42 protein-coding genes are annotated in these 49,047 nt (G+C 75.0%); 14 read left to right on the forward strand and 28 right to left on the reverse strand.

Annotated elements, in window-relative coordinates; all coding sequences use genetic code 11:
• Positions 1-17: 17 nt before the first annotated feature.
• From smc to ileS, 10 genes are all read right to left on the reverse strand, one after another.
• Positions 18-2,537, reverse strand: coding sequence for a chromosome segregation protein SMC (gene smc / locus KVT14_RS11715; RefSeq protein ID WP_217615828.1), 2,520 nt, complete (start codon positions 2,535-2,537; stop codon positions 18-20).
• A 48-nt stretch (positions 2,538-2,585) separates the two neighbouring features.
• Positions 2,586-3,017: a nucleoside-diphosphate kinase gene (gene ndk / locus KVT14_RS11720; protein WP_217615829.1), complete on the reverse strand. Its 432-nt coding sequence runs from the start codon at positions 3,015-3,017 to the stop codon at positions 2,586-2,588.
• Between the two features lie 22 nt (positions 3,018-3,039).
• Positions 3,040-3,495, reverse strand: a complete 456-nt coding sequence (locus KVT14_RS11725; RefSeq protein ID WP_217615857.1) for a DUF4233 domain-containing protein — start codon at positions 3,493-3,495, stop codon at positions 3,040-3,042.
• A 15-nt stretch (positions 3,496-3,510) separates the two neighbouring features.
• On the reverse strand, positions 3,511-5,211 hold the full coding sequence (locus KVT14_RS11730; protein ID WP_217615830.1) for an MDR family MFS transporter: 1,701 nt from the start codon (positions 5,209-5,211) through the stop codon (positions 3,511-3,513).
• Between the two features lie 129 nt (positions 5,212-5,340).
• Positions 5,341-5,949 (reverse strand): TetR/AcrR family transcriptional regulator, encoded by a 609-nt coding sequence (locus KVT14_RS22415; RefSeq protein WP_308161043.1) that lies wholly within the window; start codon positions 5,947-5,949, stop codon positions 5,341-5,343.
• 58 nt (positions 5,950-6,007) lie between these two features.
• Positions 6,008-6,745 carry a dihydroxyacetone kinase phosphoryl donor subunit DhaM gene (gene dhaM, locus KVT14_RS11740; protein WP_217615831.1) on the reverse strand — a complete coding sequence of 246 codons (738 nt, stop codon included), beginning with the start codon at positions 6,743-6,745 and terminating at the stop codon, positions 6,008-6,010.
• On the reverse strand, positions 6,742-7,389 hold the full coding sequence (dhaL, locus tag KVT14_RS11745; protein ID WP_217615832.1) for a dihydroxyacetone kinase subunit DhaL: 648 nt from the start codon (positions 7,387-7,389) through the stop codon (positions 6,742-6,744). The genes dhaM and dhaL overlap by 4 nt, the downstream gene beginning before the upstream one ends.
• Positions 7,390-7,450: 61 nt before the next feature.
• A complete protein-coding gene (dhaK, locus tag KVT14_RS11750) occupies positions 7,451-8,446 on the reverse strand; it encodes a dihydroxyacetone kinase subunit DhaK (RefSeq protein WP_217615833.1) in 996 nt (331 codons plus the stop codon).
• Between the two features lie 138 nt (positions 8,447-8,584).
• Positions 8,585-9,976 carry a folylpolyglutamate synthase/dihydrofolate synthase family protein gene (locus tag KVT14_RS11755; RefSeq protein ID WP_217615834.1) on the reverse strand — a complete coding sequence of 464 codons (1,392 nt, stop codon included), beginning with the start codon at positions 9,974-9,976 and terminating at the stop codon, positions 8,585-8,587.
• Positions 9,976-13,290 carry an isoleucine--tRNA ligase gene (ileS, locus tag KVT14_RS11760; protein WP_217615835.1) on the reverse strand — a complete coding sequence of 1,105 codons (3,315 nt, stop codon included), beginning with the start codon at positions 13,288-13,290 and terminating at the stop codon, positions 9,976-9,978. Before ileS ends, KVT14_RS11755 begins: the two co-directional genes overlap by 1 nt.
• A gap of 448 nt (positions 13,291-13,738) precedes the next feature.
• Between ileS and KVT14_RS11765 the strand changes: the two genes are divergently transcribed.
• Genes KVT14_RS11765 through KVT14_RS23470 form a run of 3 tightly spaced genes read left to right on the forward strand, consistent with a single transcriptional unit; the run spans position 13,739 to position 17,300 of the window.
• Positions 13,739-14,503 (forward strand): hypothetical protein, encoded by a 765-nt coding sequence (locus KVT14_RS11765; protein ID WP_217615836.1) that lies wholly within the window; start codon positions 13,739-13,741, stop codon positions 14,501-14,503.
• Positions 14,504-14,562: 59 nt separating this feature from the next.
• On the forward strand, positions 14,563-16,635 hold the full coding sequence (locus KVT14_RS11770) for a sensor histidine kinase (RefSeq protein WP_217615837.1): 2,073 nt from the start codon (positions 14,563-14,565) through the stop codon (positions 16,633-16,635).
• Entirely contained in the window at positions 16,632-17,300 is a 669-nt protein-coding gene (locus tag KVT14_RS23470; protein WP_217615838.1) for a response regulator transcription factor, read from the forward strand. Before KVT14_RS11770 ends, KVT14_RS23470 begins: the two co-directional genes overlap by 4 nt.
• Before the next feature lie 83 nt (positions 17,301-17,383).
• Here KVT14_RS23470 and KVT14_RS11780 read toward each other — a convergent pair whose 3' ends face one another.
• The 7 genes from KVT14_RS11780 to KVT14_RS11810 all read right to left on the reverse strand — a co-directional run bounded on the left by KVT14_RS11780 (position 17,384) and on the right by KVT14_RS11810 (position 24,312).
• A complete protein-coding gene (locus KVT14_RS11780) occupies positions 17,384-17,803 on the reverse strand; it encodes a hypothetical protein (protein ID WP_217615839.1) in 420 nt (139 codons plus the stop codon).
• A gap of 24 nt (positions 17,804-17,827) precedes the next feature.
• Entirely contained in the window at positions 17,828-18,334 is a 507-nt protein-coding gene (locus KVT14_RS11785; protein ID WP_147793900.1) for a phosphoribosyltransferase, read from the reverse strand.
• A 48-nt stretch (positions 18,335-18,382) separates the two neighbouring features.
• A complete protein-coding gene (locus KVT14_RS11790) occupies positions 18,383-18,910 on the reverse strand; it encodes a DinB family protein (RefSeq protein WP_217615840.1) in 528 nt (175 codons plus the stop codon).
• 55 nt (positions 18,911-18,965) lie between these two features.
• Positions 18,966-21,254 (reverse strand): DNA primase, encoded by a 2,289-nt coding sequence (gene dnaG, locus KVT14_RS11795; RefSeq protein ID WP_217615841.1) that lies wholly within the window; start codon positions 21,252-21,254, stop codon positions 18,966-18,968.
• A gap of 144 nt (positions 21,255-21,398) precedes the next feature.
• Positions 21,399-22,367: a hypothetical protein gene (locus tag KVT14_RS11800; protein WP_217615842.1), complete on the reverse strand. Its 969-nt coding sequence runs from the start codon at positions 22,365-22,367 to the stop codon at positions 21,399-21,401.
• Positions 22,364-23,005, reverse strand: coding sequence for a SigE family RNA polymerase sigma factor (locus KVT14_RS11805; RefSeq protein WP_308161044.1), 642 nt, complete (start codon positions 23,003-23,005; stop codon positions 22,364-22,366). The genes KVT14_RS11800 and KVT14_RS11805 overlap by 4 nt, the downstream gene beginning before the upstream one ends.
• Before the next feature lie 35 nt (positions 23,006-23,040).
• Positions 23,041-24,312: a deoxyguanosinetriphosphate triphosphohydrolase gene (locus tag KVT14_RS11810; RefSeq protein WP_246855161.1), complete on the reverse strand. Its 1,272-nt coding sequence runs from the start codon at positions 24,310-24,312 to the stop codon at positions 23,041-23,043.
• An 83-nt stretch (positions 24,313-24,395) separates the two neighbouring features.
• Here KVT14_RS11810 and KVT14_RS11815 point away from each other — a divergent pair, with 83 nt between their 5' ends.
• The gene (locus KVT14_RS11815; protein WP_217615843.1) at positions 24,396-24,644 is read left to right on the forward strand and encodes a hypothetical protein; all 249 of its coding nucleotides are present in this window, start codon (positions 24,396-24,398) and stop codon (positions 24,642-24,644) included.
• Positions 24,641-25,042 carry a PIN domain-containing protein gene (locus tag KVT14_RS11820; protein WP_217615844.1) on the forward strand — a complete coding sequence of 134 codons (402 nt, stop codon included), beginning with the start codon at positions 24,641-24,643 and terminating at the stop codon, positions 25,040-25,042. The genes KVT14_RS11815 and KVT14_RS11820 overlap by 4 nt, the downstream gene beginning before the upstream one ends.
• Positions 25,043-25,051: 9 nt before the next feature.
• Here KVT14_RS11820 and KVT14_RS11825 read toward each other — a convergent pair whose 3' ends face one another.
• From KVT14_RS11825 to KVT14_RS11840, 4 genes are all read right to left on the reverse strand, one after another.
• Positions 25,052-26,980, reverse strand: coding sequence for a glycoside hydrolase family 13 protein (locus KVT14_RS11825; protein WP_254630809.1), 1,929 nt, complete (start codon positions 26,978-26,980; stop codon positions 25,052-25,054).
• Positions 26,981-26,985: 5 nt separating this feature from the next.
• Positions 26,986-27,864 (reverse strand): sugar ABC transporter permease, encoded by an 879-nt coding sequence (locus KVT14_RS11830; RefSeq protein WP_147793907.1) that lies wholly within the window; start codon positions 27,862-27,864, stop codon positions 26,986-26,988.
• A gap of 1 nt (position 27,865) precedes the next feature.
• A complete protein-coding gene (locus KVT14_RS11835) occupies positions 27,866-29,491 on the reverse strand; it encodes an ABC transporter permease subunit (protein WP_217615845.1) in 1,626 nt (541 codons plus the stop codon).
• Between the two features lie 104 nt (positions 29,492-29,595).
• Positions 29,596-30,837 (reverse strand): maltose ABC transporter substrate-binding protein, encoded by a 1,242-nt coding sequence (locus tag KVT14_RS11840; RefSeq protein WP_217615846.1) that lies wholly within the window; start codon positions 30,835-30,837, stop codon positions 29,596-29,598.
• 225 nt (positions 30,838-31,062) lie between these two features.
• Between KVT14_RS11840 and KVT14_RS11845 the strand changes: the two genes are divergently transcribed.
• The 3 genes from KVT14_RS11845 to KVT14_RS11855 are packed head-to-tail and all read left to right on the forward strand — an operon-like array spanning position 31,063 to position 34,764.
• A complete protein-coding gene (locus tag KVT14_RS11845; protein WP_217615847.1) occupies positions 31,063-32,091 on the forward strand; it encodes a LacI family DNA-binding transcriptional regulator in 1,029 nt (342 codons plus the stop codon).
• Positions 32,092-32,132: 41 nt separating this feature from the next.
• Positions 32,133-33,833 carry a glycoside hydrolase family 13 protein gene (locus KVT14_RS11850; RefSeq protein WP_308161048.1) on the forward strand — a complete coding sequence of 567 codons (1,701 nt, stop codon included), beginning with the start codon at positions 32,133-32,135 and terminating at the stop codon, positions 33,831-33,833.
• A 4-nt stretch (positions 33,834-33,837) separates the two neighbouring features.
• Positions 33,838-34,764, forward strand: a complete 927-nt coding sequence (locus KVT14_RS11855; RefSeq protein WP_217615848.1) for a PfkB family carbohydrate kinase — start codon at positions 33,838-33,840, stop codon at positions 34,762-34,764.
• Between the two features lie 182 nt (positions 34,765-34,946).
• Here the strand turns inward: KVT14_RS11855 and dusB are convergent, their stop codons facing one another.
• Positions 34,947-36,140 carry a tRNA dihydrouridine synthase DusB gene (gene dusB / locus KVT14_RS11860; RefSeq protein WP_217615849.1) on the reverse strand — a complete coding sequence of 398 codons (1,194 nt, stop codon included), beginning with the start codon at positions 36,138-36,140 and terminating at the stop codon, positions 34,947-34,949.
• Between the two features lie 105 nt (positions 36,141-36,245).
• On the opposite strand from dusB, the gene KVT14_RS11865 reads away from it, so the two are divergent.
• Positions 36,246-37,514: a YibE/F family protein gene (locus tag KVT14_RS11865; protein WP_308161045.1), complete on the forward strand. Its 1,269-nt coding sequence runs from the start codon at positions 36,246-36,248 to the stop codon at positions 37,512-37,514.
• A gap of 107 nt (positions 37,515-37,621) precedes the next feature.
• Here the strand turns inward: KVT14_RS11865 and KVT14_RS11870 are convergent, their stop codons facing one another.
• Both KVT14_RS11870 and KVT14_RS11875 read right to left on the reverse strand, forming a co-directional pair.
• Complete coding sequence (locus KVT14_RS11870) at positions 37,622-38,530, reverse strand: permease prefix domain 1-containing protein (protein WP_217615850.1); 909 nt, start codon at positions 38,528-38,530, stop codon at positions 37,622-37,624.
• Positions 38,527-38,904, reverse strand: coding sequence for a PadR family transcriptional regulator (locus KVT14_RS11875; RefSeq protein ID WP_217615851.1), 378 nt, complete (start codon positions 38,902-38,904; stop codon positions 38,527-38,529). The genes KVT14_RS11870 and KVT14_RS11875 overlap by 4 nt, the downstream gene beginning before the upstream one ends.
• An 87-nt stretch (positions 38,905-38,991) precedes the next feature.
• Here KVT14_RS11875 and KVT14_RS11880 point away from each other — a divergent pair, with 87 nt between their 5' ends.
• Positions 38,992-39,456 (forward strand): ATP-binding protein, encoded by a 465-nt coding sequence (locus KVT14_RS11880; RefSeq protein WP_217615852.1) that lies wholly within the window; start codon positions 38,992-38,994, stop codon positions 39,454-39,456.
• 82 nt (positions 39,457-39,538) lie between these two features.
• On the opposite strand, the gene KVT14_RS11885 is transcribed toward KVT14_RS11880, so the two are convergent.
• Entirely contained in the window at positions 39,539-40,672 is a 1,134-nt protein-coding gene (locus KVT14_RS11885; protein ID WP_308161046.1) for a YibE/F family protein, read from the reverse strand.
• 87 nt (positions 40,673-40,759) lie between these two features.
• A complete protein-coding gene (locus tag KVT14_RS11890; protein WP_147793914.1) occupies positions 40,760-42,145 on the reverse strand; it encodes a glycine--tRNA ligase in 1,386 nt (461 codons plus the stop codon).
• 168 nt (positions 42,146-42,313) lie between these two features.
• Here KVT14_RS11890 and KVT14_RS11895 point away from each other — a divergent pair, with 168 nt between their 5' ends.
• Genes KVT14_RS11895 through KVT14_RS11905 form a run of 3 tightly spaced genes read left to right on the forward strand, consistent with a single transcriptional unit; the run spans position 42,314 to position 44,969 of the window.
• Entirely contained in the window at positions 42,314-43,264 is a 951-nt protein-coding gene (locus tag KVT14_RS11895) for a metal ABC transporter substrate-binding protein (RefSeq protein ID WP_217615853.1), read from the forward strand.
• Positions 43,261-44,052, forward strand: a complete 792-nt coding sequence (locus tag KVT14_RS11900; RefSeq protein WP_217615854.1) for a metal ABC transporter ATP-binding protein — start codon at positions 43,261-43,263, stop codon at positions 44,050-44,052. Before KVT14_RS11895 ends, KVT14_RS11900 begins: the two co-directional genes overlap by 4 nt.
• Positions 44,049-44,969, forward strand: a complete 921-nt coding sequence (locus tag KVT14_RS11905) for a metal ABC transporter permease (RefSeq protein ID WP_147793917.1) — start codon at positions 44,049-44,051, stop codon at positions 44,967-44,969. The genes KVT14_RS11900 and KVT14_RS11905 overlap by 4 nt, the downstream gene beginning before the upstream one ends.
• Positions 44,970-45,065: 96 nt before the next feature.
• On the opposite strand, the gene KVT14_RS11910 is transcribed toward KVT14_RS11905, so the two are convergent.
• Together KVT14_RS11910 and KVT14_RS11915 are read right to left on the reverse strand one after the other, a co-directional pair.
• The gene (locus tag KVT14_RS11910) at positions 45,066-45,914 is read right to left on the reverse strand and encodes a PRD domain-containing protein (RefSeq protein ID WP_217615855.1); all 849 of its coding nucleotides are present in this window, start codon (positions 45,912-45,914) and stop codon (positions 45,066-45,068) included.
• Between the two features lie 76 nt (positions 45,915-45,990).
• Positions 45,991-48,063 carry a glucose PTS transporter subunit IIA gene (locus KVT14_RS11915; protein WP_217615856.1) on the reverse strand — a complete coding sequence of 691 codons (2,073 nt, stop codon included), beginning with the start codon at positions 48,061-48,063 and terminating at the stop codon, positions 45,991-45,993.
• A 212-nt stretch (positions 48,064-48,275) separates the two neighbouring features.
• Between KVT14_RS11915 and KVT14_RS11920 the strand changes: the two genes are divergently transcribed.
• Complete coding sequence (locus tag KVT14_RS11920) at positions 48,276-48,905, forward strand: hypothetical protein (RefSeq protein WP_308161047.1); 630 nt, start codon at positions 48,276-48,278, stop codon at positions 48,903-48,905.
• Positions 48,906-49,047: the final 142 nt, after the last annotated feature.

Consider the following 49,047-nt stretch of genomic DNA (forward strand, 5'->3'; position numbering starts at 1 on the left):
CCGGTCGAGTTCGTCGGCTACGACCGCAGCACCGCCCGCTCGCGCGCGGCCCGCTCGGTGCGCGCGGCGCGGTCGAGCGACTCGGCGCGGCCGGACAGCGCCCGGGCCCGCTCCTCGGCGGTGCGCAGGCTGAGCCGGGCCTCGGTCTCCTTGCCGCGCGCGGCGGTCGCGGCCGCGTTCGCGGCGTCCCGCTCCCCCGTGCGCTCCTCGATCGCGGCGTCCGTGTCGGCGGGCTCGGCCTCGGCGGCGGCCAGCCGCTCGGTGAGCTCGGCCAGCTCGGCGGCGCCGTCGGCGAGGGTCTGCTCCGCGGTGGCCAGCGACGCCTGGACGCGCTCCGCCTCGTTCCGCGCGGCGCGGGCGGTCGCGCCGAGGTGGCCGAGCTGCTCGGCGACCGCGGCCAGCGCGGCGTCGGACTCGTTGAGCTCGTCGAGGGTGCGCTGGTACTCGGCGCGGGCAGCCTCCTCGGCCTCGCGCGCGCCCACCAGGGCGAACCGCGCCTGCTCCGCGCGCGCCGCCGCGGCCTCGGCGCCCTGCCGGGCGTCGTCCAGGGCGGACTGCAGGTGCAGGGCGCTCGGCGCGGTGGCGGAGCCGCCGGACGCGCGGTGCGCGGCGAGCACGTCGCCGGCGCGGGTGGCGACCACGACGTCGGGGCGGTCGCGCAGCACGCCGCGCGCGGCGACCAGGTCGTCCACGACGGCGACGCCGCGCAGCAGCCGGCGCACGGCCGGCACGACCGCCGGCGGCGCCTGGACGAGGTCGAGGGCCCAGTCGGCGCCCCCGGGGGCCGCGCCCTGGTCCTCGTCGCCCGCGTCCGCCGCGTCCCCGGCCGCGACGACGAGCCCCGCCCGCCCGGCGTCCTGCTCGCGCAGCCAGCGGATCGCGTCCACCGCCGCCTCCACCGACTCCACCGCGACCGCGTCCGCGGACGCACCGAGCGCCGCCACGATCGCGTCCTCGTCCCCGGCCGCGACGCCGAGCAGCGCGGCGACCGACCCGACCACGCCCACCAGGTCGTCCGCCGCGAGCAGCGCGCCGGCGCCGTCCTTGCGGGTCAGGCTGAGCTCGAGCGTCTCGATGCGGGACTCCAGCGCGGCGCGCTCGCGCTCGGCCTCGGTCAGCTGCGCCGTCAGCTCGGCGACCCGCGCGGACGCGGTCTCGACCGCCTCGGCGGCCGCCTCGTGCGCGGCGTCCAGGTCCTCCTCGCCCTCCTCGACGCCGGCGACCCGGGTCTCGAGGGCGGTGAACTTGACGGTCGCCTCGTGCCCGCGCCGCTCGGCGGCGGTCAGCGTCTCGCGGAGCCGGCCGATCTCGGCCTCGGTGGCCTCCAGCCGGCTGCGCCGTGCGCCGACCTGCCCGGCGAGCCGTGCGAGCCCCTCGCGGCGGTCGGCCGCGCCGCGGAGCACCGTGGCCAGCGCCTTCTCGGCCGCGGCCGCGGCACCCTCCGCCTCCTGGCGCGCGGCCTGGGCGGCCTCCAGCGCGGCGCGGGCGGCGTCCACCTCGGCGGTGAGCTCGGCCTCGGCAGCGCGCACGCGCTCGGCCTGGCGCTCGAGGTCGTCCGGGTCCTGCCCGCGGGTCGGCTCGGGGCCGGCGCTCCCCAGGAGCCGGGCGCGGTCCGCGGCCAGCGAGGCCGTCCCGCGCAGCCGCTCGCGCAGCGAGGAGAGCCGGTACCAGACGTCGGACGCCTCCCCGAGCGCGGGCGCCGCCTCCGCCGCCTCCCGCTCCAGCGCCGCGAGCCTGGTGCGGGCGGCGTCCAGCGCCGCCTCCGCCTCGGCCCGGCGGGCCCGCAGGGCCGTGTCGTCGGCGATCTCCTGCTCCAGCTGCGCGGTGAGCTGCGCCAGGTCGTCGGCCAGCAGCCGGGCGCGGGCGTCGCGCAGGTCGGCCTGCACGGTCTGCGCGCGGCGGGCGACCTCGGCCTGCCGCCCGAGCGGCCCGAGCTGGCGGCGCAGCTCCCCGGTCAGGTCGGTGAGCCGGGTGAGGTTCGCCTGCATCGCGTCGAGCTTGCGGAGCGCCTTCTCCTTGCGCTTGCGGTGCTTGAGGACGCCCGCGGCCTCCTCGATGAACCCGCGGCGCTCCTCCGGGGTCGCGCGCAGCACGGCGTCGAGCTGCCCCTGGCCGACGATGACGTGCATCTCGCGGCCGAGGCCGGAGTCGGACAGCAGGTCCTGGATGTCGAGCAGCCGGCACGCGCGGCCGTTGATCGCGTACTCCGAGCCGCCGTTGCGGAACAGCGTCCGCGAGATCGTGACCTCGGTGTACTCGATCGGCAGGGCGCCGTCGGTGTTGTCGATCGTCAGCGCGACCTCGGCCCGGCCCAGCGGCGGGCGCCCGGAGGTGCCGGCGAAGATGACGTCCTCCATCTTGCCGCCGCGCAGCGACTTGGCGCCCTGCTCGCCCATGACCCAGGCGAGCGCGTCGACGACGTTGGACTTGCCGGAGCCGTTCGGCCCGACGACGCAGGTCACCCCGGGCTCGAGGTTCAGCGTCGTCGCCGAGGCGAACGACTTGAACCCGCGCAGGGTGAGCGTCTTCAGGTGCACGGGCCGCAGCCTAGTGCGGCCGCGGCCCGTGCCCCGGGAGGTGGTGGGTCAGACCGCCAGGGCCGGGAACCAGAGGGCGATCTCGCGGGCGGCCGACTCCTCGGAGTCCGAGCCGTGCACGAGGTTCTGGGTGACCTTGAGGCCCCAGTCGCGGCCCAGGTCGCCGCGGATGGTGCCGGGCGCGGCGGTGGTGGGCTCGGTGGCGCCGGCCAGGGACCGGAAGCCCTCGATGACGCGGTGGCCCTCGGCCACGACGGCCAGGACCGGTCCGGACTTCATGAAGTCGACGAGCGGCTGGAAGAAGGGCTTGCCCTGGTGCTCGGCGTAGTGCTGCTCCAGGAGGGCGTCGTCGGCGGTGCGGAGCTCGACGGCCACGAGGGTGTAGCCCTTGGCCTCGATGCGGCGGAGGACCTCGCCGGAGAGTCCGCGGCTGACGCCGTCGGGCTTGACCAGGACGAGGGTGCGCTGGATGTCGCTCATGCCCCGAACCCTAACGAACCCGTCAGGGCTGCGTGGGCGCGGCGGGCGGGTCCTGGGCGCGGGGCGGGAGGCCGCCCTGCGGGGTCTGGTCCGGGTACTCGGCGTCGAACGCCGCCCGCTCGCGGTCGATCCGGGCGCCCAGGCGCAAGGACACGAACCAGAGCACCGCGAACAGCAGGCCGAGCGCGAACATCAGCGGGATCACGAACCCGCAGGCGATGACGACCAGCTGAGCGACCGACCCGGCGACGTAGCCGCCCGGCGCGGTGACCAGCCGGGACAGCACGACGAGCACGACGAACAGCACGCCCGCGACGGTCCAGAGCACCGCCGGCGACGCCGCGACGACCCCGGCCTGCGCCAGCCCGTACGCCGTCAGCGCCGCGAACAGCACCAGCACGCCCTCGAGGACCAGGATCATCGAGGTGAACTGGGGCTTGGCGGGGCGCTTCTGGCGCACGGGCCGGGAGGAGTGCATGCTCACGCGGGAAGGCTACCTGCGGTCGTCGGCGGAGCCGTGGTCCGGGCCCGCGCTCTCGCCCGGGGCGGCCGCGGACGCGCTCGGGGGCGCCCCCGTCGCACCCACGCCGGCCGAGACGGTCGCCGGCGCGGCCGGGGCCGCGGCGGTCGCCTCGCCGCGCGCCACCATGCCGGCGACGTCGGACAGCTTCACCTCGCGCAGGAACAGCGTGAGCACGAAGCCGACCGCCAGCAGCGGCACCAGGTACCAGAACGCCGGGGCGAGCGCCTCGGTGTACGCGGTGACCACGCCGTCGTGCAGCGGCTCGGGCAGCTGGGAGACGAGAGCGGGAGTCAGCGACTCGGCGGAGCCGCCGGTGTCGATCCCCGCGGAGCCGGCGCCCGCGAACACGGACTCGAGCCGCTCGGACAGCCGCGTGGTGAAGATCGTGCTGAACAGCGCGGTGCCCACCGCGGCGCCGATCTCGCGGAAGAAGTTGTTCGCGGAGGTGGCGGTGCCGAGCTCGTGCGGGTCGACGGAGTTCTGCACGGCCAGCACGACGGTCTGCATGACGAGGCCGAGGCCCGCGCCGAGCGCGAAGATCATCGCGCCGAACAGCACCATCGACATGTCGCCGGTGATCGTGGTGAGCCACGCCAGGCCGAGCGTCGTGATCGCCATGCCGGTGATCGGGAACGCCTTGTACTTCCCGGTCTTCGTGATCGCGAGACCGGAGGCGATCGAGGTCAGCATGACGCCGACGGTCATCGGCAGCATGAGCAGCCCGGACTCGGTCACGCCCGAGCCGGTCGACATCTGCAGGAACGTCGGCAGGAACGCGAGCGACGCGAACATGCCCATGCCGATGACCAGGCCGATGCCGGTGGCGAGGGTGAACGTCGGGTTCTTGAACAGGCGCAGCGGGAGGATCGGCTCGGCGGCGCGCAGCTCGACGAGCACGAACGCCACGGCGGCGGCCAGGGTGCCGACCAGCAGGCCGACGAGGCGCGGGTCGGACCAGTCGTAGCCGCCCTCGCCGGACAACGAGGTCCACGAGGTGACGAGCACCAGGCCGGAGGTCGCGAGGGTCAGCAGGACGATGCCGGCGACGTCGAGCGGGCGGTTCGACCGGTGGCTCGGCAGCTTCAGCGTGAACCAGGCGACGACGAGCGCGGCGATGCCGATCGGGATGTTGATCCAGAAGCACCAGCGCCAGTCGAAGTGGTCCGTGAACAGGCCGCCGAGCAGCGGGCCGGCGACCGCGGAGACGCCGAACAGCGCACCCATCGGGCCCATGTACTTGCCGCGCTCCTTGGCGGGCACGATGTCGGCGATGATCGCCTGCGACAGGATGATCAGGCCGCCGCCGCCGAGGCCCTGGACGCCGCGCCAGATGACGAGCTCGTGGAAGGTCTGCGCGAAGCCGGCGCCGGCGGACGCGAGCGTGAACAGGCTGATCGCGACGAGGAACGGCCAGCGCCGCCCCCACAGGTCGCCGAACTTGCCGTACAGCGGCATGACGATCGCGATCGCCAGGATGTAGATCGTCACGACCCAGCCCTGGTGCTCGACGCCGTTCAGCTCGCCGACGATCGTGGGCATCGCGGTGCCGACGATCGACTGGTCGAGGGACGACAGCAGCATGCTGGCGAGCAGGGCCCCGAAGATCAGCCACACGGTGCGCTGGTTCAGCTCCACCAGGGGCTTGTCGGGGGCGGGGGCGGCGGTGGCCATGGGTACCTCGTTCTCGTGCGGGCGGCGCCGGGGCCGCCGGGGCGACGCCGGGGCGGGGCCGTCGTCGGCGGTGGTGGTGCGGCGGGTGGTGGTGCGGTGGCCGCGGGGGCGGCCGGACCGCGACGGGTGCTAGCGGGGCGCGAAGATCGCGGTGAGGTCCGCGACGACCGACGGCAGGTGGTCCTGGACGTCGCCGGTCCCCCCGGAGGTGTCCCAGCGCACGAACGTCGCGTGCGCGAGGCCGAGCAGCAGGGTCCCGACCAGGGCGACCGCGGACTCGTCGGCCGCGTCGCCGAGCCGGCGCCGGACCAGGGCGCCGATCTCGTCGTGCAGGCCCTGGACGTGGGTGTAGGCCCGGAGCATGAGCTCCGGGTGGCCCTTCGCGAGCTCGAAGGCCCGCTCCATCCGCTCCTTGCCGAGCGGCGGGTGGTCGAGGGCGCTGGCGGTGAGGGCCTGCATGTCGGCGAGCAGGTCGCCGGTGGGCCCGCCGGTCGCGAACGCCTCGGCGGCGGCCTCGTCGAGGCGCCAGTGCTCCATGCCGAGCACGGCGTCGTCCTTCGACTCGAAGTAGTTGAAGAACGTGCGGACCGAGACGCCGACCTCGGCGCAGATGGCCTCGACCGTCACGCGGTCCAGCCCCTGCTCCGCCGCGAGGCGGTGGGTGGCGTCGACGAACGCCTCCAGGCGGGCGCGCTTCTTGCGCGCCCGCAGCCCCTCGGGCTCCACGACTTCTTGCACGCCCTGAATTATTGCAGAGCGTGCAGAGTTGTCCAGGGCAACGGAGGTGCGAGGCCCGTCACACCTCGCCGAAGCCCTCCTCGACCGCTCCGACGAACGCGTCCACGGCGACCCGCGCCTGCGGGCCGGTGGCGGTCACCTCGAGGGTCCGGCCCTGCGTGGCGGCGAGCTGCATGAGCTCCAGGACGCTCGCGCCGTTCACGCCGTCGACCTGCACGGCGGCGTCGAAGCCGGCCATCATCCGGGCGAGCACCGCGGCCGGGCGGGCGTGCAGTCCCATGGGGTTGCGCACGACGACGTGCGCGGTGATGGGGGCTGCGGAGTCGCCGGCGTGCGGCGGGGCGGGCGGCGTGGGCTCGGCGGACGCCTCGGGCGCCACCTCCCCCGGCCCCGCGGCGTGCGGGAAGCCCGCCCCCGCGGCCACGGCGGCGCCGAGCACCTCGCCCACCGGCGCCCCGCCCGCGGCGGTCACCCCGGCGGCGACCGCCGCCTCGACGAACGGCGCGTCCGCCAGGTGCACCCGGGCCGCGACGTCCTCGTCGAGGAACTCGAGGACGGACTCGGTGGTGAGGACCGCCGACCCCAGGTCGGTGAGCACGACCGCGGACCGGCCGTCGGCCGTCGCCTCGCCGAGCGCCTGCTCGACCAGGTCGAAGCTCGTGCCGAGCCCACCCGCGCCGTCGCCGCCGGCCGCGACGATCAGCACCTCCGGCGCCATCTGCGCCGCCAGCTCCCGGACGCCCTCGGCCAGCGTCGCCGAGTGGGAGACCAGGACGAGGGCGACCGGGGCGGTCATGCGGCGGCCTCCGCGGTGGCCGCCGCCGCCTCGAGGATCAGGGCGGTCGACGTGGCACCCGGGTCCTGGTGTCCGGCCGAGCGCTCGCCCAGGTAGGACGCACGCCCCTTCGTCGCGACCAGGGGGATCGTCGCCTCGGCCCCGGCGCGCGCCGCCTCGGCCGCGGCCGCCAGCACCGCGGCCGGGGAGGCGCCCGCGTCGGACGCGGCCACGGCGGCCTCGACCGCCGGGGTCCACGCGTCGACCATCGTCTTCTCGCCGGTCGTGGCCTTGCCGCGCACGACGATGCCCTCCAGGCCGGCCTCCAGCAGCGCCACGACCGCGGCGCTGTCGAGCTCCGGCAGCCCGGTCACCTTCGCGGCGCGCAGGTAGGCCGTGCCGTACAGCGGGCCCGCGGCGCCGCCGACGGTGGACATGAGGGTCGTGGCCACGAGCTTGAGCACGGCGCCGACGTCGCCCGGCGGGGCGTCCAGCGCGTCCAGCTTGGCCGTCACGGCGGTGAACCCCCGGTTGAGGTTCTCGCCGTGGTCGCCGTCGCCGATCTGCCGGTCGAGCTCGATTAAGAGCGACCGGTGCTCGGCGACCACCTGCGCCGTGCGCCGCACCCAGGCGACCGCCCAGCCCGCGTCCAGAGAGCCCGTCATGTCCCGTTCCCACCTCCGCCGTCGGACCCACGACCCCGCCCCCGGGAGGGCGGCGGGCCGGCTACCAGTGCAGCGCGGCCGTGCGCACCGGCGCGTCCCAGAGCGCGGTGAGCTCGTCGTCCAACCGGAGGACAGTGACCGAGGCGCCCTGCATCTCCAGTGATGTCACGTAGTTGCCCACGAGCGAGCGGGTCACCTGGACCCCGCGGCCCTCGAGCAGCTTGCGTGCCTGACGATAGACGACGTAGAGCTCCGACAGCGGCGTGCCGCCCATGCCGTTGACGAACAGCAGCACCTGCTCCCCCGACGCCAGGCCGAGGTCGTCGGCCACCGGGGTCAGCAGCATCTCGGTGATCTCGTCGGCCGGGGCGGCCTTGATGCGGCGCCGGCCCGGCTCGCCGTGGATGCCGATGCCGATCTCGAGCTCGTCGTCCGGCAGGTCGAAGGACGGCTTGCCGGCGTGCGGGACGGTGCACGCGGTCAGCGCGACGCCCATCGACCGCACGTTCGCCACGACCTTCTCCGCCACCGCGACGACGGCGTCCAGGTCGTTCCCCCGGGCGGCGGCTGCGCCGGCGATCTTCTCGACCGCGACGGTGCCCGCGACGCCGCGGCGGCCCGCGGTGTACAGCGAGTCCTCGACCGCGACGTCGTCGTTCACGACCACCGTCCGGACCGTCAGGTCGTCGGCGTCGGCGAGCTCGGCGGCGGTCTCGAAGTTGAGCACGTCGCCGGTGTAGTTCTTGACGATCGCGAGGACGCCCGCCCCGCCGTCGGCCGCCGCGAACGCGGGGGCGATCTGGTCCGGTGTGGGCGAGGTGAACATCGCGCCCGGCACGGCGGCGTCGAGCATCCCGTCGCCGACGAACCCGGCGTGCAGCGGCTCGTGGCCGGAGCCGCCGCCGGACACGAGGCCGACCTTGCCGCTCACGGCGCCGCCGGCGCGGGAGACGAACAGCGGGTCGGTGTGCACCTCGACCACGTCGGCGTGCGCGAGGCCGAAGCCCTCCACCGACTCGGCGACGACGTTCTGGGGGTCGTTGATGAGCTTCTTCACGGCGATGCTTCCTTCCCGGCACCCGGACCGCGGCGCCCTCGCCGCGACAGTGCTCACACTCGCCGCGCTGGTCGCGGGCCGTCAAGGGCACGGTGTGCGGCGGGGGTGCACGTTCGTGCACCCCCGCCGCGGCGTCCGTCAGGCGCGGCCGGTGAGCACCCGCGCCTCGGCCACCAGGTAGATCGACCCGGTCACGAGGACGGCCGCGCCGCGCTCCACCTCGCGCTCCGCGAGGTCCGCCGCCAGGGTCACGGCCTCGTCGAGCCGCTCGCGGACGTGCACCCGGTCCTCGCCGAACACGTCGACGGCGATCTCGGCCAGGTCGTCGACCTCCATCGCCCGCGGGTTCGACGCCCGCGTCACGACGACCTCGGCCAGGTACGGCTCCAGGACCGCGAGCAGGCTCTCGGCGTCCTTGTCCGCCATCGCCCCGACCACCCCGACGATCCGCTGGAACGCGAACGCCTCCTCGACCGCCGCGACCAGCGCCTCCGCGCCCGCGGGGTTGTGCGCCCCGTCGACCAGGACGGTCGGGCTGGACCGGACCAGCTCCAGGCGGCCCGGGGAGTCGACGTCGGCGAACGCCGCCTCCACCACCGACCCGTCCAGCGCGCCGCCGCCGGCGATCAGCGCCTCGACGGCCGCGAGCGCCGCGAGCGCGTTGTGCGCCTGGTGCTCGCCGTGCAGCGGCAGGAACACGTCGGTGTAGACGCCGCCGGAGCCGCGCAGCGTGAGCAGCTGCCCGCCCACGGCGACCTGCCGGTCCACCACGTCGATGTCGACGCCCTCGCGCACCACCCGCGCCCCGTGCTCGGCCGCGGCGTGCAGGATGACGCCCTCGGCGTCCTCCTCCTGCGTCGACAGCACGAGGGTGGCACCGTCCTTGACGATCCCCGACTTCTCCCCGGCGATCTCCACGAGGGTGTGCCCGAGCCAGCGCTCGTGGTCGTAGGCGACCGGGGTGATGACCGCGACCTCGCCGTCGGCGACGTTCGTGGCGTCCCAGCGGCCGCCCATCCCGACCTCGACCACCGCGACGTCCACCGGGGCGTCCGCGAAGGCCGCGAACGCCATCACGGTGAACACCTCGAAGAAGCTCAGCCGCGGCCGACCGGCCTCCTGCTCCTTGACGTCGACCATGTGCACGTACGGCGCGACGTCCTGCCAGGTGGCCACGAACGCCTCGTCGGAGATCGGCTCCCCGTCGATCGCGATGCGCTCCGTCACCCGGTGCAGGTGCGGGCTGGTGAACCGGCCGGTGCGCAGCCCGTGCTCGCGCACCAGCCGCTCGACCATGCGCGCGGTCGACGTCTTGCCGTTCGTGCCGGTGAGGTGCACGACCCGGTACGCCTTCTGCGGGTCGCCCAGCAGCTCGCACACCGCAGCGACCCGGTCGAGGGTCGGGTCGATGTCGTGCTCGGGCGCGCGCTCGAGGATGCCGGCGTACACCTCGTCGGCGGCGCGGCGGGCGGCTGCGGCGGCCTCGTCGCGCTGGTGGTCCGCTCCCCCGCGGCCCTTCGCGGCGGCCATCAGGCGGCCACCCGCTCGACGCCGACGGTGAGCTCGGAGCCGCCGTCCTCGACGACCACCTCCGTCGCCAGCGTCTCCCGCGCGATGAACTCCCGGTGCGCGTCGACCGCGGCCCGGTGCTCGGCCGGGACGCCCAGCGTGAGCCGGATCCGGTCGGTGACCACGAGGTCGGCCGCCTTGCGGGCGTCCTGCACCGCGCGGACCACGTCGCGGGCGTAGCCCTCGGCGAGCAGCGCCTCGTCCAGCGCCAGGTCCAGCACCACGAACCCGCCCGAGGGCAGCACGCCCGCGGCCAGCGTCGGGGCCTCGCCCTCGGCCGTCGTGACGTCGATCGTGGTCGTCAGCTCGTACTCGGACGGCTGCATCGGGACCTCGCCGTCGTCGGTGCGCACGACCACCGTGCCCTCGGCGTCCGTCGACCAGTCGCCGGCCTTCGCCGCGCGGATCACGGCCTGGACGCCGCGGCCCAGGCGCGGGCCGGCGGCGCGCGCGTTCACCGCGAGGTTGCTCCGGACCGCGACGCCGCCGGCGGCAGCCTCCTCGACCGTCGACAGCGCGACGTGCTTGACGTTGAGCTCCGCGGCGAGCAGGTCCGCGAACGGGGCCAGCGCCTCGGGCGTCGCCGTGGCGACGCGCAGCTCGTTCAGCGGCTGGCGGACGCGCAGGCCGTTGGCCTTGCGCAGCGCGAGCGCCGCCGACACCGCCTCGCGCACGCCGTCGACCGCGGCGACCAGGTCGTCGTCGGCCGCGAGCGCCAGGTCGTCCGCCGAGCCGTCGCCCAGGGTCGGCCAGTCGGTCAGGTGCACCGACCGGTCGCCGGTCAGGCCGCGCCACACCTCCTCGGAGAGCAGCGGGGCCAGCGGCGCCATGACGCGGGTCAGCGTCTCGAGCGAGGTCCACAGCGTGTCGAACGCCGCGGCGTCCTCGGACCAGAACCGGTCGCGCTGCGTGCGGACGTACCAGTTGGTCAGCAGGTCCAGGTGCACCCGGACGGTCTCGCAGGCTCCCGGCACGTCGTACGCGTCGAGCTGCGCGGTCACGGTCTCGACCAGCTTCCGGGTCCGGGCGAGCACGTACCGGTCCATGGTGGTGACCGGGGTGTCGGGCGTGACCCGGCCGGCGGTGAGGCCGGTCCCGTCGTTCGCCGCGTTGGCGTACAGCGCGAAGAAGTACCAGGTGCTCCACAGCGGGAGCAGCACCTGGCGGACCTCCGAGCGGATGCCCTCCTCGGTGACGACCAGGTTGCCGCCGCGCAGGATCGGCGACGCCATGAGGAACCAGCGCATCGCGTCCGAGCCGTCGCGGTCGAACACCTCGTTCACGTCCGGGTAGTTCCGCAGCGACTTGCTCATCTTCCGGCCGTCCGAGCCCAGCACGATGCCGTGCGAGACGGACGTGCGGAACGCGGGGCGGTCGAACAGCGCCGTCGCCAGCACGTGCAGCAGGTAGAACCAGCCGCGCGTCTGCCCGATGTACTCGGTGATGAAGTCGCCCGGGTAGTGGTGCTCGAACCAGTCGGCGTTCTCGAACGGGTAGTGCACCTGGGCGAACGGCATCGACCCGGAGTCGAACCACACGTCCAGCACGTCGGGGATCCGGCGCATGGTCGAGCGCCCGGTGGGGTCGTCCGGGTTCGGGCGGGTCAGCTCGTCGATGAACGGCCGGTGCAGGTCGGGCTCGCCGGCGTCGTTCAGCGGCAGCCGGCCGAAGTCGGCCTCCAGCTCGGCGAACGAGCCGTAGACGTCGATGCGCGGGTGCGCCGGGTCGTCGCTCACCCACACCGGGATCGGCGTGCCCCAGTACCGGTTCCGGGACACCGACCAGTCGCGGGCGTTCGCGAGCCAGTTGCCGAACTGGCCGTCCTGGATGTGCTCCGGCACCCAGGAGATGTCCTGGTTGAGCTCGACCATCCGGTCGCGGAAGGCCGTGACCTTCACGAACCAGGACGACACGGCCTTGTAGATCAGCGGGTTCCGGCACCGCCAGCAGTGCGGGTACGAGTGCACGTACGACGCCTGGCGCAGCAGGCGGCCGTCGGCGCGCAGCCGCTGGGTGATCGGCTTGTTGGCCTCGAAGACCTGCTGGCCCTCGAAGTCGGGCACGAGGGACGTGAACTTCCCGCCCTCGTCGACGCTCAGCACCGTCGGGATGCCGACCGCCTCGCAGGTCTCCTGGTCGACCTCGCCGTAGGCCGGGGCCTGGTGCACCACGCCGGTGCCGTCCTCGGTCGTGACGTAGTCGGCGAGCAGGATCTGGAAGCCGTGCTCGGCCATGCCCGGCTGGTCCGCCAGGTAGTCGAACAGCCGCTCGTACCGGACGCCGGCCAGGTCGGCGCCGCGCACCTCGCGGGTCACCGCGGCCAGGGCGTCCTCGGCGGAGTCGTAGCCGAGGTCCTTGGCGTAGCCCTTGACGAGGTCGCGGGCGAGGAGGAACTGCTCCGCCGTCGCGGAGGTGCCGTTCGGGCCGGCGGGGACCACCGCGTAGGTGACGTCGGGGCCGACCGCGAGCGCCGAGTTGGTCGGCAGGGTCCACGGGGTCGTGGTCCAGGCGAGGGCGGCGACGCCGTCGAGGCCGAGCTCTTGCGCCCGGGGGCCGGTCAGCGGGAACGTGACCGTCACCGTCTGGTCCTGGACGTCCTTGTAGACGTCGTCGTCCATCCGCAGCTCGTGGTTCGACAGCGGCGTCTGGTCGTTCCAGCAGTACGGCAGCACGCGGTAGCCCTCGTACGCCCAGCCCTTGTCGTAGAGCCGCTTGAACGCCCAGATCACCGACTCCATGAACGTCGGGTCGAGCGTCTTGTAGTCGTGCTCGAAGTCCACCCAGCGCGCCTGGCGCGTCACGTACACCTGCCACTCGTCGGTGTACCGCAGCACCGACGTCCGGCAGGCGTCGTTGAACGCCTTGATACCCATCTCCTCGATCTGCCCCTTGTCGGTGATGCCGAGGATCCGCTCCGCCTCGAGCTCCGCCGGCAGGCCGTGCGTGTCCCAGCCGAACCGGCGCTCGACGCGGCGGCCCCGCTGCGTCTGGTACCGGCCGACGATGTCCTTGGCGTACCCGGTCAGCAGGTGGCCGTAGTGCGGCAGGCCGTTCGCGAACGGCGGGCCGTCGTAGAACACGAACTCGTTCGCGCCGTCGGTGCCGGCGTCACGGGCGTCGATCGACGCCTGGAACGTGCCGTCGGACTCCCAGTACGCGAGGACGTCCTTCTCCAGCGCCGGCAGGTCCGGGGACGCGGGCAGGCCGAAGGACGCGCCGGGCGCGACGGGGGCGGCGTGCTTGCCGCTCGGGGTGCGGTGCAGCGGATAGGCCATGGCGGATGGCGCTCCTGGTGGTCGGCGGGCCCGGGGGCTCGCGGTGCGGTGGCGGATCCACGGGGACGACGCCCGCCCGGCTCTCGCCCGGTGCGCACCGCGGTACCACCCCGCTTGCCGATCGCCTGGCCCGCTGGTGCGGGGTCGGCGCGCGACCACTCTCTGCGACGGCTGTGACGGGCCTGCCCCGTCCGGTTCTACTGGGGGCGCCGGTGGTGCTGCCGCCCTGTTCTTCCGGAGGCTCCCCGGTGATGGCCGGATCGGTGCCTGTGCGCACGAGTGTAGCGACGGCGTCCAGCGGGCCGCACCGGGATACCCGCCCGCCGCCCGGGCGCCCGGGTCGATCACCCGGCGATCCGGGCCACCCGCCCTTCCGCCCGGGACGCCCCCGGGCCCAGCGTCGTGCCCGGCGGAGGCACCGGGCCTCCCCGTCACGGAGGGGCACGACATGACCACGCACGACACCTCGTCCACGACCGCCGGCCGCGCGTCCGGCGTCGGTGCCGCCGCAGGGGGCGGCACCGACGCGGCCGGCGCGACGCCCGCGACCACCCCGGCGTCGGTCGCCGTCAGCCGCGTCCGGCCGCAGCCGCGCGGCTGGGCGCTCGCCGGGATCGCGGCCGGCGTGACCGGCCTGGTCGGCATCCAGGCCTCGATGGCGCTCGGCGTGAACTGGGAGGAGACCGCCGGCGACGCGGACGCGATCATCGCCGACCTGTCCGGGCGCACCGCGACACTGCTGCTGTTCCACACCGCGACGATCCTGTCGGCGCTGCTGGCCGTCGTCTTCGCCGCAGGCCTGTCCCGGCGGCTGTCCCAGCAGGCGCCTGCGGGGAGCCTGCTGCCGTCGGTCGCGTCCGGCGGGCTGCTGCTGGTGGCCGTCGCGGGGCTGCTCGGGTCGGGGCTCGACACCCAGTTCATGTTCGGCCTCGCCGATGTCGACCTGATCGTCCCGGAGTCGGGCGCGTTCTTCAGCGACTGGATCGCGACCATCCCGTGGCTGTGGGTCGGGGCGGGGCTGTCCGGGGTCGCGGTGGCCGTGGCGGCGCTGCGGCACGCGGCGGCGCCGCGGTGGCTCGGCTGGGTGGGCGCGGTGCTCGGCGGGCTGACGCTGCTGCTCGGCATCTCGCCGCTGCAGTACATGGCCGGGTTCACCGGCCCGATCTGGCTGCTGCTGACCGCGATCGGGTTCGCGGTGGGCGACCGGCGGTGATCGTCGAAGTCGTGCCCGAACCCTCCCGTTCTGTGGTGGTCTGCCCCTACGGTGACGCCATGGGCCGGGAGGGTTCGGGCGCGCGCGACCTGCCGCGCGACGGGCTGCCCGGCGTGGCGCTCGCGATCGCCCTGGTCGCCTGGCTGCTCGCCGGGACGGCGGTCGTGCTGCACGTCGCCGCCGGAGGTGGGATGTCCGCGGGCGACCTGCTGTTCACCGCCGTCGACGTCACCGTGGCGGCCGTCTACGGCACCGTCGGCGCGGTCGTCCTGTCCCGGCGCCGGCACCCCGTCGGCTGGCTGGTCGCGCTGACGGGCGTCGCGGGTGGGGTGTCGGCGGTCGGCGGCGCCTGGGGGGTGTTCGCGGCCGCCCGGCCCGGCGCCCCCGCGCTCGACTGGCTGACGGGCGCCTTCGGCTGGGTGTGGGTGCCCGGCACCGTCGCGCTGTTCACCGTGGTGCCGTGGCCGGCCCGCGACCGGCGGCTCGGGCCGGTGGCCTGGGCCGGCGTCGCGCTGGGGACCGGCTCGGGCCTGCTGCTCACCGGGACCCGGCTGCTCACGCCGATGTCGGACGCGCGGGGGGCGATCGCGCTGGTCGTGGTCGCCGGGCTGCTCACCGCGGCCGCGACGTGGTGGCGGTACCGCCGCGGGCCGGCGGCCGAGCGCCGCGGGCTGGGGCTGCTCGCCGTCGCGACCGCGATCATGGCGCTGTCGTTCGTGCCGCTGCTGCTGGCCGACCCCGGGCCTGCGGCGTTCCTCGCCGTGCCGGTGAGCCACCTGGTCTGCCAGGCGCTGTTCCCGGCCGCGCTGCTCGTGACCGTCCTGCGCAACCGCCTGTGGGGACTCGACCTGGCGATCAGCCGCGCGACGGTCGCGGCGCTGCTGACCCTGACCCTCGCCGGGGTGTACGCGATCGTCACGGCGGGGGTGTCGGCGCTCGTGGGCGCCACGACCCCCGGCGCGCAGGTGGCCGCGGCGGTCGGCGTCGTGCTGCTGCTCCAGCCCGTGCGGGGCTGGTTGCAGGTCCGGGTGCGCCGACTCGTCTACGGCGACGCGACCGACCCCGGGCGGGCCGCTCTGCGGCTGGGCCGGAGCCTGACGACGCCGGGCGGGTCCGCGGACCTCCTGGCCGGGCTGGCGGCGGGCGTCGGCGAGTCGCTCCGGCTGGAGTCGGTCCGGCTGGCGACCCACGGCGCCGACCCGGTCGCCGCGTCCTGGGGAGCACCCACTTCCGACCCGGTCCGCGTGCCGGTCGAGCGCGCCGGCGACGTCGTCGGCGACCTGGCCGTCACCGCCCCGCCCGGCGAGCGGCTGGACGCCCGGAGCCGCGCCGCCCTCGACCAGCTCGCTCCCGTCGTCGCGGCCGGCCTGGCGCTCGCGACCGGGGCCCGGGACCTGGAACGCGCCCGGGACGCCGCGACGTCGGCCCGGCTCCGCGAGCGCCGCGTGGTCCGGCGGGAGCTCCACGACGGGCTCGGCCCGTGGCTGTCGGGGATGCGCCTCGGGCTGCAGGGAGCGGTCAACCTGCTCGACGGCGGCCGGCCCGACGACGTCGAGGCGGCGCGCGCCGCGCTGACCGCACTGCGGGACGAGGCCGAGCGGCGCGTCGAGGACGTCCGGGACCTCGCCCGTGGGCTGCTGCCGCCAGTGCTCGACGAGCAGGGCCTCGGGCCGGCGCTCGACGACCTGGCCCGGCGGCTCGGGCGCGAGGGGTTCGCCGTCGAGGTCGCCGGGGACGACCCCGGGGCGCTCGACCCCGTCGTGGCGGCCGCGGCGTACGGGGTCCTGAGCGAGGCCGCGCGCAACGCGCAGCGGCACTCCGGGGCCGTCGGCTGCCGGATCGTCGTACGCCGGTCCGCGGACCTGCTGGACGTGCGGTGCACGGACGCGGGGCGCGGGCCGGGACCCGCCGCCGGGTCCGCACGGCCGGGCGACGCCGTCGGCGTGGGCACCCGCTCGATGCGGGAGCGGGCGGAGGAGCTGGGCGGTCGGCTCGAGGTGGCCGAGGCGGCGCCGGGGACGGTCGTGCGTGCGGTGCTGCCGCTGGTGCCGGGGGGGCCGGTGCCGGGGGCGGGCGGGGTGGGTGCCGGGGTGGGCGCCGGATCCGACGCCGCCGAGGCGGTGCCGACGTGACGGTGCGGGTCGTGCTCGTGGACGACCACCCGGTGTTCCGGATCGGCATGGCGGCGCTGCTGGGGTCCCTCGCGGGTGTCGAGGTCGTCGGGACGGCGGCCGGGGCCGCGGAGGCGCGGGCGCTCCTGACCGGCGACGGCGCTCCCGGTGCGGACGTCGTCGTCATGGACCTCGACCTCGGCGACGGGTCGGGGATCGACGTCACGCGGGAGGTCGTCGCCGCGCGGCCGGGGACCGCCGTGCTCGTCATGAGCATGCACGAGGACGACGACGCCGTGGTCGCCGCCGTCCGGGCGGGGGCACGCGGGTACCTGGTGAAGTCCGCGCCGCCCGAGCAGGTCGAGCGCGCGGTCCGTGCCGTCGCCGCCGGGGAGATGATCCTCGGGCCGACGGTGGCGGAGCGGGCGATGGCCTACGTCCTCGGCGGACGCTCGGCCGTCCGGGTGCCGTTCCCGCGGCTGACCGACCGCGAGCGCGAGGTGCTCGACCTGGTCGCCGGCGGGCACGACAACGTGGTCATCGCGCGCCGGCTGGGGCTGTCGGCGAAGACGGTCCGGAACCACGTGGCGAACGTGCTGACCAAGCTGGAGGTGCCGGACCGGTCCGCGGCGATCGTCCGGGCGCGGGCCGAGGGCCTGGGCGGCGCGGGGACGCCGGCGCGCTGAGGCGCGGGGCCCCCGGCCTGATCCCCACCCGATCGTCACGCCGCACCCCGATCGATCGGGTGGCTGCGCGACGATCGGGGGGTTCAGCGCGCAGCCTCGTCGAACAGCGCCACCGCCCGGGCGTCCCCGGCGAGCAGCGCCGCCACGTGGCCCTCCTCCTCCACGAGCGTCGGGTAGCCCCAGACCGCCACGACCGGCTCGCCCCAGAGCGTCCGGCGTCCGGCTTGCGCCCCGGAGTCCAGGGCGAACGCCCAGCCCGCGGGCACGACCGTCGCGACGCCCGCGAACAGCTCCGCGGGCACGAACGCCGGGCCGCCCCAGTCGTCGCGCACCAGCACGCTCAGGTGGTCGGCGAGCACCACGACCCCCGCCGCCTCGTACGTGCGTCCGGGCGTCACCGCGTACGCAGACGCCGCGCTGGTGCCGCGTGGTCGGCGGCCGGCGGGGAGGAACGCGCCGCGGGCCGCGACGCAGCGCAGCCGCAGCACGGACGGGCCCCGCACGCGGCCGCCCCGCCGACCGCGCCGTCAGTCCGTGACCGGCGGCTGCGCCGACCAGGGGAACGTGATCCACCGGTCGGTCCGGCGCCACACAAAGTCCGGCGCGACGATCGAGTGCGACTTCGCGTACAGCACCGCCGTGCGCGCCTCCTCGCAGTGCTCCGCGACGAGCCGCTGCACGAGCGCCAGGGTCTCCCCCGTGTCCGCCACGTCGTCGACGACGAGCGCCCGGCGGCCGACCAGCGCCGCGTTGTCCAGCAGCGGCGGCAGCACGACCGGCTCGGGCAGCCGCGCGTCGATGCCGGTGTAGAACTCGACGTTCAGCGTGCCGCAGGCCTTGAGGCCGAGCGCGTAGGAGAGCGCACCGGCGGGCAGCAGGCCGCCCCGGGCGACCGCCACCACGACGTCGGGCTCGAAGCCGGAGGCCACCACCGCGCGGGCCAGGTCGCGCGCCGCCTCGCCGAACTCGTCCCAGCCCAGGATCTCGCGCTCGTCGGGCAGGTCCTGGCCGGGTGCGGCCTCCGCAGTCGTCATGCCGGTCAGGCTAGCGGCCGGACGTGTGCGTCAGGTTTCGCGGGGCTGTCAGGACCCGGTGGCCGCCGCCGCGTGCTCGACGATCCGCCGGACGTCCTGCAGGTGGTGCAGGGCGTCGTGGGCGTTGTTCCGGGCGACGTCCTCCGCGCGCTGCGGCCCGCGGGTGGCGTGGTCGAGCACGACCCCCTCCGCGAGCGCCGCGGACACCGCGTCGACCCAACCCGGCACGACGCGCCGCAGCGCCAGGAGCGACGCCCCGACGGTCGCGTGCGCGTAGTCCCGCGCCGCCGCGAGCGCGTCCGGGTCGTAGCCGGCCGTGGTCGTGCGGCCGTCGCAGCGCGCCGCGTCCAGGCGGTACGCCCAGGTCTCGAGGTTGTCGGCGACGTGCCGGACGTACGCGGCGGTCGACCAGCCGAGGTCCGGGTGCCGCAGCGGCTCGGGCGCCCCGACGAGCACGGCCGCGAACCGGCCGGGCACCTCGGACACGGCGTGCACCGCCTCCTCCGGGGTGCGGACCCAGGTGTACCCGCACTCGGTGCACGGCTCCCCGTACAGCGCGGCGCCCCACAGCTCCATCCCGGCACCGTACCGCCGGGAGGCGCAGCGACGGTGCGGGCGACGGCCGGGTGGCTCAGGCGCTCTCGCGCAGGGCCCGACGCCGGTTCTCGTGCTCCATCAGCTCGACCGCGAGCGCCCGGTACCCGTCCGGGTCGGACTGCCCGTCCATCCGCTGCAGCCGGCCGCGCAGGTCGGCGATGTGCCGGGTCAGCTCCATCTCGACCAGGGCCATCACCAGCCCGCGCGCGTAGCCGGGCAGCCGGTCGGGGCGGTCCTCGGGCAGCGGCGCGACGGCGAGGCGGGTGATCAGCCCCTCGACCGGCGACGCGGCCTCCTCACGCACGGCGTCCACCCAGCCGACCGCCCCGCCCGGGCCCTCGGCGGCGACCTTGGCGCGCGCGGCGGCGGCCCCGCCAGCGGCGCGGATCGCGGCGTGCACGGCCCGGTACGCGGGCGCGCTGAACGCCTCGGGCGGCAGGTCGTCGAACTCCGGCGGCACGGCGTCCGGCATCTGCAGCACGGCCTCGAGCGCCCGCCGCTCGGTCGCGGTGACCGGGTCGCGCGGGTCGGGCATCGCCATCTGGGGCGCGGGCAGCGGGGTCGCGGCGTCGCGCGGCCCCGGGCCGGCGCCGGCCTGGTCCAGGTCGTGCGGAGGCGCGTCGTCGTACGGCTCCGGCGGCGGCTCGTCGAACCGCTGCCCGTAGCCCTGGCCCGGGTTGGACGGGCCGCGCCCGCCGCCCTGGCCGAACCGGTCGCCGCCGCGCCGGTCGTCCCAGCGACCGCCGCCACCGACACCGCCGCGCGACCCGCCGCCCTGGCCACCGCCGGGTCGTCCGCCGCCCTTGCCGCCGCGCCCGCCGTCCCGGCGCCAGCCGCCCTCCTCCGGCCCCGGGGGCACGAACGCCGTCCGGCCGGCGTTGCTGCCGTAGCCGCCGCCCTGGCCGTAGCCCGACGACGGTGCGCCCCGCCCGGCGTCCCGGCCGCCCGACGAGGACCGCCCGCCGCGCGAGGCCTGCTGCACCGCGCGCTGCACCGTCTCGATGTCCATGCCGAGCCAGCCCGCGAGCATCCGGGTGTACTCGGGGCGCAGCGCGGCGTCCCGGATGCCGCCCGGGATCGGTGCGGCGGCGCGCAGCGCGGCCACCCGGCCCTCGGCGGTGTGCAGGTCGTAGCCCTGCAGCGTCGTGCGGATGACGAACTCGAACAGCGGCTGCCGCGCCTTCACCAGCGCGCGCACCGCGTCCGGGCCCTGCGCCTGGCGCAGGTCGCACGGGTCCATGCCGCCGTCGGCGACCGCCACGAACGTCTGGGCGCTGAACGCCTGGTCCTCGCCGAACGCGCGCATCGCGGCCTTCTGCCCGGCGGAGTCGCCGTCGAACGTGAACACCACCTCGCCGCCGACGGACTCCCCCGACGCCAGCTGGATGCCGGAGCCGGCCCCGCCCGCGCCCATGAGCCGCCGCACGATCCGCGCGTGGTCCGAGCCGAACGCCGTGCCGCAGGTCGCGACCGCGGTGCCGACGCCGGACAGGTGCATCGCCATGACGTCGGTGTAGCCCTCGACGACCACGACCTGCTTGTTCTTCGCGATCTCGCGCTTGGCCAGGTCGATGCCGTAGAGCACCTGGGACTTCTTGTAGAGCGGCGTCTCCGGGGTGTTCAGGTACTTCGGCCCCTGGTCGTCCTCGTACAGCCGGCGGGCGCCGAACCCGACCGTGTCGCCGGTGACCTCGCGGATCGGCCACACCAGGCGGCCGCGGAACCGGTCGTACAGCCCGCGGTTGCCCTGGCTCATCAGGCCGCTGGCGGTGAGCTCGGCCTCGGTGAACGAGCGCCCGCGCAGGTGCCGCAGCAGGTGGTCCCAGCCCTGGGGCGCGTACCCGATGCCGAACTGCTCGGCGGCCGCGCGGTCGAACCCGCGCTCCGCGAGGAACTGCCGGGCCGTCGCGCCCTCCGGGGAGAGCAGCTGCTCGGCGAAGTACTCGGCCGCGACCCGGTGCGCCTCCAGCAGCCGCTGCCGCTTGCCGGGCTCGTGCCCGGGGCGCGGCCCGCCGCCCTCCTCGTACCGCAGCGTCACGCCGGCGCGGCCGGCCAGGTACTCGACCGCCTCGGTGAACGGCAGGCCGTCGATCTTCTGGATGAAGTCGATGACGTCACCGCCCTCGCCGCACCCGAAGCAGTGGTACAGCCCGACCTGCGGGCGGACGTGGAACGACGGCGACTTCTCGTCGTGGAACGGGCACAGGCCCTTCATCGAGCCCACGCCGGCGGTCTTCAGCGCGACGTGCTCGCCGACGACGTCCTCGATCCGGGCGCGCTCGCGGACCGTCTGCACGTCCTCCCGCCGGATCCGTCCCGCCACGGTGACGATCCTAGGTGCCCGGCGAGCCGCACCCGGCCGGTCGTGACCAGCGCCACCGCCGAGGTCGGCGGTTGCGTCCACCGCGGGGGTGGCGCAACCGCCGACCTGGGGCGGAACCGCCGACCTCGAGCCCGTGCGAGCGGGTCAGCAGGCGTCCCACGAGCGGCAGCCGGTGCCGTCGAGCGACGGCTGGGCCGGGACCGCGTCCGCGGGCGACTGCTGGAACACACGGGTGTTCGCGCCCGAGTTCATCTCGAGGATGAGCCCCGTGGCCGGGTCGACGACGATCCGCTCGGCGCCGCCCTGCGCACCGGGCCGGGTCAGGACCTCGCCCGCGCGACCCAGCGAGTCCTCGCCGGGGACGACGGTCGACCCCGGGAGCGAGCCGGCGACCTGCCACGCCGCCTGGAGCAGCGTGGTCGGCAGCCAGCCCGGGTTGTTGTTCAGCAGGTCGTACGCCATCCCGTAGACCTTCTCGTCATCGCTGCCGCTCCGGCGGTCGGGCTCGATGCTGTCGCGGAACACCTGCTCGAGCGCTGCCGGGTCGGTGGGAAGCACGTCGGCATCGCGCACCTCGTCGATCCACTGCCCGTCGATGCGGAACCGGCCGGCCGTGTACGACGGCGCCGTCGCCTCGGTGTTGCCGAGGTCGCCACCCCGGACGAGCAGCCCCGGACGGTCCGGGCTCTGCCACGACTCGTGGCGGTCCGTCACCCCGTCCGGCGCCACGGTCAGCGTGTACCAGTACGGCGCCGCCCCCTGCGCGGTGCCGTCCCGGAGCGCCGCGTCCGCCGCCGCGTCGGCCGCGTCGCGCGCGGCCTCCGCCGCCGCCGAGGCGGACGCGTCCGCCGACGGCTCGGCCGTCGCCACCGGCGTCGTCGTCGCGGCGGGTCCCGCGAGCGTCCCGCTCGACCACGGCGCCTCCGCCCACGCCTGCCCGACCAGCACGCCGGCTAGCACGAGCCCGCCGGCCGCGCCCGCCCCGGCCGCTCGGGTCCAGGCCCGGCGTCGCCGGGCGCGCGGCACGACGCCCGTCAGGTGCACGTCGATCGTCGGGGCGGCGGCCTCGACGCGGGAGCGCAGGTCGCGGGCGAACTCGTCGTCGGTGCTCATCGGGTGCTCCTCGGGTCGGTGGGGCCGGGGCCGACGGCGGCGTCCTCGCCGAGCGAGGCGCGCAGCCGCGCGAGCGCGCGCGACGCGGTGGACTTCACGGTGCCGACGGTGACGCCCAGGTCGTCGGCGACCTCGGCCTCGGACAGGCCCTCCAGGTGCCGCAGGACGACGACGCGCCGCTGCCGGGTGCTGAGCGTGGCGAGCGCGCGGACCAGCTGGTCGCGGTCCGCCTGCCGCTGCGCGCCGGACGGCTCGGCGCCGTGCGGGAGGTCGCCGGGGTCGGTGAGGACCTCGCGGCGGCGCCGTCGCCAGGTGTCGATGCGCAGGTTCGCCAGCACGCGCCGGGCGTAGGCGAGCGGGTCGCGCTCCCGCGCCCGCGGCCACGCCAGGTAGGTGCGGACGAGCGCCTGCTGCACGAGCTCGTCGGCCTGGTGCACGTCGCCGCAGAGCAGCCACGCGGTCCGGGCGAGCGCCGGCGCGGCGTCGCCCATGAACAGGGCGAACTCCTCGTCGACGGTCGCCCGGCGGGTGGGCTCGCGGCGCGCCCCGCGGTCCGGGGCGCGGTCGGGCTGCACGGGGAGCAGCAGCTCCGCCGGCGCGTCGGGCCCCTCGGCCGGGGCGGCGATGGTGACTCTCACACCCGGTACACGCACCGCGGGGCCCGAAGGTTGCGTCAGTACCGCGGCGGGGGTGCCAGGCGCGCGTGCCAGGCGGCCGCGCTGACGTCGGTCAGGCTCGCCACCTGGTCCACCACGACCCGCAGCCGGGCCGCGTCGTCGGCCGCCGCGCGCCAGTCCGCCGCGAACGGCGGCTCCAGCGCCAGCGGCGCCCGCTCGGACAGCACGTGCACCAGGTCGGCGAGGATCTCCCGCTGCCGCTGGTAGAGCGGCTCGAGCTCGCGGGGCGCCATGACGTAGGCGACGGCGAGGCCCTTGAGCACGAGGATCTCGGCCTGGGTCTCCTCCGGGACGATGAGGTCCGCGGCGTACCGGGTCAGCGGGCCGGGCCCGTACTGCTCCCGCGTCGCGACCTGCGCGGCGCGGGCGAACCGTCCGATCAGCTGGCTGGTCGTGTCCTTGAGCGCCGCGAGCGCCCGCCGGGTGCCGTCGAAGCCGGGGCGCCACAGCTCGGCCGCGACCAGCCGGTCCATCGCGGCCTCGAGCCCGGCGGCGTCGATGGCGTCGCCGTACCAGGTCTGGATCGCCTCGACGACCCGCGCGCGCTGGTCCGGCACCGTCAGCACCCACAGGTCGAACCGGCCGCCCACGACGGCGTCCTCGACGTCGTGCACCGAGTACGAGATGTCGTCGGCGAGGTCCATGACCTGCGCCTCGAGGCACTTGCGCCCGACCGGGGACCCGTCGCGCAGCCAGGTGAACACCGGCAGGTCGTCGGCGTAGACGCCGAACTTGTGCGTCGGCCGGCCGGTCGCGGACAGCGGCCCCTCCCCCACGCCCCACGGGTACTTCACGGAGGCGTCGAGCGAGGCGCGCGTGAGGTTGAGCCCGACCGCGACGCCGTCCGGGCCGACGACCTTCGGCTCCAGGCGGGTCAGCAGCCGCAGCGTCTGGGCGTTGCCCTCGAAGCCGCCGATGTCCCGGGAGAGGTGCGCGAGCGCGCGCTCGCCGTTGTGGCCGAACGGCGGGTGACCGAGGTCGTGCGCGAGGCAGGCGGTGTCGACGACGTCGGGGTCGCAGCCGAGGGTCTTGCCGATCTCCCGGCCGACCTGCGCCACCTCGAGGGTGTGGGTCAGCCGGGTGCGGACGAAGTCGTCGGTCGACGGGCCGAGCACCTGGGTCTTGGCGCCGAGCCGGCGCAGCGCCGACGAGTGCACCAGGCGCGCGCGGTCGCGCTCGAACGGGGTCCGGGAGCGCGACTTGGGCGCCTCGGCGACCCAGCGCTCCCGGTCGGCGTCGACGTAGCCGTCGGGGTGCTCGCTGGTCACAGGCCCCAGTTTAGGCGGGCAACCCCGGCACCGGCTCCAGGCGCGACCTACCGCCGCATGCAGACTGCATGCACAATGGCTGTATGGTGGCCCTCCAGATCCGCGACATCCCCGACGACGCGCGCGACGCGCTCACCCGACGCGCGCGGGCCAAGGGTCAGAGCCTGCAGGCGTTCTTGCGCGAGATGGTGCTCCGGGAGGCGGCGTTCGACCACAACGTCGCGCTGCTGGACGCGATCGCCGCCTGGCGCCGTGAGTCACCCGCCTCCGGGCAGGACGTGCTGGACGCGCTCGACGCAGCCCGCGGCGACCGGCCGGGCGGCTCGGAATGATCGTCCCCGACGCCTCCGCATTCGCGCTGCTCTTCACGGGCGACGACCCCCGGGCAGCCGAGGCCGATCGCGCGCTGCGCGCCGATCCGGCGTGGCTCGTCCCCGAGCAGTGGCATGTCGAGGTGCTCGCCGTGATCCGCGGCCTGCTCCTGGGCGACAAGATCGGCCAGGCCCGAGCCGACGCGGCGGTGGGTGCACTCGCGGCCGCTACCGTCGCCGTGACGCCAACGGCGCCGCTGCTGCCACGGATGTGGCAGGTGCGGACGAACCTCTCGGCGTACGACGCCGCCTACGTCGCGGCGGCGGAGGCGCACGACGCGACCCTGGTGACCGCGGACGCACGGATCGCGCGCGCGGGCGTCGCCCGATGCGCGATCCGCACGATCACCGCGTCCTGACCTGCCGCGTCACGCCAGCCGCCACACCTGCACCCCCGGCCCGTCCCCCGACAGCCGCAGCCCGCCGGCCTCCACGCCGAGCGCCGCCCCGCCGTGCAGGTTCTCCGGCTGCTCCCCCGCCGCCAGCAGGTGCCCCGGCAGCAGCGCGCCGCCCCAGGGCGCCCGCGCCGCGAGCACCAGCACCCGCTCCTCGGCGGTCTCCCGCAGGTAGGCGATCGCGTCGTCCCTGACGAGCACCCAGCGCAGCCCGCCCTCGCGGAGCGCGCGGGAGGACCGGCGCAGGGCGATCAGCGACCGGTACGTCTCGAACAGCCCGGCGTCCCACGTCGGGCCGCCGCCGGCGTCGATCTGGTCCCACGGCATCGGGACGCGCGAGTTCTCGCCGTTGCGCCCGACCAGCCCGCCCTCGTCCCCCGCGAACAGCACCGGCGTGCCGGGGTAGGTCATCAGCAGGCCGACGCCCACCTCGACCAGCTCGCGCGAGCCAGCGATGGTCCGGAACCGCGCGGTGTCGTGCGAGCCCAGCAGGTTCCACTGGTGGGTGGTGACGCTCCACGGCACGGCTGCGCCGAACTCCCGCATCGCCGCCACGGCCGCGGTGCCGGGTCGGCGCGGGATCCCGACGGGCAGCTCGACGTACCGCAGCCCCGCCGCGGCCTCGGACGCCGGGTCGGTGAGCCAGGTCCACACCGGCCGGGTGAACGCGGAGTAGTTCATCGTGCCGTGCCAGCCGCCAGCGGCCCTCAGGTCGGCGCCGGCGTCGTGGAAGTGCTCCGCGATCAGGACGGCGTCCGGGTTGATCGCGGCCATGGCCGCGCGCATCCGCTCGGCGACCTCGTGCGTCAGGTCGTCCGCGCCCTGCCTGCCGGTCATGTTCGCGACGTCGACCCGCCAGCCGTCCATGCCGAACGGCTCGGACAGGTAGCGGCCGACGATCGACGACGGCCCGCCGAACATCCGCGCGGCCAGCGCGGGCGCGTGGTGGTCGAGCTTCGGCAGCGAGGCGTGACCCAGCCAGCCGACGTAGCCGGGCTCGGCGTCCTGCCAGTAGTAGAAGGAACGCTCCTCCGACGCCGGGTCCCCGAGCGCCCGCCGGAACCAGTCGTGCGCGTCGCCGGTGTGGTTGGTCGTGAGGTCGCCGACCAGCCGCATCCCGCGGCCGTGCAGCGCCCGGGACAGCGAGGCGAACGCATCGTCGCCGCCCAGGACCGGGTCGACGTGGTCGAAGGTGCGCGCGTCGTAGCGGTGGTTCGACCGGCCGGGGAACACCGGGGTCAGGTACAGGGTGTCGACGCCGAGCCGCTGCAGGTGGTCGAGCCGCTGCTCGATGCCCCCGAGGTCGCCGCCGTACAGCTGCGTCCCGGTGCCGGGCCCGCCGCCGACGGGCTCGTCGCCCCACGCCGCGGGCAGCGCCCAGTCGGGCAGGTCGCCCTCGGGCGGGCCGTCGTGCCGGCCGGACGACCGCGCGAACCGGTCCGGGAAGACCTGGTAGACCACGGCGTCCCGCGCCCAGTCGGGCCCCGGCGGCGTGGTCGAGAGCCGGAAGTCGGAGGTGTCCGGCACGTCCCGGGCGATGGTGCCCTCGCCGTTCAGCCACTCCTGCCCGCCCGGCCGCCCGGCGCCGGCCAGCAGGAACCGGTACGACGTCACCGGGTTCGTCACCGGCACGTCGGCGGTGAACCAGCGCTCGTGGGCGTCGCCGCCGTCGCCCCGCGCCGGGTACACCCGGGGCTCGCCGTCCTCGACGACCCGGAGCCACACCTCGGGGTCCGGCCCGGCACCGGCGGGCACCCGCACCCGAACGGGGACCACGTCGCCGAGCGACGGCGTCCCGCCCGGGACGTAGAGCGCGGAGCCGTCGTGGTGGGCGCGCAGGAGCACGGCGTCGGGCGCGGCGGGGCCGGCGGCGTGCCGGCCCCGCGTCGTCGGGTCGGACAAGCGCCTCAGCCCTTCACCGAGCCGGCGGTCAGGCCGCCGACGATGTACTTCTGCAGGAACAGGAACAGCAGCACGACCGGGATCGCGGCGAGCACGGCGCCCGCGGCGAAGATGCCCCAGCGCGCGTTCCGCTCGTCGGACGCCCAGTTGTAGAGGCCCAGCGCGAGCGTGAACCGCTCGGGGCGCTGCAGCACCACCTTGGCGATGATGAACTCGCCGTAGGACGAGATGAACGACAGCAGGCCGACGACGGCGAGGATCGGCGCCACCAGCCGCAGGATGATCGTCCAGAAGATCTGCGCGTGGGACGCGCCGTCGATCTTGGCCGCCTCGTCGATCTCCCGCGGCACGGTGTTGAAGAACCCGTACATGAGGAACGTGTTCACGCCGAGCGCGCCGCCGAGGTAGACGCAGATCAGGCCGAGCTGGGTGTTGAGCCCGATGGCCGGGAACACCTCGGACAGCGACAGCAGCACCAGGAACAGCGCCACGAACGCGAGCATCTGCGGGAACATCTGCACGAGGAGCAGCGTCGTCAGGCCCGACCGGCGGCCGCGGAACCGGAACCGCGAGAACGCGTAGGCCGCGGCCGCGCCCATGAGCACGGTGCCGACGGCGGTCGCGGTGGACACCACGAGCGAGTTGACGGCCCAGTTGTAGTACCCGCGCGATCCCAGCTCCGTGTAGTTCTCGAGGCTGAACGTGCGGAACAGCTGGTTCGAGCCCGTGAGCGTGCCGCCCGGGTTGAGCGACGCGGACAGGACGTACAGCAGCGGCAGCAGGCAGATCGCGATCATCACGACGCCGACGACGTGCCGCCAGCCGATCTCGGACCACCAGCGGCGGCCGCGCACGGCGGTGTGCAGCTCGGGCGAGCGGGCCATCTCAGATCTCCTCGAGGGTGCGGGTGCGACGGAAGCCGAGGTAGGAGATGACCCCGACGATCAGGAAGATGACGATCGACAGCGCGCTGGCGACGCCGTACTGCTTGACCCCGGACTCGAAGGCCACGGAGTAGACCATCGAGATGAGGATGTCCGTGTGGCCCACGACGTACGGGGTGCCCACGAAGTTCGGGCCGCCGCCGGTCAGCATGTAGATCAGCGAGAAGTTGTTGAAGTTGAAGGCGAAGCTCGAGATGAGCAGCGGCGCCACCGACACCATCAGCAGCGGCAGCGTGAGCGAGCGGAAGATCCGCCAGCGCCCGGCGCCGTCGATCCGCGCGGCCTCCGTCATGTCGTGCGGGATCGACTGCAGCGCGCCCGTGCAGATGAGGAACATGTACGGGAAGCCGAGCCACAGGTTCACGCCGATGATCGCGGCCTTCGCCAGCCACGGGTCGCTGAGCCACGGGATCGACGCCCCGCCGAGCAGCACCTCGTTGATGAGGCCGAACCGCTCGTTCAGCATGCCGCGCCACACCAGGGCGGACAGGAACCCGGGGAACGCGTACGGGAGGATCAGCAACGAGCGGTAGACCTTACGGCCGCGCACCCGGGGCTCGTTGAACGTGATCGCGAGGAACAGGCCGAGCGCGAACGTCGTCACCACGGACAGGAACGCGAACGCGAACGTCCAGACGAAGATCTGCGCGAACGGCCCGGCCATCCGGGAGTCGGTGACCATCGCGGTGAAGTTGTCGAAGCCGACGCCGACCCGCCAGCCCGGGGTCAGCCGCTGGCCGTCCTCGGAGACGAAGTTGCCGCCCTCGCCGGGCGTGTAGACGGTGCCGGTCTCGGCGTCCGTGAACGTGTCGCTCGCCGCGTCGTACTCGAGCGTCGACTGGAAGACGTAGCCGGTGGAGCCGTCCTGGGTGCGGACCGAGCCGTCGGCGGGGTCGTCCGAGAACGGGACCCGCAGCGAGGTGATGGCCTCCTGGTCGGCGGCGACCTGCGCGAAGCCGAGGACCTCCCAGCCGGGGACCTCGGTGATGCGGCCGGACTCGACGGTGGCGTCGACGTCCTCGAACGGCTGCTCGGCGGTGCCGACCTGGGCGTCGCCGTCCTCGGTGACGACCGCGAAGCCGAGCTCGTCGCCGTTCTGCACGACCGTGAGCGGCAGCGCGGGCGAGCCCTCGACGCGGCGCTCGTTCTGGGCAGCGATCTGCGTGATCGCGTCGGCCTTGGTCGAGTTGTGGCCGTCGCCGTAGTTCGTGAACGCGACGTAGCCGGTGTAGGCCATCGCGAACAGCTGGTAGACGACCAGGAACACCAGGCCGGGCACCAGGTACTTCGCCGGCAGCATCCGGCGGGAGAAGTAGGCCCAGTTCGCGCCGGCCAGCGCCACGACGAGGAACGCGAGGATCCCCCACTGGGACACGGCCCAGGCGGACAGGATCCCGTACACGCCGAGCGCGTCGACCGTGCCGATGAGGATCAGCTTGGCGATGAAGCCCGGGGAGAAGGAGCGGGCGTGCGACGTGGTGCCGCGGGGCACGCGCCGGCGGCGGGGCGGACGTGCGGTCCCGGGGTCGTCGGGCGCGACCTCCTGGACGGTCGACTGGTCGGTCATGCGGGTGCCTCCGGGCGCGCGGCGGTGCTGGTGCTGCGGGATGGGGGGAAGAGCGGAGCGACCGCCGGGGCGCCTCGTGGGCACCCCGGCGGTCGCGGAGACGATCAGCCGTCGATGGCGTCCTGGATGTTCTGGACCATCGCGTCCCACGCGCCGGCCGGGTCGGCCGTCTGGCCGCCGACGATCTGCGCCTCGGTCGCGCCCCAGAAGGACCACACCGAGCTCATCGCGGGGATGGCGGGCATCGGCGCGCCGGTGGCACCCGCGTCGTTGAAGCCCTGGAGGACCGGGTCGTCGACCTTGTCCGCGGAGGCGGTCAGCGCCGGCAGGCGGCCGCCGGCCTCGTACAGCGCGTCCTGCGCCGCCTCGGTGGTCAGGTAGTTGACCACGAACTCGTTGGCGAGGACCGGGTTGGCCGACTTCGCGGAGATGAACACGCCCTGCACGCCCACGAACGGCTGCGCGGGCTGGCCGCCGGCCGACGGGACCGGGAGGACGGAGATGTCCATGCCGGCCTCCTCGAACGCCGAGGTGTTCCACGGGCCGGTGACGATGTACGGCGCCTGGCCGTCGAGGAACGCCTGCTTGGCCTTGTCGCCGTCGACCGACAGGTCGAGGACCTTCTCCTGGCCGAGCTTGGCGAGGTACTGCGCGTACGCGTGGCCGGCGTCGCCGCCCAGCGCCAGGGTGTCGGTGTAAGAGCCGTCCGCGGCCTGCTCGAACACCGGGGCGCCGAACGAGGTCTGCAGCGGGTACAGGTGGTACGGGTCGGACTCCTCGCCCTGCTGGATCAGCACGGAGAAGTCGGTGCCCGCGGTCTGCGCCTGCGCGACGAGCTCGTCGAACGTGGTGGCCGGGGTGTCGGCCAGCAGCGCGTTGTTGCGCACCAGCGCGATGTTCTCGATCGAGATCGGCACGCCGTAGGTCTGGCCGTCGTAGGCCATGGCCTGGACCGCGGAGTCGGCGAACTCGTCGGCCTTGTCGCCGAGCTCGATCGGCGCGACCACGCCGTTGTTGACCCACTCGCCGAGGCCGTCGTGGGCCGAGACGATGATGTCCGGGCCCTCGCCGGTCGGGACCTGGGTCACGAAGTCGGGGCCGATGTCGCCCGTGGCCTTCTGGACGAGGTCGACGTCGACGCCGGACTCCTCGGTGAAGGCCTCGACGACGGGGCGCATGGAGTCGATGCGGGTGTCGTCGACCCACATCGTCAGGGTGCCCTCGGCGCCGGAGTCGGCGGCGGGGCTGTCGGAGGTGGCGTCGGACGGCGTGTCCGAGCTCGAGCACGCCGCGAGGGCGAGCGCGAGGACGGCCGTCGTGGCGAGGGCGGGGATGCTCCGTCGCATCAGGGTGTCTCCCAGCGTCAGAAGGGGCGGTGCGAGCAGACCCCGGCACCGCCGGCGCTGGCTCGATGACCCGGACGGTAATCAACTTCCGGGCTCCGTTGCAAGCCGTTACGGAAACTTTCAGGCATCGGTTACAGTGCTCTCCGACCCGAGGGGACGAAGCTGCCCCGATCGGATGACGACAACGACGACGAGGAGGCGACGGTGCCCTCTACGCTCGCGACCGTGCGCACACGCCTCACCGACCTGGCCGAGCAGGCCGGCGTCTCCACCGCGACCGTCTCGCGGGTCCTCAACGGCAAGCCCGGCGTCTCCTCGCAGGCGAGGCAGGCCGTGCTGGCCGCCCTCGACGTGCTCGGCTACGAGCGGCCCGAGAAGCTCCGCACCCGTCCCGCGGGCCTCGTCGGCCTCGTGGTGCCCGAGCTGTCGAACCCGGTGTTCCCGGCGATGGCCCAGGCGATGGAGTCCATGCTGACCCAGCGCGGGTACACCCCGCTGCTGTGCGCCCAGCAGCCGGGCGGCACCACCGAGGACCAGTACGTCGAGATCCTGCTCGACCACGACGTGGCCGGGATCCTGTTCGTCTCGGGCCTGCACGCGGACACGCAGGCGTCGGTGGAGCGCTACCACGCGCTGCGCGGGCGCGGGCTGCCGATCGTGCTCGTCAACGGCCGGGCCGAGGCGGTCGACGCCCCGAGCATCGCGACCGACGACTCCGTCGCGATCGAGCTGTCCGTGCGGCACCTGGTCGCCCTCGGGCACCGCCGCATCGGCCTCGCCATCGGCCCCGAGCGGTTCGTGCCGGCCGCCCGCAAGCGGCAGGCGTTCGCGGACCAGCTCCGCACGCAGCTCGGCGTCGAGGACGCCGCGCCGCACGTCAACACCACCCTGTTCACGGTCGAGGGCGGCGCCACCGCGGCGCACGAGCTCATCGACTCGGGCCACACCGCGATCATCTGCGGGTCCGACCTCATGGCCCTCGGCGTGATCCGCGCCGCGCGGTCCCGCGGCCTGCGCGTCCCGGAGGACGTGTCGGTCGTCGGCTTCGACGACTCGCCGCTGATCGGCTTCACCGACCCGCCGCTGACGACGGTGCGCCAGCCCGTCCAGGCGATGGGCCAGGCCGCCGTCTCCGCGCTCATGGCGGAGATCAACGGCACCCCCACGTCGCGCACCGAGCTCCTGTTCCACCCGGAGCTCATCGTGCGCGGCTCCACCAGCTCTGCACCCGCTTCTCCCGGAGGACCAGCGTGACCCAGCTCGACCAGCAGCCGATCTCCCGCCCCGCCTCGGAGGTGGTGCACGAGCCCGGCCCCGTCGACGGCCCGTGGTGGCGGGACGCGGTGATCTACCAGGTGTACCCGCGGTCCTTCGCGGACGCGGACGGCGACGGCATCGGCGACCTGCCGGGCATCACCGCGCGGCTGGACCACCTGGCGGCGCTGGGTGTGGACGCCGTCTGGCTGTCCCCGTTCTACAAGTCCCCCCAGGCGGACGCGGGCTACGACGTCGCCGACTACCGGGACGTCGACCCGCTGTTCGGCACGCTGGCCGACTTCGACGCGCTGCTCGAGCGCGCGCACGCGCTCGGCCTCAAGGTCGTCGTCGACCTGGTCCCGAACCACTCGTCCGACGAGCACGTGTGGTTCCAGGAGGCGCTGCAGACGCCCCCGGGCTCCCCCGAGCGCGCGCGGTACCTGTTCCGCGAGGGCCGCGGCGTCGACGGCACCGAGCCGCCGAACAACTGGGGCTCCATCTTCGGCGGCCCGGCCTGGACCCGGCTCACCCCCGAGCAGCACGGCCTCGACGACGGCCAGTGGTACCTGCACCTGTTCGACTCCAAGCAGCCCGACCTCGACTGGTCGAACCCCGAGGTCCGCGAGGAGTTCGAGGGGGTGCTGCGGTTCTGGCTGGACCGCGGGGTCGACGGCTTCCGGGTCGACGTCGCGCACGGCATGGTCAAGGCCGAGGGGCTGCCCGACTGGGACGGCCACGTGTCGATGATCGAGGGGGCCGACGACAGCGACGCCGTCTCCGGGTCCGGCAACCAGGGCCCGATGTTCGACCAGGACGGCGTGCACGAGATCTACCGCGCGTGGCGCAAGGTCCTCGACGAGTACGACGGCGACCGGATGCTCGTCGCCGAGGCCTGGGTCGAGCCGCTGAGCCGCCTGGCCCGGTACGTCCGCCCCGACGAGATGCACCAGGCGTTCAACTTCGCGTTCCTCGCCACCGGCTGGGACGCCCCCGCGCTGAAGAAGGTCATCGCCGCGTCGTACCAGGTCAACGACACCGTCGGGGCCCCGACGACCTGGGTGATGTCGAACCACGACGTCGTCCGGCACGCCTCCCGGCTGGGCCTCGCCGACCCGTCGTCGCGGCCCAACGGCATCGGCGCCGAGGACGAGCAGCCCGACGCCGAGCTCGGCCTGCGCCGCGCCCGCGCCGCCTCGCTGCTCATGCTCGGCCTGCCGGGCTCCGCGTACGTCTACCAGGGCGAGGAGCTCGGCCTGCCCGAGCACACCGCGCTGGACGACGAGGTCCGCGAGGACCCGGCGTTCTTCCGCACTCAGGGTGCCGAGAAGGGCCGCGACGGCTGCCGCGTCCCGCTGCCCTGGGAGGCCGACGCCCCGGGCTTCGGCTACTCGCCGAACGGGAGGACCTGGCTGCCGCAGCCCGCGGAGTGGGCCGCGTTCGCCGCCGACGCGCAGGACGGCGTCGAGGGCTCGACCCTCGAGCTGTACCGCGCCGCGCTGCGCCTGCGCCGGGCCGAGAAGCTCGGCCTGGGCGGGGCGTCCTGGGAGCCCGAGTTCCAGGACGACGAGGACGTGATCGCGGTCCGCAACGGCTCGGTGGTCGTCGTCGCGAACCTGGGCTCCTCCCCGGTCGCGCTGCCCGCCGGCGCCGAGGTGCTGCTGGCCTCCGGCCTGCCGGGCGACGCCCCGGTCGGCGCGGAGCTCCCGGGCGACACCACCGTCTGGCTCCGGGCGCGCTGACGCCGTGACGCACCCCGACGGGGCCGCCCCCAGGCACGGGGGCGGCCCCGTCGTCGTCGTGGGACCCGCCTCCTGGAACACGCTGGTCCGCCTCGACGCGCTGCCCGAGGCTCGCTCGCAGACGCTGTTCGCCTCCGGGCACCACGACGGGCTCGGCGGGACGTCCGCGGGCAAGGCCGTGACGCTGGCCGCGCTGGGGGTCGACGTGCGGCTGCGGACCGTGCTGGGCGCGGACGCGCTCGGGGACGCCGTGCGGGCGGCGCTCGACCACCCGCGGATCGCGCTCGACGCGGTGCCGGCGCGCGACGGGCGGACCGAGCGGCACGTCAACCTCATGGCCGCGGACGGCGGGCGGGTGTCGGTGTACCTGACGCTGCCGTCGCCGGGCGGGGCTGTGGACGCGACGGCCGGGCTCGCCGGCGCGCGGGCGGCGGTCGTGGACCTCGCGGAGCTGTCGGTCCCGGTGCTGGCCGCCGCGCGGGACGCCGGGGTGCCGGTGTGGTGCGACGTGCACGACGACGACGGGGTGGCGGAGTTCCAACGGCCGTTCGCCGACGGCGCGGACGTGCTGCTGGTGTCGGAGGCGCGGCTGGCGGATCCGGCGGCATACCTGCGGGCGCGCGTCGCCGGCGGGGCCCGGCTGGCGGTGTGCACCCGCGGCGCGCGCGGGGCGCTGGCGCTGGACGCGGGCGGGTTCTGGGAGGTCGGCGCGGCGCCGGCGGGCGCGGTCGTCGACACGAACGGCGCGGGCGACGCGTTCCTCGCGGGCCTGCTCGCGGCGACGCTCGGGGGCCTGCCCATGCCGGACGCCCTGGCGTGGGCGAGCGCGGCGGGCGCCCTGGCGGTGGGGACGGAGTCGCTGGGCGCCCCGCACGCGAGCGCGGAGGCCGTGCGCACCCTCGCGGCCCGCGTCCCGGTCACCCGCGCCTGACCCGGACTCCCGCACTCCGCGAGGATCCACGCACGCTCCCCGCTCTCCCCACGCCGCCGAGTGGGCAGCAGATGTCCCCTCGCGGCGCGCGATGGGGACATCTGCTGCCCGCTCGGCGAGGGTGTGCGAGCGGGGGGACGGGTGGGCGTGGCTGCGCGGCGCGGGTGCGCGGCGCGGGCTGGTCAGCCGCCCGAGACGCTCAGCTCGGCCTCCGCCAGGCCGCGGCGGAAGTCCTCCGAGAGGTCCCGGCTGTCGAGCCAGCCGTCCGGGAGGTGCGGGCGCTTCGGGGTCCCGGCGCGGCCGCGCTGGCCCTCCGCCGCCTCGCCCGGGTACGGCTGGTCCAGGTCGAGCGCGGCGAGCCGGTCGTCCAGCTCCGCGAGGCTCGACACCAGGCCCAGCGCCGCGCGCTGCTCGCCGCCGACCACGTAGCCCTTCCAGTACCAGGCCATGTGCTTGCGGAGCTCGCGCAGCGCCTTGCCCTCGTCCCCGAACGCCTCGACCATCAGCTCGGCGTGCCGGCGGATGACCTGCGCAACGTACCGCGCGCCCGGCGTGATCCGCTCCGGCGATCCGGCGAACGCGGCCGCGAGGTCGGCGAACAGCCACGGCCGCCCCTGGCAGCCGCGCCCCACGACGACGCCGTCGCAGCCGGTCTCCCGGACCATGCGCACGGCGTCCTCGGCGGACCAGATGTCGCCGTTGCCGAGCACCGGGATGTCGGTGACGGTCTCCTTCAGCTTCGCGATCGCCGACCAGTCCGCGGTGCCGGAGTAGTACTGCTCGGCGGTGCGGGCGTGCAGCGCGACCGCGGCGACGCCGAGGTCCTGCGCGACGAGGCCGGCCTCGAGGTAGGTCAGGTGGTCGTCGTCGATGCCCTTGCGCATCTTGACCGTGACCGGGACGCCGTAGGGCCGCGCCGCGTCGACGGCCGCCTTCAGGATCGACTCGAACAGCTCGCGCTTCCACGGCAGCGCGGAGCCGCCGCCGCGCCGGGTGACCTTGGGCACCGGGCAGCCGAAGTTGAGGTCGACGTGGTCGGCGCGGTCCTCGGACGCGATGAGGTGCACCGCCGCGCCCACCGTCGCCGGGTCGACGCCGTAGACCTGCACGGAGCGCGGCTTCTCGTCGGGTGCGTGCGAGATGATCCGCATCGACTCCTCGCCGCGCTCGACCAGCGCCCGCGACGTCACCATCTCCGCGACGTACAGCCCGGCGCCCGACTCGCGGCACAGCCGGCGGAACGCCGCGTTCGTCACGCCGGCCATCGGCGCGAGCACCACGGGCGTGTCGATCGTGAGCGGTCCGATGCGCAGCGGCGGGAGCACGTGCCCCTCGGCCACGGGAGCGGCCGGGTCGACGGTGGAGGGAGCGGTCATGCCTCGATTGTCCCCCACGGCGCGGGCGGACCCGCCTCGGGCCGGTCGGCGCCCCGGCGGCACGGCCCGCGGCGCGATCCCCGCGCACCCGGCAGAATCGCCCCCGTGCCCTCCCCCGCCGCCCTGCGCACCCGCCGCGTCATCGCCGCGATCCTGCTGCCGCTCGTGCTGGCCGCCGCCGTCGGCATGGCGCTGACCTGGCCGCACGGCGAGCCGTCGACCGCCCGGCAGATCAGCGACGTCGCGATCGACTACCCGACGGCGACGGTCACCGGCACGTCCGTCGAGCAGTGCCAGGGCACCGTCGAGGACCGGCTGCCCGACGGCACGATCCCCGACGAGGTGGCCTGCCTCCGGGTGCACGCCACGGTCACGAGCGGGCCGGAGCAGGGGCGCGACATCCAGGTGTGGGCCACGGCGTCCACGACCGCCGACCAGGTTCCGGCCGGCACCCGCATCTTGGTGGAGCACTACCCGGCGACCGGCTCCGACGACGAGGTCTGGGCGTGGCACGACTACGACCGCACGCTGCCGCTGGTGTCGATCGCGCTGGTGTTCGCGCTCGCGATCATCCTGGTGGCCCGCGGCCGGGGGCTGCGGGCGCTGGTCGGGCTGCTCATCGCGTTCGCGCTGATCGGGGTGTACGTGCTGCCGGCCCTGGTCCGCGGGGAGAACCCGGTGGTGGTGGCGCTGAGCGCGTCGACACTGATCATGGCCGTCGTGCTGTACCTGGCCCACGGGCTGTCGCTCCGGACGTCGGCGGCGCTGCTCGGCACGCTGGCCGGGCTCGCGGCGACGACCGGGCTCGGCATCCTCGGGGCGGAGTGGGCCCGGCTGTCGGGCGTGAGCAGCGAGGATTCCTACCGGCTGGCGCAGCTCCTCGGCGAGACCGGGGCGACGTCGCTGCGCGGGCTGTTCCTGTGCGGGCTGGTGCTCGCCGGGCTCGGCGTGCTGAACGACGTGACGATCACCCAGGCGTCGGCGGTGTGGGAGCTGCGGGCGGTCTCCCCCGCGGCGACGCGGGGCGAGCTGTTCCGCGGCGGGATGCGGATCGGCCGGGACCACATCGCGTCGACGGTCTACACCATCGCGTTCGCCTACACCGGGGCCGCGCTGCCGGTGCTGCTGCTGCTCGAGCTGTACGGCCTGCCGCTCGGGCCGACGCTGACGTCCGGGGAGTTCGCGGAGGAGATCGTGCGGACCATGGTGTCGTCGATCGGCCTGGTGCTGGCGATCCCCCTGACCACAGGCATCGCCGCCCTGGTGGTCACCCGCGCGGGCGCTTCGCCGGCCCGGCACGCGGCCCCGGACACCCACGCCCACGCCCACGTGCACGCGGTCACGCCGGCGGACGCCCCTGACCCGCTGACCTGACCCGCCCGCGCCGCCGCGACGCCGAGATAGGACCGCGCGCGCGAGATAGGACCGAAGGCGGTCCTATCTCGACGCGGTGGTCCCATCTCGGCGAACGAGCGCGGGAGTCAGGCGACTGAGCCGCCGGCCGACGCCGGGAAGAGCATGCGGGCCAGCAGCAGGAAGTACAGCGGGACCACCGCGGCGAGGGCGAGCCACGACCACGCCAGCCCGACGGTCATCGTCAGCACCACGAACGCCAGGACCGCCACCAGCCCGAGCGCCGCGGAGTAGATGCCGAACCGCGCCGCCGCCTCGGGCTCGCGCGTGAACCGGTCCTGGCCGACGGCCTGCCGCCCGAGCTCGACGGTCCACGGCTTGTGCCGGTTGGTCTGCGTCACGCCGAGGACCACGAACCCGAGCACGCCGGCGACGAGCAGCGCCCCCGCCGCGACCGCGAGCCAGATCCGGCCCAGGTCGGCCGCGAACAGCCCACCGAGCCCGAGGGCCGTCACCACGGCCGCGCTCGCGGCGCCGAAGCCCAGCGCGCGCCCGCCCGGCAGCGGGTAGTTCTGCGTCGTCTCCTGGCGCAGCGCGTCGGCGACGACGACCCCGGTCGCCAGCCCGGCGACCACGGCGAGCGCCGCGCCCGCCCCGGCCGACCACGCCAGCACCCCGGTCGCGACCAGCGCCACCAGAGCCGCCGCGCCCGCCAGCACGACGGCGGCGAGCGTGACCCGCACGACGAACGCCGGCCGCGGCCGGACGCGGTGCGCGGACAGCAGCGCGGCGTACCCCGCGTCGTCCGCCGGGGCGTCGGCCACCGCGGCGACGACGTCGCGCAGGTCGCCGATCTCGGCCAGGGCCGTGCGGGCCGCATCTGCGGGGGCCGTGCCGGCGGCCTCGAGGTCAGCGGCGCGGGCCATGAGGCTGGCGCGCACCTCCTCCTTGAGGTCCTGCGCCTCGTCCGAGGCCGGCGCCGCGGCGAACGCGCGGTCCAGCGCACGGTGGATGCTCGTGTCGACGGTGGTGCTCATCGCGGGCCCTCCTCGAGGTCCAGGAGCGTGTTGATGATCTGCTGGGTGGCACGCCAGTCGGCCACGTTGCGGCGGTACACGGCGCGCCCGGCGTCGGTGATCCGGTAGTACTTGCGGCGGCCGCCCTGGGACTCGTCGCCCCAGTAGGCCTCGACGAGGCCGTCGCGGGCGAGCCGCCGGAACGAGGCGTACAGCGTCGCCTCCTTGATCTCGTGCTGGCCGCCGGTCGCGTCGCGGATGGCCTTGTAGACCTCGAAGCCGTACCGGTCGGTGCGGCGCAGCACCCCGAGCACGATCGTGTCGGTGTGCCCTCGCAGCAGGTCGGCGGCGAACGCGTCCGACCCCGCGGCCGAGCGGTCGGGTGCCTGTGTCATGTCGAGTACAGTAACAGATCAACTACTCACGCCACCAGAGTTGTCGATCACGTGAGGGCGCCGCGCGCGTCGGCCTACCATCGGCGCATGGAACAGGTCGTCCTCATGTGCGGTGCCGCGGGCTCGGGCAAGTCGACGCACGCCCGCCGGCTCGCCGCCGAGGGCTACGCCGTCCTCTCGTTCGACGCCGAGGCGTGGGCCCGCGGGTACCGCAGCCACCCCGTCACCGAGGACCAGCGCCGCGCCGTCCAGGACGCCCTGCGGGAGCAGCTGGTCCGGCTCGTGGCGGCGGGCCACCCGGTCGTCGTCGACTCCTCGTTCTGGTCCCGGGCCGCCCGCGACGAGTACCGGGCCCTGCTCGCGCCGCTCGGCGTCGAGCCGGTCGTGCACTACCTCGACACGCGACGCGAGGTCGTCCTCGCACGCCTCGCCGCGCGGCGCGGCACCGGCCCCGACGACGTCCCGGTCCCGCCCGCCCGCGCCCTCGCCTACCTCGACGGCTTCGAGCCGCCGACGCCGGAGGAGGGCCCCCTCCGCGTCGTCGCGGGATGACCGTTCGCCGAGTCTCCGGTGTTCTCCTGCGGTCCGCGGGCTCCGCGCAGTCCGACGTCGGAGGCTCGGCGAGGGTGCGCGGTCAGGAGCGGGGCGTGTCGACCTCGGCCGGGGCGGCCGGGGCGGCGTGCGCGGCCGGCGACGCCCCCGGCGCAGCCGCCGGGGCCGGGGCCAGGGCCGCGGCGATCGCGGTCGTCAGCGGGATCGCCAGCACCAGGCCGATCGACCCGACGAGCGTCCGCACGACCTCCTCCGCGATCTCCCCGCTCGTCAGCGTGTCGAGCAGCGTCCGGTCCGACATCGCCACGAGCAGGATGAGCGGCAGCGCCGCCCCGAGGTACGCGAACGCCACGGTGTACACGGTCGACGCGATGTGGTCCCGCCCGATCCGCATCCCGCCGCGGAAGAGGTCCCGCCGGGAGGCGGCGGGCGACAGCGCCCGGATCTCCCACACCGCCGACACCTGGGTGATCGTCACGTCGTTGAGCACACCCAGCCCGGCGAGCACGATGCCGCACAGCAGGATGCCCTGCAGGTCCGCGAGCGGGGCGTTGGCCCGCAGGTCCAGGGCGTACTCACCGCTCAGGAACGTGAGGTGCGTGGCCCCGGTGGCCCAGGCGGCGAGCGCGCCCGTCGCCAGCAGCCCGCCGAGGGTGCCGAGCAGCGCCGTCGACGTCCGGATCGACACCCCGTGCGCCAGGTAGAGCAGCACGAACATGAGCGCCGACGCGGTGACCAGCGCGACGGGCAGCGGCGGGCCGCCCGTCAGCAGCGCGGGCACCGTGAACCACAGCACGCCGCCGACCGAGACGACCAGGCCCGCGAGGGCTCCGAGCCCGCGCAGCCGCGCCACCGCCAGCACGAGCACGCCCATGACGGCGGCGAGCAGCGCCATCGGCGGCCCGCGCACCAGGTCGACGAACACGTACGGCGCCGCTCCCCCGGCCTGCGGCAGCGTCAGCACCCGGATCCGGTCCCCCGCCTCGATGACGTCGAGGTACTCGGGCGCGACCTGCACGGTGATCGACGCGCCGTCGTCGGTCTCCGCGAGCAGCGCCGGCCCGGTCTCCGCGTCCGCGAGCAGGTCGACGTCGGTGGCGGTCACCTCGACGTACGACGACCCGTCGGGCGTGGTCTGCAGCGTCGGCGCGTCCTCCCGCGGCCAGAGCGCCACGAGCCCGGCCACGGTCGCGAGCAGCGCGACGCCGAGCAGCACGACGACGACGGCGCGGGCCCGCCGCCCGACGATGACGTCGGGGGCGGGACCCGCGCCGTGCGCGTGGCCGTGCGAGACGCCCAGGGGTCAGGCCCCGACGAGCCGCTGCGCGAGGTAGCCGGTCACCTGGTCCAGCGCGACGCGCTCCTGCGTCATGTCGTCGCGGTGCCGGATCGTGACGGCCTGGTCCTCGAGCGTGTCGAAGTCGACCGTGATGCAGAACGGGGTGCCGATCTCGTCCTGGCGGCGGTACCGGCGACCGATGGCGCCCGCGTCGTCGAAGTCGACGTTCCAGGACTTCCGAAGCTCTGCGGCGAGGTCGCGCGCCTTCGGCGACAGCGCCTCGTTGCGGGACAGCGGCAGCACGGCGGCCTTGACCGGCGCGAGGCGCGGGTCAAGCTTCAGCACGGTGCGCTTGTCGACGCCGCCCTTGGCGTTCGGCGCCTCGTCCTCGGCGTACGACTCGATGAGGAACGCCATGAGCGACCGGGTCAGGCCGGCGGCGGGCTCGATGACGTACGGCACCCAGCGCTCGTCCTTGGTCTGGTCGAAGTACGACAGGTCCTGCCCGGAGTGCTTGCTGTGCGTCGACAGGTCGAAGTCGGTGCGGTTCGCGATGCCCTCGAGCTCGCCCCACTCGGAGCCGCTGAAGCCGAACTTGTACTCGATGTCGACGGTCCGCTTGGAGTAGTGCGACAGCTTCTCGGCCGGGTGCTCGTAGTGCCGCAGGTTCTCGCGGGAGATGCCCAGGTCGACGTACCAGTCGGTGCGCTGGTCGATCCAGTACTGGTGCCAGGTCTCGTCGGTGCCCGGCTCGACGAAGAACTCCATCTCCATCTGCTCGAACTCGCGGGTCCGGAAGATGAAGTTGCCGGGCGTGATCTCGTTGCGGAACGACTTGCCGATCTGGCCGATGCCGAACGGCGGCTTCTTGCGGGCCGTGGTCAGCACGTTGGCGAAGTTCACGAAGATGCCCTGGGCGGTCTCGGGCCGCAGGTAGTGCAGGCCGGACTCGTCCTCGACGGGGCCGAGGTACGTCTTCAGCATCATGTTGAAGTCGCGGGGCTCGGTCCACTGGCCGCGGGTGCCGCAGTTCGGGCACGCGATGTCGGCGAGGCCGTTCTCGGGCGCGCGGCCCTTCTTCTCCTCGTACTCCTCGAGCATGTGGTCCTCGCGGAACCGCTTGTGGCAGTGCAGGCACTCCGTCAGCGGGTCGGTGAACACGCCGACGTGGCCGGAGGCGACCCACACCTGGCGGGGCAGGATCACGGCGGAGTCGAGGCCGACGACGTCGTCGCGCGACTGCACGACCGTGCGCCACCACTGCTTCTTGATGTTCTCCTTGAGCTCGACGCCCAGTGGCCCGTAGTCCCACGCGGAGCGGGAACCGCCGTAGATCTCGCCGCTCTGGAAGACGAAGCCGCGCCGCTTGGCGAGGGAGACGACGGAGTCGAGACGGGACGGTGCTGCCACGGTGAGTGCTCCTGGTGCCGGGGTCCTGCGCGCCTGGGTGGCGCGGAGGGAGGGATCGTCCGACAGGCTACCGGGCCGCGACCGCGCGTGACCGGCGGCGCCGCACCTCGGACGGACGCGTCGCCTCGCGGTTTTGACACTCGTTCTCAACAGTCCGATGATGGGGGCATGCCCCGTCGTCGCACCCTGCCCCTCGCCGTGTCCGCGGGGGTCGTCCTCGCCCTGTCCGCCTGCTCCTCCCCGGGCTCGGGCGGCTCCGGCGGCGGGTCCGGCGACGGCGACGGCATCGCGGTGCTGGCCTCGTTCTACCCGCTGCAGTACGTGGCGCAGCAGGTCGGCGGCGACCTCGTGTCCGTCGACACGCTGACGCCCCCCGGGGCCGAGCCGCACGACCTCGAGCTCTCCCCCGCCCAGGTGGACGAGGTGGGCCGCGCCGACCTGGTCGTGTACCTGTCCGAGTTCCAGGCCGCGGTGGACGACGCGGTCGACGCGAACCCGCCGGCGCACGTCGTGGACGCCGCGCAGGACACCGAGCTGCACGCCGCCGAGCACGGCGAGGACGGCGAGGAGGAGCACGCCGAGGACGACGGCCACGATCACGGCTCGCTCGACCCGCACTTCTGGCTGGACCCCACCCGGCTGCCCGCGGTCGCCGACGACGTCGCCGCGCAGCTGGCCGAGATCGACCCCGACCACGCCGACGAGTTCCAGGCGAACGCCGAGGCGTTCGCCCAGCAGATGGCCGACCTCGACACCGAGTACTCCACCGGCCTGGCGTCCTGCGAGAGCCGCACGATCGTCACCACGCACGAGGCGTTCTCCTACCTGGCCGAGCGGTACGACCTGGAGCAGGTCGGGATCTCCGGCGTCGACCCCGAGGGCGAGCCGTCGCCGGCGCGCCTGGCCGAGGTCGGGAAGGTCGTGCAGGACGAGGGCGTGTCCACGATCTTCTTCGAGACGCTCGCCAGCCCGAAGGTCGCCGAGACGCTCGCCGACGAGCTGGGCGTCGACACCGCGGTGCTCGACCCGCTGGAGGGCCTGACGGACGACACGCAGGACTACGTCTCGGTCGCCCGGGCCAACCTGGAGACCCTCCGTACGGCACTCTCGTGCTCGTGACCGACACCACCGCGCCGCAGCCCGCGGTCCTCGCCACCGGCGTCGACGTCGTCCTCGGCGGCCACCAGATCCTGTCCGGCGTCGACCTGCGGGTCGAGCGCGGCGAGGTCGTCGCCCTGCTCGGCGCCAACGGCTCCGGCAAGTCCACCCTGGTCCGCGCCCTGCTGGGCATCGCGCCGCGCACCGCGGGCGAGGTCCGGCTGCTCGGGGGCGCGCTCGGCGACGGCGTGCCGTGGGAGCGGGTCGGCTACGTCCCGCAGCGGCTGCCCGCCGGCGGCGGCGTCCCGGCGACCGCGCTCGAGGTCGTGATGTCCGGCCTGGTGCACGGCCGCACGCTCCGCCCGCCGCGCGACGCCCGGAAGCGGGCGCTCGCCGCGCTGGAGGAGGTCGGCATGGCCCGGCACGCGCGCCGCTCGGTGCTGCAGATGTCGGGCGGCCAGCAGCAGCGGGTGCTCATCGCCCGTGCGCTGGTCCGTCAGCCCGACCTGCTGGTGCTCGACGAGCCGACCTCCGGCATCGACCTGCCGACCCAGGAGACGTTCGTCGCCACGGTCCGCCGGCTGCACGAGCAGGGCGGCACCGTCCTGGTGATCCTGCACGAGCTCGGCTCGTTCGCCGGCCTGATCGACCGCGCGGTCGCGCTGCGGCACGGCCGGGTCGTCTACGACGGCCCGCCGCCCACCCCGCGCGGCGAGCACGCCGGACCCGAGCACGAGCACACCCACCCGCACGCCGACCCGCCCCCGCCCGACCCGGGCACCGGGCTGTCCATGGAGGTCTTGCCGTGACGTGGTTCGAGACGCTCGGGGCGATGCTGTCGTCCCCCCTGATGCAGCGCGCGCTGATCGCGGCCGTGCTGGTCGGCGCCGCCGCGCCCGTGGTCGGCACGTTCCTCGTGCAGCGCCGGCTCGCGCTGATGGGCGACGGGCTCGGCCACGTCGCGCTCACCGGCGTCGCGCTCGGCTGGCTGGTCGGCACCTGGGCGGGCCTGGTCCCCCAGGACGCGCTCGCCATCCCCGGCGCCGTCGTCGCCGCGCTGATCGGCTCGGTCGCGATCGAGTGGGTGCGCGCCCGCGGCCGCACGTCCGGCGACCTCGCGCTCGCGCTGATGTTCTACGGCGGCATCGCCGGCGGCGTGCTGCTGATCAAGCTCGCCGGCGGCACGAACGCGAACCTGGTGTCCTACCTGTTCGGCTCGATCTCCACCGTGTCGACCGGCGACCTGTGGTGGACCGCGGGCCTCGCCGTCGGCGTGCTGCTCGTCGGGCTCGGCCTGCGGCACGTGCTGTTCGCGGTGAGCCACGACGAGGAGTTCGCCCGCGGCTCGGGCCTGCCGGTGACCGCGCTCAACATGGTGGTCGCCGCGATGTCCGCGCTCACGGTCACGATCGCGATGCGCGTCGTCGGGCTGCTGCTGGTGAGCGCGCTGATGATCGTCCCGGTGGCGGTCGCGCAGCTCGTGGCCGGCTCGTTCTCGCGGGTCATGGCCCTGGCGTCGGGCATCGGCGTCGCCGTCAGCGTGGTCGGGCTGTCCATCACCTACTGGGAGGACATCCCGCCGGGCGCGACGATCGTGCTGCTGGCGATCGGGCTCTACGCGGTCGCGGCGGTCACCCGGCCGCTGCTGGCGCGGCGCGGCGACGAGGCCCCGCACGACCCGCACCCGGAGCTGCCGGACGACGTGGAGCTGCCCGCGGCCCGCTGACGGCGCCCGCGGAGCCTGTCGAGTGGAGCGTCCTGCCCGACACGCCCCGGCGTGTCGGGCAGGACGCTCCACCCGACGCCACTCGCGGCCGAGGGTTCAGGCCGGCTGCTGCGCGTCCTGGACCACGCGGGCGACGTGCAGCGCCAGGTACGCGACCTCGTCCGGCGTGAGCGACGCCTGCAGCCGGACCTCGACGAGCCGCGCGAGCCGGTCGGCCGTGTCGACCGCCTCCGGGTAGGTCGCGCGGATCGCGTCACCCACCGCCGAGTGCTTCGCGTCGTCGAGCTGCCGGCGCTGGTGCACCCGCACGAACAGGTACCGCAGGTGGGTGACGAACCGCCCGACGCTGACCCCGCCCGCCTCGAGCGCGACGCCGTGCGCGCCGGCGACCACGTCCAGGAACTGCTGGATCAGCCCGGTCATGGTGTAGCTGAACGCGAGGTCGCCGGTCGCGAACCCGGCGTTGACCAGGTGCAGCGCCAGGCCGACCGCCTCGGTCGGCGGCAGGGGCGTGGCCACGCGGGCGTTGATCGCCTCCAGCAGCCGCAGGGCCTGGGCGTGCTCGTCGGCGTACAGGTTGGTGACCTCGGCGAGCAGCGGGTACTCGACCGTCTGCCCGGCCTCGGCCCGCGCCAGGGCGAAGCTGACGTGGTCCGCCATCGCGACGACCAGCGCCGGGCGGGCGGCGACCGCCTGGAGGCCGACCTCGGTCAGCGCGTCGCCGACCAGCTGGACGTGCTCCGGCGGGATGCCCGCGAGCAGCCCCGCCAGGTGGTCCGGGTCCCGGCCGTCGTCCGGACGGAACACGCGGACGATGCGCTCCGGGTCCGCGAGGTCGCCCGGGCGGGCCTGGAACCCCAGGCCCCGGCCGGTGAGGATCACCTCGGAGCCGTCCTCGTCGCGCGCGAGGACCAGGTTGTTGTTGAACACGCGGAGGATGTCCACGTCGCTCCTCGCGGGGCTCGGGTGGTCGGGGTGTCCGGGCGGGGCCGCGCGGTCGGGCGCGGCCCCGCCCGGGCGGTCAGGGCTCGACGTCGACGACGACCGCGCCCCGGGCGACGGTACCGGCCGGCCGCGGCTCGACGCGCGCGAGGGCCCGGGCGTTGACGACCGTGACCAGCGTCGTGGTGTCGTAGCCGGCCTCGCGGACGACGCCGAGGTCGACGGTCACCAACCGGTCCCCCGCCGCCACGTGCTCGCCCTTGCGGACGGCGACCTCGAACCCGGTGCCCGCGAGCTTCACCGTGTCGATGCCGACGTGCACGAGCACCTCGACGCCGTCGGCGGTCTTCAGCCCGAACGCGTGCCCGGTGTCGGCGACCGTGAGCAGCTCGCCCGCGACCGGGGCCACGACCATGCCGTCCGACGGGACCACGCCGACGCCCTCGCCGAGGGCCTTCGACGCGAACACCGGGTCGTCGACCTCGGCGAGCGGGACGACCTCGCCGGCCACGGGCGCCAGGACGGCGGTCGTGGGAGCGGCCGGGGCGGCGGGCGCAGCCGGGGCGGCGGACGCCGCGGCGACCGGGCCGGCCGCCGGCGCACCGGCTCCCACCGTCGCCGCGACCGGAGCGGCGACGGACGCCGACTCGAGCGCCAGGTCCGCCTCCGCCTGCTCCCGGGCGGCGCGGGCCTCGGCCCGCTGCTCCGGCGTGCGGTAGTCGGACACGATCACGAGCACCATCGACACCGCGAACGCCGCGGCGATCGCGATCAGGTACACCGGGATCGGGCTGAACACGGGGATGGTCAGCAGCGAGGTGAACGCGAAGGCGTTGGTGTCGACGCCGCCCAGCACGCCGATGATGACGCCGCCGGTGAGGCAGCCGACGAGCATCCGCGGGTAGATCCGCTTGAACCGCAGGTGGATGCCGTACAGCGAGGGCTCCGAGATGCCGCCGAGCAGGCCGGCGGCGAGCGCGCCGGTCGCGGTCTGGCGCATCTGCACGTCCCTGTCCCGCACCGCGAGGACGAGCACGCCGGCGGTCGCGCCGAAGCAGGCGAAGTTCCACGCGCCCATGGGGCCCTGGATGAAGTCGTAGCCGAGGGTGTTGAGGTTGACCAGCATCAGCGCGTTCAGCGGCCAGTGCAGGCCCAGCGGCACCAGGAACGGGTAGATCAGCGGGATCACGATGGCGAACACGATCGGGGCGTTGCCGTTCAGCCACGCCAGGCCGTCGCCGAGGCCGGAGCCGAGCCAGATGCCGAGCGGGCCGAGCAGGAACGCGGTGACCGGGATCATCACGACCATCGACAGGAACGGCACGAACACCATCTGGATGTTCTCGGGGAACACCCGCTTCAGCGCCCGGTACAGCGGGGCGAGCACCGCGACCATGATCAGCGGCACGAACACCTGCCCGCCGTAGTCGTTGAGCTGCATCGGCAGCCCGAACACGTCCGCCACGCAGGCCGTGGTGCCGAGGGTGGCGTTGGTGGTGCACACCGTCGTCGCCGCGTCCGTCAGGGACAGGAAGTTCGGCGTCATCACGGCGGCCATGACCGTGGCGCCGAGCCACGGGTCGACCTGCAGCTTCTTCGCCGCGTTGTACGCGACCATGATCGGCAGGAAGTAGAACACCGCCCGCCACATCGCGTCGACGAAGACCCAGGTGGCGGGCTTGTCGTCGGCGCGGAAGTCGACCACGCCCAGCGCGTCGAGCACCGCGGCGAACGCGATGATCAGCGAGGCGCCGAGCAGCACGCCGAGCAGCGGGCGGAACGAGTCGGACAGGTACTCGAACACCGCGTCGAGCCACGCGACCTTGCCGCGGGCCTTCGACCGCGCCGCGGCCTTCACGTCGGCGTCGGACTGCCGGCCGGCGCCGACGCCGGCCATCTCGGGCAGGCCCATGATCTGGGTGAACACGGTCTGCACCGCCCCGCCGACGACCACCTGGTAGCGGTCGCCGGACTGCGGCACGGCGCCCATCACGCCGGGCACGGCCTCCACGGCCTGCTGGTCGACCACCGAGGCGTCGCGCAGCTCGAAGCGCAGGCGGGTGGCGCAGTGCGTCAGGGCGCGGACGTTGGCCGGTCCTCCAACCGCCCGGATGATCTCCTCGGCCCTGTCGCGCGTCGTCGCGGACGTCATGTCGTACTCCTCGTCGAGAGCCGACGCCGTCCGGGCACAAAAAAAGACCTGAGGCGCATCGCTGCGGCTCAGGTCTTGCCCCGCGACGACGGCGGGTAACAACCCTGTGTGAACTCAGGTTCGCCGACGAGGTTAGCACCCCGTCGCCGGGGGCCCGTCCGGGACCTTCGTCCCGACGAGGTCAGGCTGACCTCACTCGTAGACTCGGACGGGTGAGCGACACGGCGGCGGCGTACGGGATGGGCGGATGGCCGTTCTGGGCCGTCATCGCCGGGCTGTTCGTCGTCGTCATGGCGCGCTCGCACCTGTTCTACTGGGTCGGCCGCGGGGTGACCTCGGGGGCCGCGCGGCTGGCGGACCGGGTCCCGGGCACCGACGAGGACGCACCGGGCGGCGAGGACGTCGCCCCTGACCCGGCGCCTCGTGGAGCCGCGGCCCGCGCGCAGGTGGAGCGTCTCATGCGCACCCCGACAGCCCGCCGCGGCCTCGCCCTGGTGCACCGGTTCGGCCCGTTCGCGGTGACCCTCGCCTACCTGACCGTCGGCGTGCAGACGGCGGTGTTCGTCGGCTCGGGGCTGGTGCGGATGCCCTACCCCCGGTTCCTCGCGGCGTCGGTGCCCGGCAGCGTGGCCTGGGCCTTCGTCTGGGGCACTGTCGGCCTCGGCGCGGTCTGGGCGGCGGTCCGGCTCGCGACCGCGTCGCCGTGGGGCCTCGCGGCGGTGCTGGTGGCGCTCGCCGCGCTGGTGACGTGGGCGGTGCTCCGTCGCCGGTCGCGCACCGCGCGCGCTGCCGCTCGTCGGGGCCCCGTGGTCGACGCCGCACGCGCGGACGAGCTCGTCTGAGGCGGGGCGCGGTGCGCGCCCGTCAGTCGCCCCCCCCCCCCCCCCCCCCCCCCCCCCCCCCCCCGCCCCCCCCCCCCCCCCCCCCCCCCCCCCCCCCCCCCCCCCCCCCCCCCCCCCCCCCCCCCCCCCCCCCCCCCCCCCC

This window comes from Cellulomonas sp. GbtcB1, assembly GCF_019091725.1.
In the GTDB taxonomy this organism is placed as follows: Bacteria; Actinomycetota; Actinomycetes; order Actinomycetales; family Cellulomonadaceae; genus Cellulomonas.

What these genes read in the sequence shown, in the direction of transcription:
- KVT14_RS11800 (WP_217615842.1), bottom strand. Translation starts at nt 22,367, where the DNA reads ATGAGCACCGACGACGAGTTCGCCCGCGACCTGCGCTCCCGCGTCGAG.
- KVT14_RS11730 (WP_217615830.1), bottom strand. Translation starts at nt 5,211, where the DNA reads ATGGCCACCGCCGCCCCCGCCCCCGACAAGCCCCTGGTGGAGCTGAAC.
- KVT14_RS11765 (WP_217615836.1), top strand. Translation starts at nt 13,739, where the DNA reads ATGACCACGCACGACACCTCGTCCACGACCGCCGGCCGCGCGTCCGGC.
- dhaL (WP_217615832.1), bottom strand. Translation starts at nt 7,389, where the DNA reads ATGACGGGCTCTCTGGACGCGGGCTGGGCGGTCGCCTGGGTGCGGCGC.
- KVT14_RS11835 (WP_217615845.1), bottom strand. Translation starts at nt 29,491, where the DNA reads ATGACCGACCAGTCGACCGTCCAGGAGGTCGCGCCCGACGACCCCGGG.
- dhaM (WP_217615831.1), bottom strand. Translation starts at nt 6,745, where the DNA reads ATGACCGCCCCGGTCGCCCTCGTCCTGGTCTCCCACTCGGCGACGCTG.
- KVT14_RS11880 (WP_217615852.1), top strand. Translation starts at nt 38,992, where the DNA reads ATGGAACAGGTCGTCCTCATGTGCGGTGCCGCGGGCTCGGGCAAGTCG.
- KVT14_RS11755 (WP_217615834.1), bottom strand. Translation starts at nt 9,976, where the DNA reads ATGGCCGCCGCGAAGGGCCGCGGGGGAGCGGACCACCAGCGCGACGAG.
- KVT14_RS11830 (WP_147793907.1), bottom strand. Translation starts at nt 27,864, where the DNA reads ATGGCCCGCTCGCCCGAGCTGCACACCGCCGTGCGCGGCCGCCGCTGG.
- KVT14_RS11895 (WP_217615853.1), top strand. Translation starts at nt 42,314, where the DNA reads ATGCCCCGTCGTCGCACCCTGCCCCTCGCCGTGTCCGCGGGGGTCGTC.
- KVT14_RS11840 (WP_217615846.1), bottom strand. Translation starts at nt 30,837, where the DNA reads ATGCGACGGAGCATCCCCGCCCTCGCCACGACGGCCGTCCTCGCGCTC.
- KVT14_RS11785 (WP_147793900.1), bottom strand. Translation starts at nt 18,334, where the DNA reads ATGACGACTGCGGAGGCCGCACCCGGCCAGGACCTGCCCGACGAGCGC.
- KVT14_RS11815 (WP_217615843.1), top strand. Translation starts at nt 24,396, where the DNA reads ATGGTGGCCCTCCAGATCCGCGACATCCCCGACGACGCGCGCGACGCG.
- ndk (WP_217615829.1), bottom strand. Translation starts at nt 3,017, where the DNA reads ATGAGCGACATCCAGCGCACCCTCGTCCTGGTCAAGCCCGACGGCGTC.
- KVT14_RS11725 (WP_217615857.1), bottom strand. Translation starts at nt 3,495, where the DNA reads ATGCACTCCTCCCGGCCCGTGCGCCAGAAGCGCCCCGCCAAGCCCCAG.
- KVT14_RS11875 (WP_217615851.1), bottom strand. Translation starts at nt 38,904, where the DNA reads ATGACACAGGCACCCGACCGCTCGGCCGCGGGGTCGGACGCGTTCGCC.
- ileS (WP_217615835.1), bottom strand. Translation starts at nt 13,290, where the DNA reads ATGGCCTATCCGCTGCACCGCACCCCGAGCGGCAAGCACGCCGCCCCC.
- KVT14_RS11870 (WP_217615850.1), bottom strand. Translation starts at nt 38,530, where the DNA reads ATGAGCACCACCGTCGACACGAGCATCCACCGTGCGCTGGACCGCGCG.
- dusB (WP_217615849.1), bottom strand. Translation starts at nt 36,140, where the DNA reads ATGACCGCTCCCTCCACCGTCGACCCGGCCGCTCCCGTGGCCGAGGGG.
- KVT14_RS11770 (WP_217615837.1), top strand. Translation starts at nt 14,563, where the DNA reads ATGGGCCGGGAGGGTTCGGGCGCGCGCGACCTGCCGCGCGACGGGCTG.
- KVT14_RS11820 (WP_217615844.1), top strand. Translation starts at nt 24,641, where the DNA reads ATGATCGTCCCCGACGCCTCCGCATTCGCGCTGCTCTTCACGGGCGAC.
- KVT14_RS11790 (WP_217615840.1), bottom strand. Translation starts at nt 18,910, where the DNA reads ATGGAGCTGTGGGGCGCCGCGCTGTACGGGGAGCCGTGCACCGAGTGC.
- KVT14_RS11915 (WP_217615856.1), bottom strand. Translation starts at nt 48,063, where the DNA reads ATGACGTCCGCGACGACGCGCGACAGGGCCGAGGAGATCATCCGGGCG.